Origin of the sequence: Streptomyces pratensis, from assembly GCF_037137275.1 — a bacterium.
GTDB classification, from domain to species: domain Bacteria; phylum Actinomycetota; class Actinomycetes; order Streptomycetales; family Streptomycetaceae; genus Streptomyces; species Streptomyces pratensis_B.
Map to the genome: position 1 here is coordinate 56,474 of NZ_JBBBEN010000079.1, position 54,353 is coordinate 110,826.

58 protein-coding genes and 1 riboswitch (2 of these 59 running past the window's edge) are annotated in these 54,353 nt (G+C 73.7%); of the genes, 41 read left to right on the forward strand and 17 right to left on the reverse strand.

The features are described from left to right. Positions 1–333: the start of a tetratricopeptide repeat protein gene (locus V9U70_RS09900; RefSeq protein ID WP_336674121.1), read on the reverse strand. The gene continues 726 nt to the left of window position 1, outside the view; only the first 333 of its 1,059 coding nucleotides appear in the window; it begins with the start codon at positions 331–333; the stop codon falls past the left edge of the window. A gap of 604 nt (positions 334–937) precedes the next feature. On the opposite strand from V9U70_RS09900, the gene V9U70_RS09905 reads away from it, so the two are divergent. Continuing rightward, entirely contained in the window at positions 938–2,233 is a 1,296-nt protein-coding gene (locus V9U70_RS09905; RefSeq protein ID WP_336674122.1) for an alpha/beta fold hydrolase, read from the forward strand. A 48-nt stretch (positions 2,234–2,281) separates the two neighbouring features. On the opposite strand, the gene V9U70_RS09910 is transcribed toward V9U70_RS09905, so the two are convergent. After that, the gene (locus V9U70_RS09910) at positions 2,282–2,854 is read right to left on the reverse strand and encodes a rhodanese-like domain-containing protein (protein ID WP_336674123.1); all 573 of its coding nucleotides are present in this window, start codon (positions 2,852–2,854) and stop codon (positions 2,282–2,284) included. Positions 2,855–3,050: 196 nt separating this feature from the next. Between V9U70_RS09910 and V9U70_RS09915 the strand changes: the two genes are divergently transcribed. From V9U70_RS09915 to V9U70_RS09960, 10 genes are all read left to right on the forward strand, one after another. Next, positions 3,051–3,782, forward strand: a complete 732-nt coding sequence (locus V9U70_RS09915; RefSeq protein WP_336674124.1) for a PIG-L deacetylase family protein — start codon at positions 3,051–3,053, stop codon at positions 3,780–3,782. A gap of 64 nt (positions 3,783–3,846) precedes the next feature. Continuing rightward, the gene (locus V9U70_RS09920; RefSeq protein WP_336674125.1) at positions 3,847–4,443 is read left to right on the forward strand and encodes a helix-turn-helix domain-containing protein; all 597 of its coding nucleotides are present in this window, start codon (positions 3,847–3,849) and stop codon (positions 4,441–4,443) included. 124 nt (positions 4,444–4,567) lie between these two features. Continuing rightward, positions 4,568–5,533: an NADPH:quinone oxidoreductase family protein gene (locus tag V9U70_RS09925; protein WP_336674126.1), complete on the forward strand. Its 966-nt coding sequence runs from the start codon at positions 4,568–4,570 to the stop codon at positions 5,531–5,533. Next, complete coding sequence (locus V9U70_RS09930; RefSeq protein WP_336674127.1) at positions 5,530–6,723, forward strand: acyl-CoA dehydrogenase family protein; 1,194 nt, start codon at positions 5,530–5,532, stop codon at positions 6,721–6,723. The genes V9U70_RS09925 and V9U70_RS09930 overlap by 4 nt, the downstream gene beginning before the upstream one ends. Beyond that, positions 6,720–7,838 carry an acyl-CoA dehydrogenase family protein gene (locus tag V9U70_RS09935; protein WP_336674128.1) on the forward strand — a complete coding sequence of 373 codons (1,119 nt, stop codon included), beginning with the start codon at positions 6,720–6,722 and terminating at the stop codon, positions 7,836–7,838. Before V9U70_RS09930 ends, V9U70_RS09935 begins: the two co-directional genes overlap by 4 nt. A gap of 224 nt (positions 7,839–8,062) precedes the next feature. Then, positions 8,063–9,670: an ABC transporter substrate-binding protein gene (locus V9U70_RS09940; protein ID WP_336674129.1), complete on the forward strand. Its 1,608-nt coding sequence runs from the start codon at positions 8,063–8,065 to the stop codon at positions 9,668–9,670. Between the two features lie 23 nt (positions 9,671–9,693). Then, positions 9,694–10,659, forward strand: a complete 966-nt coding sequence (locus tag V9U70_RS09945; RefSeq protein ID WP_336674202.1) for an ABC transporter permease — start codon at positions 9,694–9,696, stop codon at positions 10,657–10,659. After that, on the forward strand, positions 10,652–11,509 hold the full coding sequence (locus V9U70_RS09950; protein WP_336674130.1) for an ABC transporter permease: 858 nt from the start codon (positions 10,652–10,654) through the stop codon (positions 11,507–11,509). The genes V9U70_RS09945 and V9U70_RS09950 overlap by 8 nt, the downstream gene beginning before the upstream one ends. 77 nt (positions 11,510–11,586) lie before the next feature. Beyond that, positions 11,587–12,516 (forward strand): ABC transporter ATP-binding protein, encoded by a 930-nt coding sequence (locus tag V9U70_RS09955; protein WP_336674203.1) that lies wholly within the window; start codon positions 11,587–11,589, stop codon positions 12,514–12,516. Next, complete coding sequence (locus V9U70_RS09960; protein WP_336674131.1) at positions 12,509–13,189, forward strand: ABC transporter ATP-binding protein; 681 nt, start codon at positions 12,509–12,511, stop codon at positions 13,187–13,189. Before V9U70_RS09955 ends, V9U70_RS09960 begins: the two co-directional genes overlap by 8 nt. Positions 13,190–13,229: 40 nt before the next feature. Here V9U70_RS09960 and V9U70_RS09965 read toward each other — a convergent pair whose 3' ends face one another. Further along, positions 13,230–13,628, reverse strand: a complete 399-nt coding sequence (locus tag V9U70_RS09965) for a VOC family protein (RefSeq protein ID WP_336674132.1) — start codon at positions 13,626–13,628, stop codon at positions 13,230–13,232. A 295-nt stretch (positions 13,629–13,923) separates the two neighbouring features. Here V9U70_RS09965 and V9U70_RS09970 point away from each other — a divergent pair, with 295 nt between their 5' ends. From V9U70_RS09970 to V9U70_RS09985, 4 genes are all read left to right on the forward strand, one after another. Beyond that, positions 13,924–14,817, forward strand: a complete 894-nt coding sequence (locus V9U70_RS09970) for a phosphatidylinositol-specific phospholipase C/glycerophosphodiester phosphodiesterase family protein (RefSeq protein WP_336674133.1) — start codon at positions 13,924–13,926, stop codon at positions 14,815–14,817. Positions 14,818–14,937: 120 nt separating this feature from the next. Beyond that, positions 14,938–15,132 carry a hypothetical protein gene (locus V9U70_RS09975; RefSeq protein WP_336674134.1) on the forward strand — a complete coding sequence of 65 codons (195 nt, stop codon included), beginning with the start codon at positions 14,938–14,940 and terminating at the stop codon, positions 15,130–15,132. A gap of 76 nt (positions 15,133–15,208) precedes the next feature. Next, positions 15,209–15,949, forward strand: a complete 741-nt coding sequence (locus tag V9U70_RS09980) for a hypothetical protein (RefSeq protein ID WP_336674135.1) — start codon at positions 15,209–15,211, stop codon at positions 15,947–15,949. A gap of 268 nt (positions 15,950–16,217) precedes the next feature. Then, positions 16,218–16,610 carry a hypothetical protein gene (locus V9U70_RS09985; RefSeq protein WP_336674136.1) on the forward strand — a complete coding sequence of 131 codons (393 nt, stop codon included), beginning with the start codon at positions 16,218–16,220 and terminating at the stop codon, positions 16,608–16,610. A gap of 52 nt (positions 16,611–16,662) precedes the next feature. Here V9U70_RS09985 and V9U70_RS09990 read toward each other — a convergent pair whose 3' ends face one another. Then, positions 16,663–17,331, reverse strand: coding sequence for an endonuclease (locus V9U70_RS09990; RefSeq protein ID WP_336674137.1), 669 nt, complete (start codon positions 17,329–17,331; stop codon positions 16,663–16,665). Then, positions 17,328–17,525 (reverse strand): DUF6480 family protein, encoded by a 198-nt coding sequence (locus V9U70_RS09995; RefSeq protein WP_336674138.1) that lies wholly within the window; start codon positions 17,523–17,525, stop codon positions 17,328–17,330. Before V9U70_RS09995 ends, V9U70_RS09990 begins: the two co-directional genes overlap by 4 nt. A 124-nt stretch (positions 17,526–17,649) precedes the next feature. Between V9U70_RS09995 and V9U70_RS10000 the strand changes: the two genes are divergently transcribed. Together V9U70_RS10000 and V9U70_RS10005 are read left to right on the forward strand one after the other, a co-directional pair. Beyond that, positions 17,650–18,855, forward strand: a complete 1,206-nt coding sequence (locus V9U70_RS10000; RefSeq protein ID WP_336674139.1) for an aromatic acid exporter family protein — start codon at positions 17,650–17,652, stop codon at positions 18,853–18,855. Between the two features lie 95 nt (positions 18,856–18,950). After that, positions 18,951–19,142, forward strand: coding sequence for a DUF6381 family protein (locus V9U70_RS10005; RefSeq protein WP_336674140.1), 192 nt, complete (start codon positions 18,951–18,953; stop codon positions 19,140–19,142). Positions 19,143–19,290: 148 nt separating this feature from the next. Here V9U70_RS10005 and V9U70_RS10010 read toward each other — a convergent pair whose 3' ends face one another. Further along, positions 19,291–20,298, reverse strand: coding sequence for a PHP domain-containing protein (locus tag V9U70_RS10010; RefSeq protein ID WP_336674141.1), 1,008 nt, complete (start codon positions 20,296–20,298; stop codon positions 19,291–19,293). A gap of 186 nt (positions 20,299–20,484) precedes the next feature. After that, on the reverse strand, positions 20,485–21,861 hold the full coding sequence (locus V9U70_RS10015; RefSeq protein WP_336674142.1) for a helix-turn-helix domain-containing protein: 1,377 nt from the start codon (positions 21,859–21,861) through the stop codon (positions 20,485–20,487). Positions 21,862–22,053: 192 nt separating this feature from the next. Between V9U70_RS10015 and V9U70_RS10020 the strand changes: the two genes are divergently transcribed. After that, a complete protein-coding gene (locus tag V9U70_RS10020) occupies positions 22,054–22,665 on the forward strand; it encodes a hypothetical protein (RefSeq protein ID WP_336674143.1) in 612 nt (203 codons plus the stop codon). Positions 22,666–22,767: 102 nt separating this feature from the next. Then, entirely contained in the window at positions 22,768–25,380 is a 2,613-nt protein-coding gene (locus V9U70_RS10025) for a SpoIIE family protein phosphatase (RefSeq protein ID WP_419723961.1), read from the forward strand. Here the strand turns inward: V9U70_RS10025 and V9U70_RS10030 are convergent, their stop codons facing one another. Continuing rightward, positions 25,381–26,772 carry an FAD-dependent oxidoreductase gene (locus V9U70_RS10030; protein WP_336674144.1) on the reverse strand — a complete coding sequence of 464 codons (1,392 nt, stop codon included), beginning with the start codon at positions 26,770–26,772 and terminating at the stop codon, positions 25,381–25,383. A gap of 483 nt (positions 26,773–27,255) precedes the next feature. After that, positions 27,256–27,415, forward strand: a riboswitch (cyclic di-AMP (ydaO/yuaA leader). Between the two features lie 3 nt (positions 27,416–27,418). Here V9U70_RS10030 and V9U70_RS10035 point away from each other — a divergent pair. Then, the gene (locus V9U70_RS10035; protein ID WP_336674145.1) at positions 27,419–28,207 is read left to right on the forward strand and encodes a transglycosylase SLT domain-containing protein; all 789 of its coding nucleotides are present in this window, start codon (positions 27,419–27,421) and stop codon (positions 28,205–28,207) included. A gap of 81 nt (positions 28,208–28,288) precedes the next feature. On the opposite strand, the gene V9U70_RS10040 is transcribed toward V9U70_RS10035, so the two are convergent. Continuing rightward, positions 28,289–29,191, reverse strand: coding sequence for a UbiA family prenyltransferase (locus V9U70_RS10040; RefSeq protein WP_336674146.1), 903 nt, complete (start codon positions 29,189–29,191; stop codon positions 28,289–28,291). 117 nt (positions 29,192–29,308) lie between these two features. Between V9U70_RS10040 and V9U70_RS10045 the strand changes: the two genes are divergently transcribed. The 8 genes from V9U70_RS10045 (at position 29,309) to V9U70_RS10080 (ending at position 34,240) form a co-directional block, all read left to right on the forward strand. Continuing rightward, the gene (locus V9U70_RS10045; RefSeq protein ID WP_336674147.1) at positions 29,309–30,361 is read left to right on the forward strand and encodes a type III polyketide synthase; all 1,053 of its coding nucleotides are present in this window, start codon (positions 29,309–29,311) and stop codon (positions 30,359–30,361) included. Positions 30,362–30,428: 67 nt separating this feature from the next. Further along, on the forward strand, positions 30,429–30,956 hold the full coding sequence (locus tag V9U70_RS10050) for an isoprenylcysteine carboxyl methyltransferase family protein (protein ID WP_336674148.1): 528 nt from the start codon (positions 30,429–30,431) through the stop codon (positions 30,954–30,956). After that, positions 30,953–31,969: an NAD(P)/FAD-dependent oxidoreductase gene (locus V9U70_RS10055; protein WP_336674149.1), complete on the forward strand. Its 1,017-nt coding sequence runs from the start codon at positions 30,953–30,955 to the stop codon at positions 31,967–31,969. The genes V9U70_RS10050 and V9U70_RS10055 overlap by 4 nt, the downstream gene beginning before the upstream one ends. A 144-nt stretch (positions 31,970–32,113) precedes the next feature. Continuing rightward, on the forward strand, positions 32,114–32,512 hold the full coding sequence (locus V9U70_RS10060) for a DUF6221 family protein (RefSeq protein ID WP_336674150.1): 399 nt from the start codon (positions 32,114–32,116) through the stop codon (positions 32,510–32,512). Positions 32,513–32,603: 91 nt separating this feature from the next. Beyond that, positions 32,604–32,942, forward strand: coding sequence for a hypothetical protein (locus V9U70_RS10065; protein ID WP_336674151.1), 339 nt, complete (start codon positions 32,604–32,606; stop codon positions 32,940–32,942). A gap of 1 nt (position 32,943) precedes the next feature. Beyond that, positions 32,944–33,384: a hypothetical protein gene (locus tag V9U70_RS10070; protein WP_336674152.1), complete on the forward strand. Its 441-nt coding sequence runs from the start codon at positions 32,944–32,946 to the stop codon at positions 33,382–33,384. 304 nt (positions 33,385–33,688) lie between these two features. Further along, positions 33,689–33,892, forward strand: a complete 204-nt coding sequence (locus V9U70_RS10075) for a cold-shock protein (RefSeq protein WP_032791721.1) — start codon at positions 33,689–33,691, stop codon at positions 33,890–33,892. Between the two features lie 219 nt (positions 33,893–34,111). Further along, a complete protein-coding gene (locus V9U70_RS10080; RefSeq protein WP_336674153.1) occupies positions 34,112–34,240 on the forward strand; it encodes an LPFR motif small protein in 129 nt (42 codons plus the stop codon). 80 nt (positions 34,241–34,320) lie between these two features. Here the strand turns inward: V9U70_RS10080 and V9U70_RS10085 are convergent, their stop codons facing one another. Further along, complete coding sequence (locus V9U70_RS10085) at positions 34,321–34,566, reverse strand: hypothetical protein (protein ID WP_336674154.1); 246 nt, start codon at positions 34,564–34,566, stop codon at positions 34,321–34,323. Positions 34,567–34,786: 220 nt separating this feature from the next. Here V9U70_RS10085 and V9U70_RS10090 point away from each other — a divergent pair, with 220 nt between their 5' ends. The 8 genes from V9U70_RS10090 (at position 34,787) to V9U70_RS30705 (ending at position 40,444) form a co-directional block, all read left to right on the forward strand. Beyond that, positions 34,787–35,014 (forward strand): DUF5133 domain-containing protein, encoded by a 228-nt coding sequence (locus V9U70_RS10090; RefSeq protein WP_336674155.1) that lies wholly within the window; start codon positions 34,787–34,789, stop codon positions 35,012–35,014. 20 nt (positions 35,015–35,034) lie between these two features. Further along, positions 35,035–36,126, forward strand: coding sequence for a glutamate--cysteine ligase 2 (locus tag V9U70_RS10095; RefSeq protein WP_336674156.1), 1,092 nt, complete (start codon positions 35,035–35,037; stop codon positions 36,124–36,126). A 55-nt stretch (positions 36,127–36,181) separates the two neighbouring features. Next, positions 36,182–36,745: a type 1 glutamine amidotransferase domain-containing protein gene (locus V9U70_RS10100; protein WP_336674157.1), complete on the forward strand. Its 564-nt coding sequence runs from the start codon at positions 36,182–36,184 to the stop codon at positions 36,743–36,745. A 691-nt stretch (positions 36,746–37,436) separates the two neighbouring features. Then, entirely contained in the window at positions 37,437–38,330 is an 894-nt protein-coding gene (locus V9U70_RS10105) for a siderophore-interacting protein (protein WP_336674158.1), read from the forward strand. Between the two features lie 354 nt (positions 38,331–38,684). Continuing rightward, positions 38,685–39,272: a nitrobindin family protein gene (locus tag V9U70_RS10110; RefSeq protein WP_336674159.1), complete on the forward strand. Its 588-nt coding sequence runs from the start codon at positions 38,685–38,687 to the stop codon at positions 39,270–39,272. A 56-nt stretch (positions 39,273–39,328) separates the two neighbouring features. Further along, on the forward strand, positions 39,329–39,754 hold the full coding sequence (locus V9U70_RS10115) for a DUF4190 domain-containing protein (RefSeq protein ID WP_336674160.1): 426 nt from the start codon (positions 39,329–39,331) through the stop codon (positions 39,752–39,754). 49 nt (positions 39,755–39,803) lie between these two features. Further along, positions 39,804–40,190: a VOC family protein gene (locus tag V9U70_RS10120; protein ID WP_336674161.1), complete on the forward strand. Its 387-nt coding sequence runs from the start codon at positions 39,804–39,806 to the stop codon at positions 40,188–40,190. Positions 40,191–40,366: 176 nt separating this feature from the next. Further along, positions 40,367–40,444, forward strand: a complete 78-nt coding sequence (locus tag V9U70_RS30705; protein WP_472980334.1) for a 50S ribosomal protein bL37 — start codon at positions 40,367–40,369, stop codon at positions 40,442–40,444. Positions 40,445–40,666: 222 nt separating this feature from the next. Here V9U70_RS30705 and V9U70_RS10125 read toward each other — a convergent pair whose 3' ends face one another. The 7 genes from V9U70_RS10125 to V9U70_RS10155 all read right to left on the reverse strand — a co-directional run bounded on the left by V9U70_RS10125 (position 40,667) and on the right by V9U70_RS10155 (position 48,425). Beyond that, positions 40,667–41,611, reverse strand: a complete 945-nt coding sequence (locus tag V9U70_RS10125; protein ID WP_336674162.1) for a PfkB family carbohydrate kinase — start codon at positions 41,609–41,611, stop codon at positions 40,667–40,669. Next, on the reverse strand, positions 41,608–42,597 hold the full coding sequence (locus tag V9U70_RS10130; RefSeq protein WP_336674163.1) for a zinc-dependent alcohol dehydrogenase family protein: 990 nt from the start codon (positions 42,595–42,597) through the stop codon (positions 41,608–41,610). The genes V9U70_RS10125 and V9U70_RS10130 overlap by 4 nt, the downstream gene beginning before the upstream one ends. After that, a complete protein-coding gene (locus V9U70_RS10135) occupies positions 42,594–43,466 on the reverse strand; it encodes a carbohydrate ABC transporter permease (protein ID WP_336674164.1) in 873 nt (290 codons plus the stop codon). The genes V9U70_RS10130 and V9U70_RS10135 overlap by 4 nt, the downstream gene beginning before the upstream one ends. After that, a complete protein-coding gene (locus V9U70_RS10140; protein ID WP_336674165.1) occupies positions 43,463–44,440 on the reverse strand; it encodes a carbohydrate ABC transporter permease in 978 nt (325 codons plus the stop codon). Before V9U70_RS10140 ends, V9U70_RS10135 begins: the two co-directional genes overlap by 4 nt. Continuing rightward, positions 44,437–45,804: an ABC transporter substrate-binding protein gene (locus V9U70_RS10145; RefSeq protein ID WP_336674166.1), complete on the reverse strand. Its 1,368-nt coding sequence runs from the start codon at positions 45,802–45,804 to the stop codon at positions 44,437–44,439. Before V9U70_RS10145 ends, V9U70_RS10140 begins: the two co-directional genes overlap by 4 nt. A 110-nt stretch (positions 45,805–45,914) precedes the next feature. Next, positions 45,915–46,676 (reverse strand): DeoR/GlpR family DNA-binding transcription regulator, encoded by a 762-nt coding sequence (locus V9U70_RS10150; RefSeq protein WP_336674167.1) that lies wholly within the window; start codon positions 46,674–46,676, stop codon positions 45,915–45,917. Between the two features lie 546 nt (positions 46,677–47,222). Beyond that, complete coding sequence (locus V9U70_RS10155; protein ID WP_336674168.1) at positions 47,223–48,425, reverse strand: erythromycin esterase family protein; 1,203 nt, start codon at positions 48,423–48,425, stop codon at positions 47,223–47,225. A 58-nt stretch (positions 48,426–48,483) separates the two neighbouring features. On the opposite strand from V9U70_RS10155, the gene V9U70_RS10160 reads away from it, so the two are divergent. From V9U70_RS10160 to V9U70_RS10180, 5 genes are all read left to right on the forward strand, one after another. Next, positions 48,484–49,218, forward strand: coding sequence for a MerR family transcriptional regulator (locus tag V9U70_RS10160; RefSeq protein ID WP_336674169.1), 735 nt, complete (start codon positions 48,484–48,486; stop codon positions 49,216–49,218). A gap of 531 nt (positions 49,219–49,749) precedes the next feature. Beyond that, positions 49,750–51,045: a polyprenyl synthetase family protein gene (locus V9U70_RS10165; protein ID WP_336674170.1), complete on the forward strand. Its 1,296-nt coding sequence runs from the start codon at positions 49,750–49,752 to the stop codon at positions 51,043–51,045. 25 nt (positions 51,046–51,070) lie between these two features. Further along, complete coding sequence (locus V9U70_RS10170) at positions 51,071–52,606, forward strand: phytoene desaturase (RefSeq protein WP_336674171.1); 1,536 nt, start codon at positions 51,071–51,073, stop codon at positions 52,604–52,606. Beyond that, on the forward strand, positions 52,593–53,612 hold the full coding sequence (locus V9U70_RS10175) for a phytoene/squalene synthase family protein (protein WP_336674172.1): 1,020 nt from the start codon (positions 52,593–52,595) through the stop codon (positions 53,610–53,612). Before V9U70_RS10170 ends, V9U70_RS10175 begins: the two co-directional genes overlap by 14 nt. Beyond that, positions 53,609–54,353: the 5' portion of a Rieske (2Fe-2S) protein gene (locus V9U70_RS10180; protein ID WP_336674173.1), read on the forward strand. The gene runs 269 nt beyond the window's last position; the window shows 745 of its 1,014 coding nt (coding positions 1–745); it begins with the start codon at positions 53,609–53,611; the stop codon falls past the right edge of the window. Before V9U70_RS10175 ends, V9U70_RS10180 begins: the two co-directional genes overlap by 4 nt.

A 54,353-nucleotide genomic window follows, 5' to 3' on the forward strand; every position in this document is an offset into this window, starting at 1 on the left:
CCGGAGCAGGCGGAACGCGAGGCGCAGCGCACCGCGCTGCCGGGCCAGCGTGCCGCCGCTCCACAGCGCCCAGGCCATCGCTCCGGTGCTCCCGGCGGACCGGGCTGCCCGGTAGCTGGCCTTCCACGCCCGGTCCGCCTGGGCCACCTGTCCCAGGCGGCGGTGCGCCTCGGCGACGGCGAGCCCGGCACGCGCCACCTCCTCGCGGGACCCGGAACGTTCGGCCTGCTGGAGATGGCGTACGCCCTCGGCCAGCACATCGGTGAGGGAAGCGTTCACCGACATCTTGGTCAGAGCGCCCTGGTACTCGGGCGCCAGTGCCTTGGTCTGCATGGGATGCCTTCCGCGCGGCGCCGGGCCGCCCCGAACCTCTATACGCGTGGTGTATACGTCAGGTGTATAGCTGACCGGTCGTGCAGGCCCGGCATGTGTGGGGGTGAACGCCGCGCGTCGGCGCGGCGAACCGTCCTGTCAGGGATCAAGACGACGGCCGGGGAAGGAGGGTTGCTCCCGAGCCCCAGGCAGTTCGCGCGCCCCCGGCGTCCGGCCCGACGCGGCCCGCGGCCGGGCCGGACCGCCGGGCGTCGGCCGGCCCGTGCTTCCCCGCCGCCTCTTCCCGTACGTCGAAGCCGGTGCCGCACCGCCCGCCGGGCACCGAGACGCGGATGCGGAAGCGGGCCCCTGTCAACAGGGGGCGGACGGCGAAGGGGCGCCGCCGGGCCGGAGCGCCCGCGCGAAGACGGCTTTGCCCGAGGAGACCGCCCAGGAGGGCGCGTCGCGCCGGGGCGGTGCGGGAGGACGGAAGCGCCGGGAGCGACGGGCCACGGCTGGGCGCGGCCGCCGCCGACGGCCCCCTTCCGCCCCGCTCGGCCGGCCCATGTGCTGAACTGGGCCTTTCGTCTGGATCAGAACCGGACCCCCGGATTCAGGAGTCCTCGTGCACAGTTACCGGCAGCCCGGCGTCGTCCTCACCGACCGGCGTTTCACCGTCCCCCTCGACCACGGTGACCCCGGCGGCGAGCAGATCGAGGTCTACGGACGGGAGGCGGTGGCGGCCTCCCGCGCCGCCGAGGAACTGCCCTGGCTGGTCTACCTGGAGGGCGGCCCCGGATTCGGCGCGCGTCGGTTCGTCGGCACGGAGGCCTGGCTCGGACGCGCGCTGCGCGACTACCGGGTGCTCCTCCTGGACCAGCGCGGGACCGGTCTGTCCACCCCGGCCAACCGGCAGACCCTCCCGCTGCGCGGCGGCCCGCGCGAACAGGCGGGCTACCTGGCCCACTTCCGCTCCGACTCCATCGTCCGGGACTGCGAGCTGATCCGGCCCCGGCTCACCGGCGGCGCCCCCTGGACGGTCCTGGGCCAGTCCTTCGGGGGCTTCTGCGCGGTCCGCTACCTCTCGGCCGCGCCCCAAGGGCTGAAGGCGGTGCTGATCACCGGCGGTCTGCCCTCGTTGGACGCGCACGCGGACGACGTCTACCGGGCCGCGTACCCGCGGGTCGAACGGAAGGTCGCCGCTCACTACGCGCGCTACCCGCAGGACGTCGAGCGCGCCCGCTCCATCGCCGCGTACCTGGCCGAGCACCAGCCCGAGAGCGCCGGCCATCGGCTGACGCCCGAGGTCTTCCAGTCGCTGGGCATCATGCTCGGCAGCGGCAACGGCAGCCACCAGCTCCACTACCTGCTGGAGAACGCCTTCGTCCGCACACCCCGCGGCCCCCAGCTCTCCGACGCCTTCCAGGAGGCCCTGCGCAACGCCACCTCGTTTGCCGGGCACCCGCTGTACGCCCTGCTGCACGAGGCCATCTACGGCCAGGGCGAGCGCGCGACCGACTGGTCCGCAGAACGCGTACGGGCCGAGTTCCCGCAGTTCGACGCGGCGGCCGCGCAGACGGGCGGGGCGCCGCTCCTGTTCACGGGTGAGACCATCCACCCCTGGCACTTCGACGTCGACCCGGCGCTGCGCCCGCTGCGCGAAACCGCCGAACTGCTCGCGCGGCGCACGGACTGGCCGGTGCTGTACGACCCCGTCAGGCTCGCCGCCAACGAGGTCCCCGTCGCGGCGGCCGTCTACCACGACGACATGTACGTCGACACCGAGCACGCGTTGCGCACGGCGGCGGCGATCTCGGGCCTGCGCACCTGGGTGACGAACGAGTACGAGCACGACGGGGTGCGCGCGGGCGGCCCCAGGGTGCTGGACCGGCTGCTGGCCCTGGTCAGGGGCGAAGCCTGACCCGTGGGCCGTCCGGGACCGTCCGGCCGCCGGGCGGCCCCGGACGGCTCAGCGCTGGAGGGCCTCCAGCGTGGCGTCCAGGTCGCCCGCGGAGCGGGGAGCCCGGTTGTGCGGCAGCTTCGCGAGGGCGGCGGCCATCTGGCAGGTGTCGGTGACCGCGGAGAACACCAGGCCCGCGCCGACTCCGGCGGAGAGCCAGCGCGCCGCGGGGAAGCGGACGCCCGCCACCAGGCCGGCCACCACCAGTGAACCCGCCGCGAACCGTACCTGGCGCTCCATGGGCCAGGCGGCGGGGGCTCCGTCGGGGCGGTCCAGACCGCGGCCGTCGCTCTCCCAGGCCGAGGTGCCGCCGGTCAGGGTCACGGCCTCGATGTCCGCGCCCGCGAGGATCTCGCACGCCCGTGTCGAACGGACCCCGGAGGCGCACACCACCAGCAGCGAACCGCGCGCCGAAGCGGACTTGAGCGCGGGCAACGCGTCGGGCAGCTTGTCGAGCGGGATGTTCAGCGCGCCGGGCACATGGCCGCCGGCGTACTCGCCGGGACCGCGCACGTCGATGACGGTGAACTCCTCCAGGCGGGCGGCGACCTGGGCGGGGGTGAGGGATGCGGTGCTGGTCACGAGTGGGTTCCTTTCGTTCACCGGGGTGGCGGAGGGGGCTGCGGCTTCTCCTGCCCGAAAGCGGGGACAAGGTGCGCGATGACCGCCACCTTCTCCAGCCTCGCACGCCGGACGGTCCGGACGCCCCGGGGCCGTCCGTCGCGCCGCCGGAGCGATGTCCACCGCGCGTCACGGGGCGCCTGGGTAGCCTGCGGACATGACGCAGCGACTCGAACCCCTGCCCACCGACTGGCGGCGCGCCCTGGCGGTGGTCGCCCACCCCGACGATCTGGAGTACGGGACGGCCGCAGCCGTGGCCGCCTGGACCGACGGCGGCCGCGAGGTCGCCTACCTCCTGGCCAGCCGGGGCGAGGCCGGGATCGACACCCTGCCGCCAGAGGAGTGCGCTCCGGTGCGCGAGCGGGAGCAGCGGGCGGGCGCCGCCGTGGTCGGTGTGCGCACGGTGGAGTTCCTGGACCACCGCGACGGCGTGATCGAGTACGGCCTCGACCTGCGCCGCGACATCGCCGCGGCCATCCGCCGTCACCGCCCCGAACTGGTGGTCACCCTCAACCACCGGGACACCTGGGGCCAGACCGCCTGGAACACCCCCGACCACCGGGCGGTCGGCCGGGCCGCGCTGGACGCGGTGGCCGACGCGGGCAACCGCTGGATCTTCCCCGAACTCCTCCGGCAGGGCCTCCAGCCGTGGCACGGAGTGCGCTGGACCGCGGTGGCCGGGAGCGACCGGCCCACCCACGCGGTCGACGCGACGGCGGGCTTCGAACGCTCGGTCCGATCGCTGCTGGAGCACCGCACCTATATCGAGGCGCTGACGGCCGAGGACCCGGAGCGGTACTGCCGGACCTTGCTGACGGACCTGGCCCAGTCCGCATCCGAGCGGTTCGGCGGTCGGCCCGCGGTCACCTTCGAGGTCCTCGCCCACTGACCTCCGCCCCTCTCCTCGCAGAGGGCGTATTGACAAACCGGCTTGCTGATTCTGCACTGTCCGTATGAAAGAACACGACCGGGACGACCCGGAACTGGAGGCCGTGCTCTCCGGGGTCGGCCCCCGGCTGCGCCGCCTGCGCAAGGAGCGGGGGGTCACCCTCTCCGCGCTCTCGGCCGCCACCGGAATCTCCGTCTCCACCCTCTCCCGGCTGGAGTCCGGCGGCCGCCGGCCCAGCCTTGAGCTGATACTCCCCATCGCCCGCGCCCACGAGGTGCCGCTCGACGACCTCGTGGGCGCCCCGCCGGTCGGCGACCCGCGGGTGCGGGCCAAGCCGATCGTGCAGCACGGCCGGACCATGCTGCCGCTGACCGCCCGGCCGGGCGGGCTCCAGGCGTACAAGATGATCCAGGAGCCCGGCGGCGACCCCCCGCAGCAGCGCACGCACGAGGGGTACGAGTGGCTGTTCGTGCTCTCCGGGAAACTGCGGCTGCTGCTGGCCGAACACGACCTGGTGCTGGGGCCGGGCGAGGCCGCCGAGTTCGACACCCGGCTGCCGCACTGGTTCGGACCGGCGGAGGACAAGCCGGTGGAGTTCCTCAGCCTGTTCGGGCCGCAGGGTGAGCGCATGCACGTGCGGGCCAAGCCGAAGCGCGGCTGAGCAGTCGGGCACAGACCGGGTGGAGGTGTTCCCAGGCGGGCAAGCAACCGCTTAGTATGCGGCGCGACAGTGGTAATGCCGACCGCGGCAGCGGTTGACGCCGACAGCGTTGTGGAGGCCCCTCATGCAGGCATGGCGAGTGCACCGGAACGGCGAGCCCGGCCAGGTGATGCGGTTGGAGGAGACGCCCGGGCCCACGCCCGGCGACGGGCAGGTACGCGTCGAGGTCCGGGCGGCGAGCGTCAACTTCCCCGACGCCCTGCTCTGCCGGGGCCAGTACCAGGTGCGGCCGCCGCTCCCGTTCACCCCGGGCGTCGAGGTGTGCGGAGTCACCGAGGACGGGCGGCGGGTCCTGGCCACGCCCGCCCTGCCCCACGGCGGCTTCGCCGAGTACGTCGTCGCGGACGAGGCGGCGCTGCTGCCCGCTCCCGACGCGCTCGACGACGCCGAGGCCGCCGCGCTGCACATCGGCTACCAGACCGGCTGGTTCGGCCTGCACCGCCGCGCCCGCCTCCAGCCCGGCGAGACCCTCCTCGTCCACGCGGCGGCCGGCGGCGTCGGCAGCGCCGCCGTGCAGCTCGGCAGGGCGGCGGGCGCGAAGGTCATCGGCGTCGTCGGCGGACCGGAGAAGGCGGCCGTCGCCCGCGAGCTCGGCTGCGACCTGGTCGTCGACCGGCGGAGCGAGGACATCGTCGCCGCGGTGAAGGAAGCCACCGGCGGGCGCGGCGCCGACGTCGTCTACGACCCGGTCGGCGGCGACGCGTACGCCAAGTCCGTCAAATGCATCGCCTTCGAGGGTCGCGTCGTGGTCGTCGGCTTCGCCAGCGGAGTCATCCCCACCCCGGCCCTCAACCACGCCCTGGTGAAGAACTACTCCGTCCTCGGACTGCACTGGGGCCTCTACAACACCAAGGACCCGGCCGCCGTCCGCGCCTGCCACGACGAGCTGACCGAGCTGGCCGCCCGGGGCGCCGTCAAGCCCCTGATCAGCGACCGGGTCGCGATGGCCGACGCCGCGAAGGCGGTCCAGCGCGTCGCCGACGGCACCAGCACCGGCCGGATCGTCGTGCTGCCCGGAGGCGCCCGATGAGCCCCGTCGTCGACGCTGCCGAGGTCCGCCGCCGCACCCGTGAGCTGCTCGCGGAGCACCCGCCCGCCGCCACCGCCCGCGCCGACTTCCTGGCGGCCCGCTTCGACGCCGGACTGGCCTGGGTCCACTACCCGGTGGGTCTCGGCGGCCTCGACGCGCCCCGCTCCCTCCAGCAGGTCGTCGACGCCGAACTCGCGGAGGCCCACGCGCCCGACAACGACCCGCGGCGCATCGGCATCGGTCTCGGCATGGCCGCGCCCACCCTGCTGGACTTCGGCGCCGACGAGCAGAAGCGGCGCTTCCTGCGCCCCCTGTGGCTCGGCGAGGAGGTGTGGTGCCAGCTGTTCAGCGAACCGGGCGCCGGCTCCGACCTCGCGGCCCTCGCCACCCGGGCGGTCCGCGGCGAGGACGGCGACTGGATCGTCGACGGGCAGAAGGTCTGGACGTCCAGCGCCCATGTGGCCCGTTGGGCGATCCTGATCGCCCGCACCGACCCGGACCTTCCCAAACACCGCGGCATCACCTACTTCGTCTGCGACATGACCGACCCGGGGGTGGAGGTCCGGCCGCTGCGCCAGATCACCGGCGAGGCCGAGTTCAACGAGGTCTTCCTCACCGGGGTGCGCATCCCGGACAGCAGACGTCTCGGGCCCGTCGGCGAGGGCTGGAAGGTCGCCCGGACCACCCTGATGAACGAACGGGTCTCCATCGGAGGCTCCAGCCGCCCGCGCGAGGGCGGCATGATCGGCCCGGTCTCGCGGACCTGGCGCGAACGGCCCGAACTGCGCACCCACGACACCCACCAGCGACTGCTGACCCTCTGGGTGGAGGCCGAGGTCGCCCGGCTCACCGGCGAGCGGCTGCGCCAGCAGCTCGCCGTCGGGCAGCCCGGCCCGGAAGGCTCGGGGTTGAAGCTCGCCTTCGCCCGCCTCAACCAGGAGATCAGCGGCCTGGAAGTGGAACTCCTCGGGGACGAGGGCCTGCTCTACGGCGACTGGAGCATGCGCCGCCCGGAGCTGGTCGACTTCACCGGACGCGACGCCGGCTACCGCTATCTGCGCTCCAAGGGCAACTCCATCGAGGGCGGCACCAGCGAGGTACTGCTGAACATCGTCGCCGAGCGCGTCCTCGGCCTGCCCGTCGAACCCCGCAGTGACAAGGACGTCGCCTGGAAGGACCTGAACCGATGACCGCGCCCGCCCGGCCCACCGCCACCCCGGACCTGCTCTACTCGCAGGACGAGGAGGACCTGCGCTCCGCCGTGCGCGCCCTCCTCGCCGACCGCGCCGACGCGCCCACGGTGATCGCGGCGACGGAGTCGGCCACCCCGTACGACCCGCGGCTGTGGGAGGCGCTCGCCGCGGACATCGGCGCCGCCGGGCTCCTTGTGCCGGAGAGGTTCGGCGGCCAGGGAGCATCGCACCGTGAGGCCGCCGTGGTCCTGGAGGAGCTGGGCCGCAGCGTGGCCCCCGCGCCGTACCTGACCAGCTCCGTCGTGGCCACCGAGACCCTGCTCGAACTGGGCCGGGAGGACGGGCCCGCCGTCGCGCTCCTGGGCGACCTGGCCTCCGGCCGCCGGACCGCCGTGCTCGCCGTGCCGTTCGGCACCGGGCCAGCGGGCGCGGCGGGGGCCACGACCTCGCTGGAGGGCGCGGTGCGGGGCGTGGGCGAAGCGGCCGCGGCCGACGTGCTGCTGGTCCCGACGGACCGGGGGCTGTACGCGGTCGAGGCGTCGGACCCCGCCGTCACCGTCGAGCCCCTCGTCCCGCTCGACCTGACCCGCCCGCTCGCCGACCTCGCACTGGCCGGCGCGGCCGGGACGCTCCTCGCCGGGCCGGACGCGAGCGCCGCCGCCGTGCGGCGCGGACTGCTCGCCGGAGCCGGGCTGCTGGCCTCGGAACAGCTCGGCCTCGCCGAGTGGTGCCTGACCGAGACGGTCCGCCACACCCGCGAGCGGCACCAGTTCAACCGCCCCCTCGGATCGTTCCAGGCGCTCAAACACCGGATGGCCCAGCTCTGGCTGGAGGTCGTCTCGGCCCGCGCCGCCGCCCGCAACGCCGCCGACTCCCTGGCCGCCGACCGCCCCGACGCCCCGCTGGCCGTCGCGGTGGCCCAGGCCTACTGCTCCGGCGTGGCCGTCCACGCAGCGGAGGAGTGCGTACAGCTGCACGGCGGCATCGGGATGACCTGGGAGCACCCGGCGCACCTGTACCTCAAGCGCGCCAAAGCGGCCTCGATCGCCTACGGCACGGCGGGCAGCCATCGCGAGGCCGTCGCGGCGCTGACGGAGCTTCCGGCTCCGTAACCGCGCCGGGCCGGGCTTCGGCCCACCGCCGGGCCCGGCCCGCCGCACCGCCGGATCGCTGCCGCAGCCGCCCGTTCCGTCGCGGATCTCCCGGCCTCGCCCCACCGCCCCGCACCGGACACCCCGTCTCGCCCGTCGAGGCGGGGTGTCCCACGTCTTTTCTGTGCTGTTTAATTGCACGTTGTTCGCAACAACAGTCGATCTTGAACAGGGATGTGCAGAGTATGACGGCCCGATCGATACGGCGGGCGGTCGCCGCCACGCTGGTGACCGCGCTCACCCTGACCGCGGCAGCCTGCTCCCATCCGGACAGTTCCCAGGGCGGCTCCGATGGCGGGTCGGCCTCGGCCGTCGTCGGCATCGCCTACGAGCCCGACAGCCTCAGCCCGCTGCTCGGCTACGGCAAGGACGGCAACTCCAAGATCTTCGACGGACTGCTCGCCCTGGACGCGGACATGCAGCTCCGCCCCGCCCTCGCCGCCGAACTTCCCGAGATCAGCGACGACGGCTTGACGTACACGTACAGACTCCGCCAGGGCGTGAAGTTCAGCGACGGCAAGGCGTTCGGCGCGAAGGACGTCGTCTTCACCTACCGCACCATCCTCGACGAGAAGACGAACAACGCCTCCCGCACCGAGCTGGACGCCGTCGAGGACGTCACGGCCCAGGGGGACCACACGGTCGTCTTCACCCTCAAGTACCCCTACGCGCCGTTCGCCCAGCGCACCGTCCTGCCCATCGCCCCCGAGCACATCGCCGGCGAGCAGGACGTCAACACCGGGGCCTTCACCACCCGCCCCATCGGCACCGGGCCCTACGTCCTCACCCAGTGGTCCAAGGGCGAGAAGCTCAGTTTCACCGCCAACCCGCACTACTGGGGCGGGGAACCCGAGGTGAAGAAGTTCACCATGGCGATCATCAAGGACGACGACGTGCGCGCCACCCGGCTGCGTTCCGGCGAACTCGACGGCGCCATCCTGCCGCCCAACCTCGCCCAGGGCTTCGCCGACGACGACAACCGTACGACGTACGCCGCCACGACGTACGACTACCGCACGGTGACCCTGCCCACCGGCAACAAGGTCGCCGGCGACACGGCCGTGCGCCGCGCCCTCGACGTCGCCGTCGACCGCGAGACCATGGTCGAGGCCATCCTCAACGGCAGCGGCAAGCCCGCCTACGGCCCCGTCCCCACCGACAGCGAGTGGTTCGCCGAGGGCACAGAGCGCCGCCACGACCTCGCCGCGGCGAAGAAGATCCTCGACGCAGCCGGGTGGAAGACGGGAGAGGACGGCGTGCGGGTCAAGGACGGCGTCCGCGCCGCCTTCCCGCTCTGGTACCTCACCGGTGACAAGCTCCGCCAGGAGCACGCCCTCGCCTACGCCTCCGACGCCAAGAGGGCCGGCATCGACATCACCGTCGAGGCCGGGACGTGGGAGGTCATCGAGCCCCGGATGAAGCACGACGCCGTCCTCGCGGGCGGCGGCTCACCCGCCGACCCCGACTTCGACCAGTACACCCTGCTGAAGTCCTCCCTGGCGGGCGACGGGTTCAACAACATGGCCTGGTACGACAACAAGGCCGTCGACGCCGCCATCGAGGCGGGACGCCGCAGCGGCGACAAGGCCGAACGGAAGAAGGCGTACGACACCGTCCAGCGCGAGCTGGTGAAGAACCCCGGTTACACCTTCCTCACCCACATCGACCACCTCTACGTCGTGGACGACCGCTTCGGCGAGCTCACCACCCAGATCGAGCCGCACGACCACGGGCTGGCCTCCGGCCCCTGGTGGAACGTGGAGAAGTGGAAGACCGGAGGCGCGGGCAAGTGAGCCACCGCCTCCCCTGGGGGCCGATGGCGCGGATGGCGGGACGGCGGGCCCTGTTCGCCGTCCCCGTCCTCGGCCTCGTCACCTTCGGCGTCTTCGCCGTCGCCGCCGCGTCCCCCTTCGACCCGGTCAAGGCGTATGCGGGCACCGCCGGTCTCACCGCGTCGCAGGAGAACCTCGACCAACTGCGGGCCAACCTCGGCGTCGACCAGCCGCTGGTCGCCCGCTGGTGGGACTGGCTGACCTCGGCGCTCCGGGGCGACCTCGGTGAGTCCAGCCTGATGCGCCAGCCCGTCGCCGACGTCATCACCGAACGCATGGGCTGGTCCGCCCTGCTCGCCGTCACCGCGTTCGTCATCGCGATCCTCCTCGGCACCGGGCTCGGCGTCCTCGCCGCCCGCCGCCCCGGCGGCTGGCTCGACCGGTGCGTCAGCTCCGCCGCCTACACCCTGGAGGCGGCCCCCGCGTTCTGGCTCGGCCTGCTCGCCATCTGGTTCTTCGCCCTGAAGCTGGACGTCCTGCCGGCCGGCGGGCTGACCGACGCCGGCAGCGACACCGTCACGTTCGGGCAGGTCGCCTCCCACCTGGTGCTGCCCGCCGCCGTCCTCGGCGTCTCCCAGCTGCCCTGGTTCTTCCTCTACGTACGCCAGGGGGTCGCCGACGCCCTGGCGGAGGACCCCGTCCGAGGGGCCCGCGCCCGCGGGCTGAGCGAACGCACCGTGCTCCTGGGCCACGCCCTGCGCTCCGGGATGCTGCCGATGCTCACCCTGATCGGTTCCCGCGTCCCCGAACTCATCACCGGCGCGCTCCTCGTGGAGACGGTGTTCAGCTGGCCCGGCATCGCCGCCGCCACCGTGGAGGCAGCCACCTCCGTCGACTTCTCCCTGCTGGCCGCGCTCACCGTGCTGGCCACGGCCGCCGTGCTGCTGGGCAACCTGCTCTCCGACCTGCTGTACGGACTCGCCGACCCCCGGGTGGCCTTCGATGGCTGACGCCTCCCTCGCCCTGCCGGGCCGCACCACCCGCCGCGTCCGGGTCGTCACCTCCGCCGCGATCGTCGTCGCCGTCCTGCTCGCCGTGCTGGTCGTCCCGCCGCTGGCCCAGCTCGACCAGCAGGCCGTCGACCTGTCGAACAAGCTGCACCCGCCGTCCCTGGCGCACCCCTTCGGCACCGACGACGTCGGGCGCGACCTCCTGCTGCGCTGCGTCTACGGGCTGCGGGTCTCGCTGCTCGTCGGCCTGGTCGCCGCCCTCACCGCGACCGTGATCGGCACCGCGATCGGCGCGCTCGCCGGAGCCTTCGGCGGGTGGCCGGACCGGATCGTGATGCGCCTCGTGGACACCCTGTCCTCCGTGCCGCATCTGCTCCTCGGCATCTTCATCGTCGCGATGTTCCGGCCCGGCGTCTGGCCCGTGATCGTCTCGGTCGCCCTGACGCACTGGCTGTCCACCGCCCGGATCGTCCGCTCGGAGGTGCTGTCCCTGCGCTCGCGCCCGTTCATCGACGCGGCCGTCTCCGGCGGCGCCTCCCGCGGCCGGGTCATCGCGAGACACCTGCTGCCCGGCGTGCTGCCGCAGGCCGGGCTGGCGGCGGTGCTCATGGTGCCGCACGCCATGTGGCACGAGTCCGCGCTGTCCTTCCTCGGGCTCGGGCTCCCGGCCCACCAGGCGAGCCTCGGCAACCTGGTCCAGTCCGCGCGCGGTTCGCTGCTCGCCGGGGACTGGTGGCCGACGCTGTTCCCCGGCCTCTTCCTGATCGTCCCGACCCTCGCGCTGGCCGGCCTCGCCGGAGCCTGGCGCGACCGGATCAACCCGCGCCGGAAATCGGAGCTGATGCTGTGACCGACGCCCACGAACTCGCCGCCCCCGGCCAGGCGTCCCCCGTCCTCGCCGTGGAGAACCTCTCCGTACGGTTCCGGATGCGCGGCGGCCGGGACATCGCGGCCGTCAGCGAAGCACGATTCTCTGTCGCCCCGGGGGAGTGCCTGGCCCTGGTGGGGGAGAGCGGCTGCGGCAAGTCCGTCCTGGCCTCCGCGCTGCTCGGGTTGCTGCCGGCCAATGCCGCGACGACCGGCAGCGCCGTGCTCGGCGGGGACACGGACCTTCTGACCGCCGGGGAGCGCACCCTCGCACGCACCGTGCGGGGCAGGCGCATCGGTCTCGTACCGCAGAGCCCCGCCGCCCACCTGACGGCCGTGCGCACCGTCCGGGCCCAGCTGGAGGAGACGCTGCGCGAGCTGACCGGAGCACGGACGAGCGCCCTGCGGAAGGCGGCCGTGGCGGCCGCGGCCCGTGCCTCGTTCCCCGAGGGCCACCTCGACCGCTACCCGCACGAGTTGTCCGGCGGCCTCGCCCAGCGCGCCGCCACCGCTCTCGCCCTGATCGGCGACGCCCCGCTGCTCCTCGCCGACGAGCCGACCACCGGGCTCGACCGGGACCTCGTCGGGCGCACCGTCGACGAGCTGCGCCGCCACACCGACGAGGGGCGGGGGCTGCTGATCATCACCCACGACCTGACAGCCGCCGAACGCATCGCCGACCGGGTCGCCGTCATGTACGCGGGACGCATCGTCGAGATCGCCGACGCCGCGCCCTTCTTCGGCGCGCCCGGCCCCCGCCACCCGTATGCCAGGGGCCTGCTGGACGCCCTGCCGGAACGGGCCTTCGTCCCGATCCCCGGCATGCCGCCCGAGCTCGGCGCGCTGCCCCCGGGCTGCGCCTTCGCCGCCCGCTGCCCGTCCGCCGACGCCCGCTGCACCCGCGAGCGTCCGGCCTTCGCGGCGGAGCTGGCCTGCCACCACGCGCCGGCGGACCGCACGCAGCCCCTCAAGGAAGCCGCCGATGCTTGAGCTGACCCGGATCACCGCGGGATACGACCGCCGCGATCCCGTCGTCCGCGAGGTCTCCCTGCACATCGCGACGGGAGAGGCGGTCGGGCTCCTCGGCCCCAGCGGCTGCGGCAAGTCGACCCTGGCCAGGGTCGCCGCCCTGCTGCACCGTCCGGACTCCGGAACCATGTCCCTCGACGGCACGGTGATACGCGGCTGGCGGCACCGCGCCCCGCAGGAGCAGCGCACGGCCGTCGGCGTCGTCTTCCAGCAGCCCCGCCTCTCCGCCGACCCCCGGCTCAGCCTGCGCGAACTGATCGCCCAGCCGCTGCGGGCCACCGGCCGCCGCCGGGACGTCCCGGCGCGGGTGGCGGAGCTGGCCCCGCTGGTCGGCCTCTCCGACGAGCTGCTGGACCGCCGCCCGCACGCGGTGAGCGACGGCCAGCTCCAACGGGCCTGCCTGGCACGGGCCCTGGTGCTGCGCCCCAAGCTGCTGATCTGCGACGAGATGACCGCGATGCTCGACGCCTCCACGACGGCCGCCCTGGTCGCCGTGGTGGAGCGCTACCGCACGGAGACCAGCGCCGCCCTCCTGGCCGTCGGCCATGACCGGGTCCTGCTGGAGCGCTGGTGCGACCGTACGGTCCGCTGGGGCGACCGGAGCGCGCGGAACGCGCCGGCCGCGAGCGGCTGAGCCCGCCCGGTCCGGCACGACCGCCTCGGGACCGTGCCGGTCAGGGGGCGGGCTCGTCACCGCCGCTGGGCGCGCGGCTCAGGTCCACGACGCAGAAGACGTTGCCGTCCGGATCGGCGAGGACGACGAAGTCCGGTTCGGGAGGGTAGTGGTCCCAGTCGACGGTGCGTGCGCCGAGACCGACCAGCCGCCGGACCTCCGCCTGTTGTTCCTCGGCCGTGTCGGTGAAGAGGTCCAGGTGGAGGCGGGGTCGCGGCTCGGCCGGGGAGGTGCTGCGCAGCAGGCCGAGGGCCCGGCCGGAGCCGTCGGGGTGATCGAGCGTCCGCCAGGTTTCGCTCTTCCACTCCTCGGTGGCGACCAAGTCCAAAGCCGCGGTCCAGAAGGCCTCCGCGCGGGGGATGTCCGTGACACCGATGACAGGGATTCCGAGTCTCAGCATGCGTGCGAGCCTAACGGCCGGCCCCCCGCCCCGGCGGGCGTTGTTCCACGGCGCCCCGCCGCGGGGTGGCGTCAGGCCCGCGTGCTCCGGGAGGCGAGGACCCCTCAGCCCGGACGCGGGGAGCCGAGGGCGACCGGGGAAGCGGGGCCCACAGGCCGGGCGCTTCGGCCCTCGGAGGTGACCGGGGCGTGAACATCGCAGAAGGCTTGTCAGGTACCTGCCCCGATCGGGTTCTCGTGACCCCATACTCGTCGCGACCGCCCGCCCCGCCCGCCTGCCCCTCAGGGAGCCCCGTATGACCCGTCCCACCCGCCGCCGCGCGCTCACGGTCGTCCTCGCCGGCGCCGCCGCGGCCCTCGCCGCCCCCGTCGGGTCGGCCTCCGCGTCGGCCCCGTCCCCCGCCAAGGCCCGTCCTCGCGGACCGCGCCCCTTACGCCAGGCCCACGCCCACAACGACTACCTCCACCCCCGCCCGCTGCTCGACGCGCTCGATCACGGATTCACCAGCGTCGAGGCGGACGTCTTCCTCGTCGACGGAGAGCTCCTGGTCGCCCACGAGCCCGCCTCGCTCGACCCCGCACGCACGCTCGCCTCGCTCTACCTGGAGCCGCTGGCCGCCCTGGTCCGCGCGGGCCGCGGCAGCGTCCTCCCGCACCGTCACGGCTCGCTGCAACTCCTCATCGACATCAAGGCGGACGGCGTCGCCGCCTACCGCGAGGTGCACCGGCAGCTGTGGGCCCACCGCCGGATTCTCACCCGCTACCACCACGGCCGCGTCCACCCCGGGGCCGTCACCCCCGTCATCTCCGGCGACCGCGCCGCCCGAGCGCCCATGGAGGCCCAGCGCACCCGGTACGCGTTCTACGACGGCCGCCTCGACGACCTCGGCACCGCCGCCGAGTCCTCCTTCGCCCCGCTCGTCAGCGCGAACTGGACGCACACCTTCGGCTGGCGCGGTGCGGGCCCCATCCCCCCGGCCGAGCGCGACCGGCTCCGCTCCCTCGTCGCCGCCGCCCACCACGAAGGCCGCCGCATCCGCTTCTGGGCCACGCCCGACCGGCCCGGCCCCGAACGCGAAGCCGTCTGGAACGAACTGCTCGCCGCCGGGGTCGACCACCTCAACACCGACGACCTGCCGGGGCTCGAACACTTCCTGCGCACGCGCGCGGACGCCACCTCGTCCGCGTGACACACCTCTGCCGTGGAGTACCCGTTCGGCGGACACGCCAGTGCGCCGAACGGCTCCTCCGCTCCGCGAGACTGGCGGCCGAATGCCGCAGATCCGGCGCGGCGGCGGAGGAGGTTGGCCATGGTCATCTCGATCTCACTGGTGCTGTTCCTGCTGATCCTCGCGATCATCTTCCTGCGCAACGGAGGGCTGAAGGTCTCGCACGCCGTGGTCTGCGCCCTCCTCGGCTTCTTCCTCGCCGGCACGAGCATGGCCCCGACCATCCACGACGGCGTCGACGCCACCGCGGAGCTGGTGGCCGGCCTGCACCCCTGAGAACGGCTCCGCCCGCGCGCGGCCCGCACGGGCGTAGCCGTCCACGCGGGGTCCGTGGATCGCGCACAATGGGCAGATGTCTTTCCCGCCCCCCGGCCGGCACTCGGGCGCCGCCCACCACGAGTACTGCAACACCGGCCTCTGCTGCCGATGCCAGATGCGGACCTGGACCACCAAGGCGGGCAACGAACGGCTCTGCGGGCCGTGCGCCGCCTGCTGTCACGCGTGCGGCCGGGCGCCCGCGCCCCACCTGGACGGGCTCGACGGCGGGCTGTGCGCCGAGTGCAGAGGACTGTGCGGCCGCTGCCACGCCCAGAAGAGGCCCGACGGCTCCTGCGCCTGCGACCGCTGGCGGGAGAACGCCAAGAGCAACCCGCCGGGCTACGTCCTCCAGGCCCTGCCGCCTCAGCTCCTCCAGGCCCTCGGAGGCCGGGTGCCGAGCACGGTCCACGACCTCATCCACCAGGAGCTCGCCACCCGCAGCGCCGGCCTGCTCCGCGAGCGCATCGAGCGCCGCTGGAACCTGCGCTGGGCCCACGCGCTCAACGAGAAGGACGAGGACGGCCGCCGCCGCTGGAGCGCCCAGGACATCGCCGAGCAGCTGCTGCGGCCCGGCTCGTGCACCGACTCGCAGTGCGAGGACGGCTACCTGCTCACCACCGACACCCCGTGCACCCGCTGCCGGCAGCCCCTGCACCGCTTCGTCACCTCGGTCGCCGACCACACCGCGACCCCGGCGCACGCCCGCGCGACCGCGGCCGGAATCCGGCGGGCCATGCTGGAGAACCGCTCCCGCAGGAGGCTTCCGCCGCGCTGAGCCCCCCGGCGGCGCACCGGCGGCCTCTCGGACGTCGCCGTACCGGACACGAAGCCCGGGAGGGCGGGTGCGGGGGAGCCCTCATCGGTTCACCGGCCGGGAGCGGACGAGGAACCTCACCGGCTCCGCCACAGCCCCGGGTGGAGAGCCCGGCGGCCGGCTCCCCGGGGGCCGCGCTCCGTGGACCTGCCCTTTCTCCGAGCGAAAACACCGAGACAAGTGAGCGCGAGTCAACTCGACCGGACGTTGCGAGCGGGTCGCACGCCCTATGCTCGCGCCCATGGAGCAACGGGAAGTCGTGAAGCGCGTGATCGGCATCCTCACAGAGGCGCGGGAGATGCAGCGCCTGCTGGAGGCGGACCTCGAACGGGAAGACCTGGACGCGGGGGCGGGCGCGGTCACCGCCCTGCTGAACGAGACGATGCCGCACATCGCCATCCCCGACGACTTCTCCGTCGAGGACGTGGTGACCGTCGTCGGACGTGAGGTGGGCGGCGCGGTCGAGCAGCTGGTGAGCGCGTTCACCCTCGCGTTCACGATGCTGGCGCAGGTGCACGACTCCGGGCAGACGGACGTGTCCTCTGCCGACGTCCTCCAGGATCTCGCCCTGCGCGTGGAGGGAGGGGGCCCCGAGGAGGAGGGCGAGGACCCGTTGCTGTAGACCCCCGCGGTCCCGCCGGGACGGGCGCCCCCGAGGGCGGCGCCGGCCACGTTCACCGGGCCCGCGCCGCCTCCCTGACCGCGTCGACGACGTCCTGGTCGAGCGCCGCCCGCACCAGGGCCGCGGCGAACACCGCCCGGTCCCGGCCCCGGGCCGCGTCGGCCAGGGCGTCGGGGGAGGCGGGCAGGCCGAGCCGCTCGGCCCCCCGCAGGCCCTTCTCGCCGACCCAGGGGCCTGTCTCCGGCCAGACCTCCTGCACCTCGCGTACGAAGATGTCGGCGCCGGCGGGCCCCACGCCCGGGACGCGCTGGAGCCCGGAGCGCAGCACCGCGGTGTCGCCGTCCGCCTCCCGGCGGAGCCGGCGCAGGTCACCGCCCCAGGCGTCGAGGACCAGGTGCGCCCCCTCCCCGAGCTGCGTGGCGGTCCGCTCGTCGTAGCGACGGTAGCCGCCCTCGCCCAGCGCATCGACCCGCTGCTGCCAGGTCGCGTCGGCCATCCGACGCGGGGTGCGCATACCGTGCGCGAACAACGTCCGTGCGGCCGCCACGGCGACCGAGGCGCGGATACGGGCGCTCAGCAGATGACTCAGCACCAGGAGCTGGTACAGGGGCTGCGGAGTGTCCCGCAGCCGGATTCCCGCCTCCTGCGCATACGTCCGCCCGCACTCCTCCAGCAGAGCGTCGGTGATCCGCCGCGCCGAGGCCGGGGCCCGGGGGCTCATCCGAGGCCGAAGACCCGGGCGAGGAAGAACCCGGCCACCATCAGAGCGCCCACCACGATCAGCGCGGTCCAGACGCCCGGGTGCTCCCAGAGGCCGCCGTCGGGCCGCTCCTCGTGCGGTTCGCTGATGGACCCCTCGGCGGGCGGGGTCTCACTGGGAGGGTTGAGTCCTGGAGTGTTCGCTGAGACAGCCATACGTCCAGCGTCCCCCCGGTCGGCCGCCCCCGCACCCCGTCCGCGGCCCACCCGCCGCAGGGCCGTACGGACGCATGGCCGGCGGAGGAGAGCTACGACGCCCGAAATCGGGCACGGTCTAGGAATGCCCCGAGTTTCCGCCCCCGTCGTCAAGCTCGTGCAGCGCACCACCGAACCCGCAGGCGTCCAGACCCTGCGTTCCACCGCGGCGGCCGTCATCGCCTACTCGACAGCCGTCTGGGCCCTGCCGGAACCTGCTCCGCTGACCGCGCCCCTCACCGCGCTCCTGGTCGTGCAGGTCACCCTCTACGCCACCCTCACCACCGGCATCCGCCGGGTGAACTCCGTGATCGTCGGCGTCCTCATCGCCAGCGCCTTCAGCTCCCTGGTCGGACTGACGTGGTGGAGTCTGGGCCTCACCATCTTCACCGCACTCCTGATCGGGCGCGTGGTGCGGGTCAACGAGTTCGTGCCCGAGGTGGCGATCAGCGCCATGCTCGTCCTCGGCGTCTCCCAGGTCGCCGACACCGCGTGGGACCGGGTGTGGGAGACGCTGATCGGAGCCGTGGTGGGCCTGCTGTTCAACCTGGTCTTCGCCCCGCCGGTCTGGGTCAGATCGGCGGGCTCCTCCATCGAGTCGCTGGCCTTGCGCATGGGGACGATGCTCCGCAGCATGGGCGAGGAGGTGGTGGGCAGCAACCCCGTGCCCCGGGCCGCGGCACGGCTGCACGAGGCCCGCAGGCTCGACCACGACATCGTCGAGGTGGACGCGTCCCTGCGGCAGGCGGAGGAGAGTCTCACCCTCAACCCCAGGGTGAGACAAGGGCTGCTGCACCGGGTCGTTCTGCGCTCCGGGCTCGACACCCTGGAGATCTGCGCGGTCGTGCTGCGCGTGCTGAACCGCACCGTCACCGATCTGGCGAAGGCCCGCACGGAGGAGTCGCTGTTCCCGGCCGATGTGGCGGACCTGCTCCGGGAGCTCTTCGCCCGGCTCGCCGAGGCCATCGAGAGCTTCGCGGTACTGGTCACCACCCAGCTGGCCGCCGACGCGGAAGAGGCGGAGGAGCGGCTGTCCGACGCGCTCGCCCGCAGCCGCACCACCCGCGACCAGGTGGCGGACCTGCTGCTGGAGGACGTCCAGGAGCATCCGCGGCAGTGGCAGCTGCACGGAGCCCTGCTCGCCGAGATCGACCGAATCCTGGCCGAGCTCGACATCGAGGAGCGCGCCAGGCGGCTCGGGGAGGAGCTGGACCGGCGCTCGGCCGAGGCGCACGCCCGCCATCCCCGACTGCGCGCGCTCCGGCAGCGGCTGGGCAGGCAGTCCGCCTGATCGCCCCCGCCGCCCCGCGTGCGCCGCGCGGGATGCGGAAGCGGCCGGTCACTGGTTCGCTGGGGGCAGTGGTCCCCAGCGCCCAAGGAGTGGTGATGAGCGGTATTGACGACCCCGCCGACCTGGCCCGGCAGATGCGTGAGAAGGCCCAGCAGCTCGCCGAGGCCGCGGAACGTACGAGCGACCCGCAGGAACGCGAGCGGCTGGCGAAGAAGTCCCGGACGATCCGGGACCGGAGCGACCAGCAGAGCGCGATGTCCGCCGGCGACGTCTACCCGGAGAAGTAGCCCCGCCCGCACGTCGCGCGGCACGACCCGGACCCGTGCGTTCCGTCCGCCCCGGAAACCCGCCGGGGCAAAGGGGACGCACGGGTCCGGCGCGCTCGGCCCCACCGCCGGCCCGGCCAGCGGCCCGCGGGCCGCAGTCCCGCGTCGGTCAGCCGGCCCACTCCAGGAGTCGCTCCGCGCTCCAGGTCGTCACCACCCGCTCCGCCGGAACGCCGCACTCCTCGGCGCGCGCGCACCCCGACGGCTGCCAGTCGAGCTGGCCGGGGGCGTGAGCGTCCGTGTCGATCGAGAAGAGCACACCCGCCTCGACGGCCTCGCGCAGCAGCCGCAGCGGCGGGTCCCGGCGCTCCGGCCGGCAGTTGATCTCCACTGCCGTCCCCGCCTCTGCGCAGGCGGCGAAGACCCGACCCGCGTCGAACCGCGACTCCGGCCGACCGCGACCGCTCAGCAGCCGGCCCGTGCAGTGCCCGAGCACGTTCGCCTGAGGGTGGCGCACCGCGGCCTCCAGCCGCCGGGTCATCGGGGCCGGGTCCATGCGCAGCTTGGAGTGGGCGGAGACCACCACCACGTCCAGCCGCTCCAGCAGCTCCGGCTCCTGGTCGAGCGAGCCGTCCACAAGGATGTCGCACTCGATGCCCGTCAGCAGACGGAACGGCGCCCACTCCTCGTTGAGCCGCTCCACCACCGCGAGCTGCTCCCGCAGCCGCTCCGGCGACAGACCGCGCGCCACCGTCAGCCGCGGCGAGTGGTCGGTGAGAACCGCCCAGGCGTGCCCGAGCTCCGCCGCCGTCCGGCCCATCTCCTCGATCGGACTGCCTCCGTCGGACCAGTCCGAATGCATGTGGCAGTCGCCCGTCAACCGTGCGCGGAGCTCCTGGCCGCGCCGGAGTGGCGACTCGTCGGCGGCCTCCTTCTCCAGCCCCGCCAGATACCCGGGGACCTCACCGGCCACGGCCTCGCGCACCACCTGGGCCGTTCTCGGTCCGATGCCCGCGACCCGCTCCAGGGAGTTCGCGGCGGACCGCTCGGCCGCCTCCCCGGCGCCCATCGCGTCCACCGCGGCTGCCGCCGTGCGGAAGGCCTTCACCCGGTAGGCGGCGGCCTGTGAGCGCTCCAGCAGAAAGGCGATCCGCCGCAGAGCGGTGACGGGGTCCATCGGCACCTCCACCAGAAGCGTGGGCGGCCCTCCTCCGGTCGGCCGTATCGCCTGCCGCCTGCCACCAGCATGGCCGCTCGCTCCTCCGCGCGCCTCCGCGAGCCCGCGCGGCCACCTCGGCGGCGCGAGGCCGCCGAGCCGCGGTCGTGAGCGGACAGCCCCGTTCCACGGCGTCCGCCCACCGCTTCAGGAGGCGGTGTCATCGGCGTCCGCCGCCTCCCGCCAGCGCCCGGCGGCCGTGTCGTAGTCGTACACGACCGGCTCGCGCACCCCGCTCGTGCGGAACGGCCGCCCGCCGTCGTCGAGGCGGACCGTGCCGGAGAGCCCCCCGCTGCTCCACGTCAGCTCCGCGACCCAGTCGCAGTCGCAGCCGACCGTCCGGCCCGTGATGAGGAGGACCTCCGGGTCCGAGGCCGAGACGCGGTACGGGAAAGCGAGCGCCTCGATGGGCTCGCCGGAGTCGTTGCCCGGGACCGACCGCGCGACCGGGCGGGGCGCGTCGAGGTCGACGTCGAACGCCCGCGGGGTGAGCGCCCCGCCGCAGCCGGAGCTCATCCGGTAGACCCGTCCCGCGGCCGGGGACCGGCGCTCGACCACCCGGATGTGCAGCGCTTCCAGCACCACGGCGCGCTCGTCCCGGCCCTGCACGGTGATCCGGACGCCGGTCTCGCCGGCGTGCACCGCGCCCAGCTTCCGCGCCCACGACCCGGCGTCCGCCTCGACCGGGGGCGGCGGGACCGCGCTGGGCGACCGGTCGACGAGGTAGGAGTGACCGCAGCCGTTCTTCCACACCTGGTCGTCGCTGGTCCACGTGAGGGGCGTCCCCCCGGGGCCGGGCGCCCGCGAGGTCGTGGACGGACCGGGGAGCGCTCCTGGCCGCGGTCCGACGGTGTGCGGCCTCTTCGGCTCAGACGTCCCCGGACCTCCCGGGGGCGTCGCCGGGGGACCACCGCGCGCGGTTCCCCGAGGCGTCGGCAAAGCGGGCGCGCCGGAAGCCGAGGGGCCCGGCGCTCCGCCGGGGGACGCGCCCGGCGGCTGGGCCGCCGTCGGCTGCTCCCGCGGCCCCGTACCCGTGGGGACCACGAGCACGGCGAGGACGAGGGCGGCGCCGGCGAGAGCGGCGAGCGCCCGCCCGTGCCGGCGTGCCCACCGCGGCCGGGGCCCGGGGCGGGCCGCGATCGCGGCGACGTCAGGAGAAGGCGGCGGGCCGCCCTCCCCGTCGGCGGGCCTTGCCTCTCCGCTCGACGGCGGCTCCGGGGGCGGGGCCGACGGCCGGCCCGCCACCGGCCCCGCTTCCTGGCGGTCGAGGCGTTCCGCGTCCGCCAGGAGCCACAGGCGGTGCAGAGCCTCCCGCTCCTCGCCCGGCGCGCCGCACAGCCGGGCCAGCCGCTCCACCGGGGCGAACTCCGACGGCACCGTCCGCCCGGTGCAGTAGCGGTGCAGCGTCGACCCGCTGACCCCTACGCGGCGGGCCAGCGAGGCGTACGTGCGACCCGACCCCTCCCGCAGCGCCCGCAGCCGGCCCGCCAGCGCGTCGCGCGCGGACCCCTCGGCCTCACCCAAGCCGCTCGACCTCCCACAGACGTTCCAGCGCGTTCCAGCCCCCGGAGAACACCCACGTCAACGGGGGTGGGACGGTTCCAACGCGGCGCAAAGCCGTGTCGGTCTTGTCCCGGTGCGGCCGGCCGCGGAGGCTGGTGACCGTTCCCGTACGACTCCGTACGACCACCTGACCACCCGAACGGGGAGTTTTTCATGCGCACGATCCGCACCGCACTTCTGACCGCCGCGGCGGCAGGCCTGGCCGCCGCCGCCCTCGTCCCGGCGCCCGCCGCCGCGGCCCCGGCCCCGGCCCCGCCGAAGTTCCTCAGCGCCGCGCAGCTGCCCGCCTCCCTCACCCCTTGGACCGCCGGCCCGGTCCGCCGGGGACTGCCCGAAGAGGGCTCGGCGTGCACGGCCGGGATCGCCCCGGCGGCCGGCACCCGGTACCGGGACTTCCGTACCGAGCTGGACACCGGCGCCCGCCAGACCACCACGGTCGCCCCCACCGCCGCACGGGCCAGGGAGCTCGCCGCCGAGCTGCGGGCCGCCCTGGAGACCTGTCTGGACCGGCTCAGGGAACAGGAGCCCGGACTCGAGGGCAAGACCCTCTACCAGGGCCGGCTGAACGTGGAGGAGGGCGCGCACGTCTACAGCGTCGACACGTCCTACCCGGAGGTCGGCGCCACCGACATCGGCCTCTACTCGGTGGGCCGCGACGGCCGGACGGTCACCGTCGTCGAATGGGGCCAGCTGGGGGACCTGGACGGCGCACCGCTGGCCGGGTTCAAGAAGACGACGCTGATCGCCGTCGCGAAACTGCGCTGACCCCGCACCGGCACCGCACTCCGGCACCGCAGGGGCCCACCCCGCGGACGCGGCCGGTCCGCCGATGTGCGGTGTCCCCCGGGACAGGCGCATGCTGACAGGGTGACCCGGCACGGCGCGCCCCGTCCCACCCCGTCCCCCTCGAACGGGGCCGGGGGCGGGGGCGGTGACCGCCCAGGGGACGAGCTGTCGGTCGTGCTCGCGCAGGCCCTGGTCAGCGCCGTCGAGTCCGGCGACGGCTTCGCGGGCGGCGTGTACCTCCGTTCCCGGACGCCCGGGCTGCTGCGGCTGGCGGCGCTCGGCGGGCTGCCGGGCCGGTTGTTCCGGCCCTGGTGGCGGGTGCATGTGAACCGGCCGTTCCCGGCGCCGACGGCCTACCGCTCCGGCCGTCCGGTGCTGCTGGCCGACGCGGAGGAGTCGATGCGCCGGTTCCCGCAGCTGATGGCCGGGCTGCCCTTCCCGTTCGGGTCCCTGTGGGCGCCGGTCACCGGCCCCCTGGGCAGCATGGGCGTCCTGGCCGTCCTGCGGGCCCCCACGCCGGGGCAGCCGGTCGACACCGCCGAAGGCGACCGGCTGCACCGCCTCGGCCACCGGCTCGGGGAGGAGCTCACCGACCTGGGGCGCCGAGGCGTCGACTGCGTGTGGGAGGCGGACCCGGTCCCCGTGCAACTGCCCGCCGTCGCCGCGCCCGCGGCGCGGGCCGGCCGCTTCGACTGGGACCTCCGCTCCGGGAGGATCACCGCCGACGCCGACCTGTGCGCGATCCTCGGATTCCGGCCCGCCGACGCCCCGGAGACCGTCGACGCGCTGGCCGAACGGCTGGCCCCGGAGGACGTGCACGGGCTGTGGGGCCTGGCCCGGCAGACGGTGGAGTCGGCCGGCCGCCCCGTGCGCCGCATGCGGCTTCGAGGCCCCGACGGCAGGTCCCACCTGCTGGAGCTCTCAGGCCCCTGGGCGGCCCCGGACGGCGAGGAGCCCGTCGGCCGCCTGACCGGCTTCCTGGTCGACCCCGGCGAGGGGTCCGTAGTACCGGAGGCCGCCGACCGGCTGCCCCGCGGCATCGTCTCCCTGGACCGGCTGGGCCGTGTCACCTACGCCAACCGGCTCGCCGGGGAGCTGCTCGGACGTCCCTGCGAGGAGCTCGTCGGTCAGGTGGTGTGGGAGGCCCTGCCGTGGTTCGGGGACCCCGCCCACGAGGACCACCACCGGGCCGCCCTGATCGCTGACGAGCCGGTTCACTTCCTCGCCCGCCGCCCGCCCGCGTGCTGGCTGTCGGTGTCCCTCTTTCCGGGCCGCGAGGGCGTGAGCATCGTGCTCCAGGCGAGCGACCGCCCGGCCTACGCCCCCGGTTCCGTCACCTCACCGGGTCTGGGCATCGGCTCCACCGCCGACCGCTCCTCAGCGCTGTACCGGCCGGTGGCCCTCGCCATCGCGCTGACCGAGGCGGTCACGGCCCGGCAGGTGTCCGCCGTGGTCACCGAGGAGCTGCTGCCCGCGTTCGGCGGTCGGCAGATCGCCATCTACCTGCTGAACGAGCGCCATCTGCACCTGGCGTGGGAGACGGGTTTCCCCAAGGGGTTCCTCGACCGCTTCGACGGGGTCGGGCTCGACGTCCGGATTCCCGGAGTGGAGACGCTGACCACCGGCCGTCCCATCTTCTTCGAGTCCATGCAGCGCCTGTCCGAGGCCTACCCGGGCATTCCCATCGACGCGGACGTCGGGGCGCGGGCGTTCTTGCCGCTGATCGCCTCGGGCCGGCCGGTGGGCTCCTGCATCCTCGGCTTCGACCGGCCCCGCGGGTTCAGCCCGGAGGAACGCACGGTCCTCACGGCCCTCGCGGGCCTCATCGCCCAGGCCCTGCAACGCGCCCAGCGTTACGACAGCGAGGCGGCCCTCGCCCGCGGGCTCCAGGACGCCCTGCTGCCGCACCGGCTGCCGGAGGCCGACGGAGTGGACACCCTGGGGCGCTATCTCTCCGGCACCCAGGGCATGGACGTGGGCGGCGACTGGTACGACGTGATCGAGACCGGGCACGAACTCGCCCTCGTCATCGGCGACGTGCAGGGCCACGGGGTGGCCGCCGCGGCGACCATGGGGCAGCTGCGCAGTGCCGTCAGGGCGTTCGCACTCAACCACTACGACCCGCAGGAGGTGCTCAGCGGCACCAACCGGCTGCTCATCGACCTCGACCCCGGGCAGTTCGCCAGCTGCTGCTACATCGCCCTCGACCCGGCGACCGGGGCGGCCCGCGCCGTACGGGCCGGGCACCCGCAGCCCGTGCTGCGGCGGCCCGACGGCCGCACCGAGGTGCTGGACCTGCCGGGAGGCATCGTGCTCGGGATCGACGGGCAGGCGGCGTACCCGGTCACCGAGCTGCGGCTCGCTCCGGGAGCCATGCTCGCCCTGTTCACGGACGGGCTGATCGAACGCCCCGGGACCGACATCGACGAGGGGATCGAACGGCTGCGGGCCACCGTGGAACGCATCGGCGCGGTGCCCCTGGCCGACACCGCCGACCGGGTCATCGAGGAGGCCAGAGCGGCCACCGACCGCCCCGACGACATCGCACTCCTGCTCGCCGCCCGGTGGACCGACGGCTCGCCGGGCCGGCGGCGCTCCGTGGAGAGCGCCACCGGTCCCGACCTGTGGCGGTCGGTGCGCGGGCCGGGTCCGGGGCCCGCGGGCGGCCGCCCCGTGCCGCCCGGAAACGGTTGATCAGGCCTCGGAGGGGGCCGCGGCCGGTGCGGATGTTCCAGAGGCGTCGAGCATGCCCTCGCGCTCCACGACCTTGATCCGCTCGCGGCCCTGTGCGGCGCCGAGCGCCTGCTCGTGCGCGTCGAGGAGGTGCCAGCCCTCCCAGGTGGTGTAGCGGACGCCCCGGCCTTCCAGGAACGCCCCGACGGCGTCCGGCTCGGGCTGCGCGGGCTCGGGCAGGCGGCCGGCGGCGCGGTCCTCGAGGAGGCAGGCCACGGTCTCGTTGGCGTCGCCCTTGGTGTGGCCGATCAGACCGATCGGCCCGCGCTTGATCCAGCCCGTCACGTAGACCGAGGTCATGTGCTCACCCCCGGAGACGACCCGGCCCGCCTCGTGCGGCACGGTGCCGGAGCGCACGTCGAAGGGCAGCTTCGGCAGCTCCTGGGAGTAGTAGCCCACGGCCCGGTAGACGCTCTGCACATCCCAGTCCGTGAAGGCGCCGGTGCCTCGGACGTTGCCGGTGCCGTCCAGTTCGGTGCGCTCGGTGCGCAACCCCACGACCTCCCCGTTCTCGCCGAGGATCTCGACGGGGGACTCGAAGAAGTGCAGGAACAGCTTGTGCGGCCGGTCGCCGACATCGCGGATCGCCCAGTTCTCCAGGGTCGAGGCGACCATGTTGGCCTGCTTGTTCCCCCGCCGGGTCTCGATCGAGCCCTGGTCGTAGTCGATGTCCTCGGGGTTGACGATGACCTCGATGTTGGGGGAGTGGTCCAGCTCCCGCAGCTCCATCGGGCTGAACTTGGCCTGCGCGGGGCCGCGCCGGCCGAACACATGCACCTCCAGCGCCTTGTTCGCCTTGAGGCCCTGGTAGACGTTGTCCGGGATTTCGGTCGGCAGCAGCTCGTCGGCCGTCTTGGCCAGGATGCGGGCCACGTCCAGCGCCACGTTCCCGACGCCGAGCACGGCGACCTTCTCGGCGGTCAGCGGCCAGGTGCGCGGGACCTCGGGGTGCCCGTCGTACCAGGAGACGAATTCGGCGGCGCCGTAGGAGCCGTCCAGCTCGATGCCGGGGATGTCGAGGGCCCGGTCGGCCTCGGCGCCGGTGGAGAAGATCACCGCGTCGTAGAACGACCGCAGGTCGTCCAGGTCGATGTCGTTGGGGTAGTCGACGTTGCCGAAGAGCCGGATCTGCGGCTTGTCCAGCACCTGGTGCAGTGCCTTGACGATGCCCTTGATCCGGGGGTGGTCGGGGGCCACGCCGTAACGGATCAGACCGAAGGGGGCGGGCATGCGCTCGAAGAGGTCGATCGAGACCCCCGGGTCCTGGCAGACCTCGGATTTGAGCAGCGCGTCCGCAGCGTAGATACCGGCGGGGCCGGCTCCGACAATGGCGACGCGGACGGGGCGTGTCATGGCGTGGTGTTCCTTCGGGGCGGGCGAACGCGGGCAGGTACAGCGTACGTCGGAAGTAAGGGTTGGCTTACTAGTCTCCACCCCACACCGTAAGCGATCGCCTCGTGAGCCGTGCGGCCGACCCTCTGCGAGGTGTCGGAAAGGTCCGTTTTGTGAGATAGGTATGGGTGATTTACCTCTTTTGAGTGTCTCGCCCGTAAAGGTCCTGATGGGCCTATTGAGGCTTTCATCAATGGGCATTTCTCCCGCTCGGCGAGGAAGTGGTGAGCGTCACGTCCCCGGGGCGCGGACTCGAAAGCGGAAGGATCGGTTCCCTTCTGTGCGGGGAAAGTTGACGCGATGACGGCGCGGGCCCGGCCGGGAATTCTCCCTATTCGATCTTGCGTGCAAATGGCTCTGCGGAATGCGGGGCTTGTTCTGCTCGGTGTTTCTCGCCTACGGTCACCGTCAATCCGGATGGAACGCCGAATCCTGCCGCCGTCCGGGAATCCGAAACCCACTCACGTACGGCAGGAGCGGGGGACCCAGGTAAGCCGCCGATCCGTAGTCCGGATCGGCTCGGGGTGAAGTCGCACGTCCATGCGGCCAGACATCTCCCGTCTGAACCCGACAGCTCACCCCGTAGGCGCCGGAGAGGAAAATTCCCATGCCCGCACTGGGTAAGCACCGTCGCACCACGTCCTTCTCGCTGGGTCGCGGCCTCGCCGCCGTGACCGCGGGCGGGGCCGTTCTCGCCCTCCCCGTGGTCGGCGCCGCCACCGCCTTCGCGGCGCCCGCGCCCGCCCCCCAGCACCGGGCCGAGGCCCCCGCCTCCGTGGCGTCCGCAGTGAATTCCGCTGTGCGGGCCGCGCCCGCCACTCATTCCGTGGCGTCCGGCGAAACCCTTTCCAAGATCGCCCGCGAGTATTCCGTCAGCGGCGGCTGGAAGGCGCTGTACGAAGGCAACCGGAAGGTCATCGGCGGAAATCCGGATCTGATTCAGCCGGGCATCACACTGACCATCGGAACCGGGACGGACAAGGCCTCCCCGGCCGCCGACCGTGAAGCGGCGGAGGACCGGGCCGACCGTTCGCAGCGGACCGCCGTCGCGCCGGTCGCGGCCGAGGCCGCCTACACCGACGACCTCGACGGCTGGATCAGGGAGTCGCTGGCGGTCATGGCCGAGCACGGCATCCCCGGCAGCTACGACGGCATCTACCGCAACATCATGCGCGAGTCCTCGGGCAACCCCGCCGCCATCAACAACTGGGACTCCAACGCGGCCAAGGGCACCCCGTCCAAGGGGCTGCTCCAGGTCATCGACCCGACGTTCCAGGCCTACCACGTGCCCGGCACCTCGACCGACAGCTACGACCCGGTCGCCAACATCACCGCCGCGTGCAACTACGCCGCGGACCGGTACGGCTCGATCGACAACGTCTTCGGCCCCTACTGATCCCCCGCCGCACAGGCCTGACACCGGTGCCCCCGGACCGCGCGGTCCGGGGGCACCGGTGATCCGCCGCGAAGACGGCCCTCAGGAGGCCGCGCCCGCCCCCCGCGTCAGCAGCAGCGCCAGATCGACCGCCGCCACGGCCACCGCGCCCGCCAGCGCCGCCTTCCGCCACCGGCGGCCCAGCACCGGGCCCGCGAGCGCCGCGACGCCGGCGAGGGCGAGCGCGACCGCGCCCCGGATGTCCGGCTGCCCGGGCGGACCGAGCGCCAGTACGGCTGTGGCCCCGAGGAGCGGCAGCGGCAGCGCCAGCCGGGTCCCCGTGCGGCCCAGCAGGTGCGGCAGTCCCCGGATTCCGGCAGCCCGGTCCGCCTCGATGTCCGGGAGCGTGTCGGCGAGGTGCGCCGCGAGCCCGAGCAGCGCCCCGGCCGTGACGGTCCACCACCGGGGCCACGGCCCACCGGGCAGGGTCAGCGCGACGGCGGCGGGCAGGGCCGCGAACGCGACCGCGTACGGCAGCCAGGACAGCGCCGTCGCCTTGAGCCGCAGGTTGTAGAGCCAGGCGGCCGCGACCGCGCAGAGGTGCACCGTACCGGCGAGAACGCCGCAGGCCAGCGAGAGCGCCGCGCACAGGGCGAGCGCCCCCGCCGCCGCCGCCCACACGGTCCCCACCCCCACCGTGCCGTCGGCCGCGGGCTTCCCCCGGCGCCCTGCGCGCGCGTCGCGCCCGGCGTCGTACGCGTCGTTGCACCAGCCCACCGAGAGCTGCCCGGTCAGCACCGCAGCCGAGACCAGGGCCGTACGGGCTCCGCCGAGCCCGCAGCCGAGAGCGAGGGCGCAGGCGAGCGCCGTCACGGCGGCCGCCGGCCCCGGATGGCAGGCGAGCGCCAGCCCCGCGGCCCGCCCCGGCCGCCGGAGCGCCGCTCGGACCGTGTCCGTCCTCACCGGCCCGGCCCCGGCCGTGCCCACCCCGTCCGTGGCCTTCATCGGGCGATCGTAGAGCTCTGCCGTCCCGTCAGCAGGGTGACCGGCCGGGTCTTTTGACCACTTTCGCGCATCATGTGGCAAAGATAGGAGTATGACGCCCCTGAAGCAGGAGCCACGATGACCCGGATCGCCTCGGTGCACGGGGCCCTGCCGTCCCACCGTCACACCCAGCACGAGGTCACCGACATGGTGGCCCGCCTCTGCCTGCCGCCGGGGGCCGACCGCCGGCTCCTGGACCGGCTCCACCGGCACGCCCGCGTCCGCACCCGGCACACCGTCCTGCCCCTGGACGGCTATCGGGAGCTGAACGGCTTCGGCCCGGCCAACGACGTGTTCATCCGTTCCTCCCTCGACCTCGGGGCGCAGGCCGTGCGCGGCGCGCTCCGCTCGGCGGGGCTGCGCCCCACCGACGTGGACCTGCTGATGTTCACCTCGGTCACCGGCATCGCGGCGCCCTCCGTCGACGCCCGGCTCGTGGCGCGCCTGGGGCTGCGCTCGGACGTCAGACGACTGCCCGTCTTCGGGCTCGGCTGCGTCGCCGGGGCCGCCGGGGTGGCCCGGCTGCACGACTACCTGCTCGGACGGCCCGACGACGTCGCCGTGCTGCTCTCGGTCGAACTCTGCTCCCTCACCTTCCAGCGCCAGGACACGACCCCCGCCAACCTGGTGGCGACCGCCCTGTTCGGCGACGGGGCGGCCGCGGTGGTGGCGCTCGGGAGCCGCCGGGCCGTCGCCGGCCCCGAGATCGTGGACACCCGCAGCCGGATGTACCCGGACACCGAGCACGTGATGGGCTGGGACATCGGCAGCACCGGGTTCACCGTGGTCCTCGACCCCGCGGTGCCCGACGTCGTCCGCCGCTACCTCGCCGACGACGTACGGGAGTTCCTCGCCGAACACGGCCTCAAGCCGAAGGACATCGCCCACTGGGTCTGCCACCCGGGCGGCCCCAAGGTGCTGGAGACCGTCATGGACGTCCTCGACCTGCCCGCGGGTGCGCTCGACGTCACCTGGCGCTCACTGGCCGACATCGGGAACCTGTCCTCCGCCTCGGTCCTGCACGTCCTGCGGGACACCCTCGAACAGCGACGGCCGGAGCCGGGCACTCCCGGGCTGCTCCTGGCCATGGGGCCGGGGTTCTGCTGCGAACTGGTGCTCCTGCGCTGGTAGGGCGGAGAGACCCGATGCACCGCGATCCGTCGGACCACTCGACTGCGCCCGCGAACTGGAGCCCCGCATGACCTGGTACACAGCACTGGTGCTGGCCGTCGCCGTCGAACGCCTGGCCGAGCTCGTGGTGGCGCGCCGCAACGCCCGCTGGAGTCTGTCCCGGGGCGGCGTCGAGACGGGCCGGGGGCACTATCCGGCGATGGTCGCCCTGCACACAGCCCTCCTCGTCGGCTGCCTGGCGGAGGCGCGGCTGGCCGAACGTCCCTTCCAGCCCGCCCTCGGCTGGACGATGCTCGCCGTCGTCGTGGCCGCGCAGGCGCTGCGCTGGTGGTGCGTCCGGGCGCTCGGGCCCCGGTGGAACACCCGTGTCATCGTCGTCGCCGGGCTGCCCCGTGTGACCGGCGGCCCGTACCGGTGGCTGAGCCACCCCAACTACGTGGCCGTCGCCGCCGAGGGGCTGGCGCTGCCCCTGGTCCACGGAGCATGGGTGACGGCCGTCGTGTTCACCGTCCTCAACGCCGCGTTGACGGCCGTCCGGATTCGGTGCGAGGACGACGCCCTGGCCCGACTCCCGGCAGCGGGGGCACGGGCGTGATCGACGTCCTGGTCGTGGGAGGCGGCCCCGCGGGACTCGCCGCCGCGATCCGGGCCGCGTCGGCGGGCCTGGAGGCGGTGGTCGTCGAACCGCGCGCCGCCCCCCTCGACAAGGCGTGCGGCGAGGGCCTCATGCCCGGCGGCGTCGCGGCCCTGCGCGGCCTCGGCGTCCGGCTGGCCGGCCGGCCGCTGCGCGGCATCCGCTACACCGACGGCCGGCGCAGCGCGGAGGCGACGTTCCGGGACGGTCCCGGGGCCGGGGTGCGGCGCACCGAGCTCCACGCCGCGCTGCACGCGCGGGCCGCCGCCCTCGGCGTACGCGTCGTCGCGTCGAAGGCGGGGGAGGTGCACCAGGACGAGCACACCGTCACCGCCGCCGGCCTCAGGGCACGCTGGCTCATCGCGGCCGACGGACTCCACTCGCCGCTCCGCCGCTCCCTCGGGCTGGACGGGGCCGTGCCGGGCCCCGGACGCTACGGGCTGCGCCGCCACTACCGCATCGCCCCGTGGACGGACCACGTCGAGGTGCACTGGTCGCGGCACGGCGAGGCGTACGTGACCCCGGTCGGCGAACGTCTCGTGGGGGTCGCCGTCCTGAGCCGCGACCGCCGCCCGTACGCCGGGCATCTGCACGCGTTCCCGGCGCTGGCCGCCCGGCTCGCCGAAGCCCCGGCCGCGACCCCCGTACGCGGGGCCGGTCCGTTGCGCCAGCGGGCGCTGGGCCGACGCGCCGGGCGGGTCCTGCTGGTCGGCGACGCCGCGGGGTACGTCGACGCCCTGACCGGGGAGGGCGTCGCGCTGGCATTGGCCACCGCGACGGCCGCGGTGGACTGCCTGAGCGCCGGACGTCCCGAGGACTACCCGCGCCGGTGGGCCAAGGTCACCCGGCGCTACCGGCTGCTCACCGGCGCCCTGCTGAGCGCCGCCGGCCACCCGGCCGCGGGCCGGCTGATCGTTCCCACCGCCCACCGGGCGCCCGTCCTCTTCCGCACGGCGGTCCGCGCGCTCCAGTGAGCAGGGGCCGAAAGGGCGCCGGTCGAAGCCGCGTTGACACGCACGGGTGAACCGGAGGCGGAGGTGGATCGCCCCGCGACCGGTCCATCAGAATGCTCCCCGTGTTCACAGCCAAGATCCGTCAGCGCAAGGGAGCAGCATCCGATGGCCGGCAACGCAGACATGGTGGCCTTCGTCCGGGCGCGGCTCGCGGACGAGGAACAGGTCGCACAGGCGGCCGGCGGGGAACGATGGCGCTGTCCGGCCGGCGTGCCGGGCGAGGTCCACGACCGCACCGGCGGCGTGGCGTTCACGGTGCGGGGCCGGGGCTTCGACCAGCACATCGCCCGGCAGGACCCCGCTCGGACCCTGGAGCGCATCGAGACGAACCGTGTCCTGCTGGGTGAGTACGTCGAGGTGGCGGGCCTGGACATCGACCGCCCCGCCCAGGACTTCCCCTCCGGCCGGGCCGTGGGACTGGGCTTCGCCGTGCGGCAGTTGGCCGCCGAGTACGCCGGGCACCCCGACTACCAGGCGCGCTGGCTGCCCCGGTTCATCCAGTAGCCGACGGCCGGGATTCCGGCAAGTGCGGCTGCACAGAGGGCGGTTGATCGATACCATCTCCCCATCGGCCGACACCGGGGGAGTTGCACGCGTGCCCGACGTCTGGGAGAACACTCGATCACCGCAGGCGGGCGTCCGGCGCGCCGTCGACGGCGGCGGCCCCGGGGGCGGGCACGGACGCCCTGCCGTGCCGATGTCCGTCGCAGGGGAGATGGGGCCGGGCAAGGCCCTCCTGCGCGGCGCGCAGCCCCGGACGCTCCTCGGCGGACACGGTTCCCGCGGCACCGGCGCCGAAACGCGCGCCGTCATCCTGCGCCGGGCCGGCCGCCGTGCCCGGGCTGCCGTCACGGTCGCCTCCGGCCGGCCCTCCGCTCCGCGCGTACGCGCGGAGGAACCGCACGCCGTCATCCCGCAGCGGAACGGGGGCTGACGTGGACGTCGACGACGGCGGAGCGTCGTTCCTCCGGACGCTGACGGCCGCGGAACGGCGGTTGGCAGCCGTGCGGGCTCTGGCCGCCCGGCGCCGCCGGGTCCGCCGGCCGCGGATCGCGTCGGCCGCCGTTGCGGTGCTGATTCCCGTGGCGCTGCTGCTCGCCGCCGCGGTCGGCGACGGAGCGGGCGGTGGGCTCATGGCGGCGGGGCTGGCCGTGGCGGCGCTCGCGCTGGCGGCGTACATCGCACTCGGCCTGCTGATCCAACGGCCCCTGGAGCGCCGCATCACCCAGGAGGAGGACGCCGTGATCGAGGAGGTGAACCGGATGAAGGAGCTGTTCGCGCAGGTCGCGGAGCGTGACCGTTGGGAGGAGCGGCTGACCGGCTCGGTCCGTGAGCGCCTTTCCCGTTTCCCGGGGGAAGGGAACACGTTCCGGTGATCCGGCGCCTGCCGTCGCTTCCGTGCCTCGGGGCCCCCAGCGACGCGCCGATCGGGCCGACGGGCTCCGAACGGACGGCAGCGGGTGTGGTGCGAGTCGGTGACCCGCGAAGATGATCGTCGGCAAAATGGCGTTGCTCTCTGGTGAGGAGTGGTCCCGCCGTGTAGCGTCGTTGGAAGATGTCGTGGTTCGCAGTACCTGCCCGCGCCTGGCGCGGGCGTTTTGCTGTGCAGTGCCTGAGAACCAGGGCGATCACCTCCGGGTCCGCGCGGTGCGGATTCGTTTACTGCTGAGAGGTACAGGCATGGCCAGCGGAACCGTCAAGTGGTTCAACTCGGAAAAGGGCTTCGGCTTCATCGCGCAGGACGGCGGCGGCCCCGACGTCTTCGCGCACTACTCCAACATCAACTCCTCCGGCTTCCGTGAGCTCCAGGAAGGCCAGGCGGTGACCTTCGACATCACCCAGGGCCAGAAGGGCCCGCAGGCGGAGAACATCACCACCGCCTGATCCGGGTCGTTCCACCCCTTGAGCCCCGGAGCGCGACGCGCTCCGGGGCTCAAGGGCGTTCACGGGCTCCTCGGGCCGGATCGGGCGCGCGGCGGCTCCTCGACGCGGGCCAAACGGCTCTCGGGTCGTTCTGCCCGGGAGGTTGGAGCCACGCGGGCCGGGTACTCGTGCATCCGCAACGCCCCCGGACCCGCCGGGGGCCAAGATGGAGGACGACTCATGCTGAAGGCCGTCGCGGATGTGTTCAGGACCATCGGGGGAGCCGTCGCCACCGTGGTCTCGCTGCCCTTCCGGGCTGTGGCCAAGCTCTTCGGAGGCGCTTCGAGCACCGCGCGCGGACGCCATTGACCGCACTCCCGCGCCCGGGTGGGGCCGGGGCAGAGCCCGTGCCCTGTGCCCGCACGGCCCCGCGGCCCGGCCCGCCTCACTCACCCCGTCGACTCGTCCGGGGCCGGGTGCTCGGGGTGGGCCCCCGCGTTGCGGGGCGCGTCCCGCCCGGAGCCGGCCTCGTCGAGATCGGGCTGTTCGCTGTGGCGGGCCACCCGGTCCGGGACCGGTATGTCGAGAGGGTCCTCGCCCTCCTGGTTCTGCTGGTCCGGCAGGTCCGCCGGTACGGGGGGCGGGCTGGCGGACGCCCCGGTGTAGGCGGTCCCTTCCGGCCTGCGGTCGGTCATGAGAGCTTCCTTCCGTACTGCCCCGGAGTTCCCCGGGGACGACTGGTTCGCCCTGCTGCGTACCCCTTGCGGGGCGAACCAGTCCCCTTGTCCGAAGCGTGGACGCCAGACGCCGGCACGCGACCCGCCGTGTGTGGGGGGCGCAGGCGGGGGTACCTGGCCGGTGCCCCCCACGGGCACATGAACCGCACACGAAAGAACCGGCGGAAGGACTCCCCGCATGTTGATGGCCCATCCCACCGTGCTGCGCCATCTGGTCGAGCAGTACGAGGTCCTGCGAGCGCTCCACGCGGAGAACGGCGGTCAGGCGGCGCGGCAGCGCATGGACGACGTGGCGTACACCTTGTGCGTCTCGACGGGTACGGGCGACGTGGACAGTGCGCTGGTCGCTGCCCGGCACCGGCTTCCGGGGGCGCGTGTCGAGGACGACTCCATCCTGTCCGCCTGACCATCGAAGGGGGAGGCGCTGTGATGCGTACGGTGGGCGTCGAGGAAGAGCTGCTGCTGGTCGACGCGGAGAGCGGGGAGGCACAGGCGCTCTCCGCGGCGGTGCTGGAAAGCGCCGAGAGGGAGGCGAGTGGAGACAGCGTCTTCGAGTCGGAGCTGCATCGCCAGCAACTGGAGTTCGCCACCCACCCCTGCGCGGACATGGGCGAGCTGGCCGCTTCGGTCCACCGGTGGCGCGCAGAGGCCCAGCGCCACGCCGCCCGGGCGGGCGCCTCCGTGGTGGCCCTTGCCACCTCGCCGCTGCCGGTCAGCCCGACGATCGGGGCCGGCGAGCGCTACCGGTGGATGGCGGAGCGCTACGGGCTGACGGCTCAGGAGCAGCTGACCTGCGGATGCCACATCCATGTGTCGGTCTCCTCGGAGGAGGAAGGCGTGGCCGTGCTCGACCGGGTGCGCTGCTGGCTGCCGGTCCTGCTGGCCCTGAGTGCGAACTCCCCGTTCTGGCAGGGCCAGGACACCAAATACGCCAGCTACCGCAACCGGGTGTGGGGCAGGTGGCCGTCGGCCGGTCCGGTGGACCTCCACCTCTCCGCCGAGCGGTACCACGCGCAGGTGCGGGCCATGGTGGGCACCGGAGTGCTCAGGGACGAGGGCATGGTCTATTTCGACGCGCGCCTCTCGCACCGCTACCCCACAGTGGAGATCAGGATCGCGGACGTCTGCCTCGATCCGGACGACACGGTGCTCCTGGCCACTCTGGTGCGGGCGCTGGTGGAGACGTCGGCCGGAGAGTGGCGGGCCGGGGAACCACCCGCGGGCGTCAGCGCGGCCCTGCTGCGCGTGGCGTCCTGGCAGGCGGCCCGTGCGGGGATGGAGGACCGGCTGGTCCACCCGCGCACCCTGCTGCCCGAGCCCGCGCCGGACGTGCTGCGGGCCCTGCTGGAGCACGTCCGGGACGCCCTGGAGGACAGCGGCGATCTGGCGGCCGTCGAGAAGGCCCTGGCGGCGGTGGAGCGGCGGGGCAACGGGGCACGGGTCCAGCGCGAGGTGCTGGCCCGGACCGGCAGCCTCTCCGCCACCGTCGCGGAGTGCGTCCGCATCACGGGGGGATGACCGCAACGAACCGCGAAACGACTGTGTGAACACAGAAGAGGATAAGGAGCAGTCCATGTCCACCACCGATCTCGACGGCCGCCGGATTCTGGCGATCGTCACCAACTACGGGGTCGAGCAGGACGAACTCGTCGTGCCCGTGAAGCACCTGCGCGAGAAGGGGGCCCAGGTCAGCGTGGCGGCGGTCTCCGACGAGGAGATCCGCACCCTGGTCGGCGACCGCGATCCCGGCGCGACGGTCCAGCCCGACCTCACCCTCGCCGACGTCGACCCCGCCGTCTACGACCTGCTGCTGGTCCCCGGCGGCACGCTGAACGCCGACTCGCTCCGGGTGGACGACGCGACCACCCGGATCGTCAGCTCGTTCGCGGCCTCCGGCAGGCCCGTGGCCGCGATCTGCCACGGACTGTGGGCCCTGGTCGAGGGCGGTTACGTCCAGGGCAAGACGCTGACGTCGTACGCCTCGCTGCGCACCGACATCACCAACGCGGGCGGCACCTGGGTCGACAAGTCGGTGGTTCGCGACGACGCCTCCGGCTGGCCGCTGATCAGCTCGCGCAACCCCGGCGATCTGGAGGACTTCCTCCGTGAGATCGACACGGTGCTCACCGAGGCCTGACCCCTCCGCGGGCCGCCCGGCGGACGATGCCGGGCGGCCCGCGCCCTGTGGTGGTCGCGGTGACCCGCGGGGGACGGGCGGGGGAGGCCCGCCCCGGTCCGGCGTCCGGGCCGCTCCCTGAGCCTCGCGGTGGCGCAGTTCGGCCGCAGGCCCTGTTGACGAGGGCGGGCACGGGGACAGCTGGCCGCATTCCCCTCGGCGGCGAGGGGCTCGCGCGATGGCTCCAGAGACTCGTGTGCGCCCTCGTGCCGACTGGGGGGTCCCTGCGGAGGCGCCGAAGTCCGGCCGAAGAGAACGGCGTCGGTCGCGTGTCGAAGAAACCGGCGGGGTCTCCTCCGCCGTCCGCAGCCGGTCGTCGGCCAGGGCGGCAGCAGGACGGTCGCGGTCCCACCGCCCCAGGCCGGTGCCGGGGCCCGGATGCCGTGGCCCGTCGCCGCCGGCCGGCCGTCCCGAGCGCGTCCCGAGCGGCGGTCGTGGGCGGGCCCCCTCGACCGCGCCTCACGATATGGTTAGGCTGCCCTAAGTTTGTTGGGTACCCTCGTCCCGGTGCACGAGACGCCCCGGTCGGGCCCCGGGGCCCGCGCCGTCGTCCTCGCCCTGTGCACCGACGGCCGGAGAGCCGCCCGATGGACCGACCCGTGCCGAGCGCCCCGCGCGTTCGGTCGACCACGCGTACGAAGGGGCAGTGTCCATGACGATCCACCGAGCCGTCGTCGCCCGAGTCCGGCCGCTCACCGTGAGCATGATCCGAGTCACCTTCCACGGGGAAGGGCTCGCCGGCTTCGCGTCCACCGGTGTCGGTGACGAATATGTGCGGCTCTTCCTTCCCCACGGACCGGACCGTACAAACGTCTCCCTGCCGCTTACGACCGACCAGGGCGGATGGGAGACCCCCGAGGGGCAGCCCGTCGCGCCGATGCGCACGTACACGGTCCGCGCGGTCCGCCCGGAGGCGGGAGAGATCGACATCGACTTCGTGCTGCACGACGGCGGGGTGGCGTCCGGCTGGGCCGCCGCGGCGCGGCCCGGGGACGTCGTCGGCGTCAATGACCCCACGGGGCTCTACCGCCCGCCGGCCGACCTCTCCTGGCAGGTGCTCGTAGCCGACCAGACCGGCCTGCCCGCCGTCGCCCGACTGATGGAGAACACCCCGCAGAACGTCAGGACGCGAGTGGTCCTGGAGGTCCCCGGCCCGTCCGCCGTGCTGTCGGTGCCGCGGCTGCCCGACTCCAAGGTGACGTGGGCCTACGGAGGCAACGGCCACGGCCCCAGCCGTCTCGACGAGCTGGTGGCCGCCGCGATCCCGCCCGGCGCCGACCTCTCCGGCGGGTACGTCTGGGTCGCCGGGCAGACCAACGCCCTGCGCACGGTGCGCCGTTACCTGCGCAGAGAGCTGGGCCTGCCCGCAGAGCGCTTCAAGGTCGTCGGTTACTGGATACCGGGGGCCGACACCTGGACCGAGCGGTACGAGGCGCTCCCCGAGGCCGTGCGGTCCGAGCTGAAAGCCCTCTGGGACACTCCGGCCGATGAGCCGGAGGACCTCGCCATCCGCTACGAGTCCCGCCTCAGCGATCTGGGGCTCTGACCCGCAGCACGGTTCGCGGGCCGTCGCCGGGCGGGTGACGAAGGTCGCTCGCCCCTCCGCGGCCGGCGCGGTACGCCGGAGCCGGACCGGGCGGGGCGGCGATCCGCCCGGGCGTCCGTCCGTCGATCGCCGCGCTCCTCACGTGCGTCGAAGCCTGGGCCCGGAACCGGACACGAGCGAGCAGAGGACCGCTCCGGCCCGTACCGGCGTGTGCGGCAGCAGAGGAGGGACGAGCCCGCGGGTGTGCTCGGCGCCGCCCTGCCCGCCCCGAGGGAAGGCGTTGGACGGCCCGGTCTTCGGCCCGCATGATCGGACGAGACCGATCCCCTTCTGGCACCCAGGAGCGCACCTGCCATGCTCGACCCCCTTCACCACCGCCCGTTCCCCGACGCCCACCGCCCGGACGAAGCGCCCGCCCCGCACCCGCTGCTCGCCCCTCTGGCCGGGTACCTCGGCACCTGGGCGGGCCGGGGACGCGGCGAGTACCCGACGCTCGCCGAGGAGTTCACCTACGCGCAGGAGGTGACCTTCAGCCACGACGGCCGGCCTTTCCTCGCCTACGAGGCGAGGGCCTGGCTGCTCGACGCGGACGGCGGCCCCCTGCGGCCGTCCGCGCGGGAGAGCGGGTGGTGGCGGATGCAGCCCGACGGGAGGGTGGAGGCGCTGATCACCCAGCCCACCGGGGTCGCGGAGATCGCGGTCGGCCAGGCCCGCGACGGCGTGGCCGACTTCTCCACGCGGCAGGTGGCTCTGGCGCCCACGGCCAAGCAGGTCGACGCCACCCGCCGCCGCTACGCCCTGACGGACCGGGACACGCTCACCTTCGTCCACGATCTCGCGGCGGTCGGACAGCCGCTGCAGCACCATCTGTCGGCACAGCTCCGCCGGCGCCCCGCCGGCCAGGGCTTTCAGCCGTCGGAGCGTGATCGGAAGTACGCATAGGGCTCAGGTCACGGGGCATACGTCGGGCAGACCAGGAGAACAGGAGTACGTACCCGATGTCCCTTCCCTCGTACCCGGACCCCTCGTACCAGGGCCCGCCCCCCGGCCACGACGCCTACGGCAACGCTGCGCCCGCCCGGACGAACGGCTTCGCGATCACCGCGCTCGTCCTGGGTCTTCTGGCCTGTCTGTTCTTCTGGACCGTCGTGGGCGGACTCCTCCTCGGCCTGCTCGCTGTCGTCTTCGGCATCATCGCCGCGCTCCGCACCCGCCAGGGCCGTGCTCCTCGGCGGGTGATGGCCATCGTCGGGGCCGCCCTGGGAGCGCTCGGGCTCATCGGATCGGTGATCGTCCTCGTCATCGGAATGTCCGTGGTCAATTCCGACGAGTTCAAGAACTTCGAGGACTGCGTGCGACAGGCCGAGGGACAGGCGGCGGAGGACCGCTGCACCGAGGACTTCGTCGACGAGCTGACCAACTGACGGCTGACGGGGGAGCACCGCAGGAGGGCGTGCGGCGTACGCTCGGGGGATGGTGCACGTACTGGGCAGCAGGATTCTGCTGCGCCCCACCGACCCCGAGCGCTCTCGTGCCTTCTACGGTGAAGCCCTCGGCCTCGCCGTCCACCGCGAGTTCGGCACCGGTCCCGAGCGCGGCACGGTCTACTTTTTGGGAGGCGGGTTCCTGGAGCTCTCCGGACGCGGGGAGGGACCGCCCTCGCCGTCCGTGCGGCTCTGGCTCCAGGTGGAGGACGCGGAAGCGGCCCACGCGGAACTGCGGGCGAACGGCGTGAACGTCCTGCGCCCGCCCCTCCAGGAGCCCTGGGGGCTGATCGAGATGTGGATCGCCGACCCCGACGGGGTGCGGATCGCCGTGGTGGAGGTTCCGGCGGACCACCCGCTGCGGTATCGGCCCTGAACATCTCTTCGGGCCCCGCTTCCGCAGTCGGGCGACACGCCGTCGTCTGGAGCCGCCGGTTGCACCCTTGCCGGGGGTTTGTCACGGTGTGCGTGGGTAGGCGGCCCGATGATCGCCGGACTTCACCGTCCGGTTCACCGTCCGCGAGGAAACGTAACGGAGAGAAGGAGGGTTCGATGTCATCGAAGCGACGTCGTAAGAAGAAGGCCCGCCGGAAGAACGCCGCGAACCACGGCAGCCGGCCGCAGAGCTGATGCAGCGCCCCCGCCCGGGGACGGCACCGCAGGGTGCCGCCCCCGGGCGGCGTGCTGACCGCGCCCGGCAGTCGCCACGTGGACGGCCCGGCCGGACAGGCCCCGGACGCGGCGCGGCCCCGCCGGACGGGGGCGCCCGGCGGGGCCGCGCCGGTTTCCGTGGGCCGGGCAAGGGCCGTGGGGAACTCGGGTCCCGATGGTGATGCCCGCGGGAGTGGCTCCTCACACCGAAAGCGGGGGCACGGGCTCCGTGCCCGCCCTGGAGCAGACCGACGCGGCGGTTTCGGCCGCGTACTCCAGCATCGCCCTCGTCTGTCCGGCCCCAAGCGCCGGGTCCCACCCTGCCTCCGCACCGAGCCAGGTCAGCATCCCCGCCATGAAGGCGTCTCCCGCGCCGATCGTGTTCACCACCCGGACCGGCAGGGCCGGCACCGACACCGGCGGTGAGTCGTCGACGTACGCGACGGCGCCGCGCGCACCACGCGTCAGCACCACCAGCCGCCCTTGGCCGGCGAGCCGGCGACAGCTCGTCTCCGGGTCCGCCTCCGGCCAGAGGCGCGCCACATCCTCGTCGCTCGCCTTGACGACCTGGGCGAGCCCGCACAGTTCCCGCAGCCGGCGCAGGCTCGCCACCGGGTCCAGGGTGCGGTCCCGGCGCACGTTGGGGTCCACGGCCAGCAGCCCGTGGCGGGCGGCCGCCCGCGCGGTGGCGGCGACGGCCTCGGCCGCGGGCTCCACGACCGCGGCGAGCCCGCCCGCGTACACCGCGCGGAAGCGCGCCGCCTCCGGCGACCGGTCCGGCACCCGGAAGGTCGCCGTGTCCTCCAGGTGGAAGTGGTACGCGTTCCCGCCGGGGCCCGGGTCGGCGACCGCGAGGGCCGTGGGCAGCGCCGACCGGGCGCTCAACGAGAGATCCACGCCCGAGCCGCTCAGCCACGCCTCGACGCGGGCCGCGAACGCGTCGTCGCCGATCCCGCCCGCGAACGACGGCCGCCCGCCGAGCCGGGCGAGGCCCACCGCGACGTTGGCGGGCCCGCCGCCCGGCTGGGCCGCCAGGACCCCGGGGTCACCGGTCGCCGGAACCAGGTCCACCAGCGCCTCACCGAGTACGAGGACGGAGCCCCGGCCGGAAGCCGTGGCGGGGACGGGCCCTGGTGCGCCCGTCACGGCTCCACCACGATCTTGCGGCCGATGCCCGCCTGGAAGCGCTCGATGGCCTGCGGATACTGCTCCAGCGGGAGCCGGTCGCTGATGAACACGGCCGGATTCAGCACCCCGCTCGCGAACAGCGCGGCGGCCCGCTCGTAGCTGTGCAGGACCGCCATCGACCCGGTGACGGTGATCTCCTGGTTGTAGATCCGGTACGGCTCGATCACCGCGGTGGTCGCGTAGTCGGCGACCCCGAACTGAAGAAAGGTGCCGCCCTTCGCGACCCGCCCCAGGCCGTCCTGGATGGCCCCGGCGTTCCCCGTGGCGTCGATGACCACGTCCCAGCCGCGGGGGCGGTCCAGCTCGTCGGCGCGGGCGGCCGCGCCGTCGCAGCCCAGAACCGTCGCGGTGGCCAGCCGCTGGGCGTTGACGTCCAGCACGTCCACCGAGGCGGCCCCGGTGCGCTTGGCCAGTTCCAGCATCATCAGGCCCATCGTCCCCGACCCGTAGATCAGCACCTGTGCCCCCAGATTGCCCCGGAGCACGTCGTAGCCGCGCACCGCGCAGGACAGCGGCTCGATCAGCGCCGCGTCCCGGACGTCGATGTGCTCGGGCAGCCGCACGCAGTTGGCGGCCGGAGCCACCGCGAACTCGGCCGCGCCACCGGGGACGGTCACGCCGATCGCGGCCCAGTTGTCGCAGAGGTTCCCCCGGCCCGCACGGCAGTAGCGGCACTCGTGACAGTGCAGCGAGGGGTCGACGGCCACCTTGTCGCCGACGGCCAGGTCGGTGACGTCAGCGCCGACGGCGACGATCTCGCCGGCGAACTCGTGGCCGGGGACGATCGGCAGGGTAGGAGCGAACTCGCCCTGGAGAATGTGCAGATCGGTGCCGCACAACCCGCACGACGCCACGGAGACGACCACGTCGCGGGGGCCCGGCGCGGGGTCGGGGACGGTGGCCACGGAGATCTTGCCGGGGGCTTCGACGATGGCTGCCCTCATTTGACTGCTCCCAGGGAGAGGCCCTGGACGAGTTTGTCCTGGGCGGCGTAACCGGCGACGAGCACCGGCAGAGACACGACCACCGACGCCGCGCACAGCTGGGCCAGGAAGAGGCCCTGGCTGGTGACGAAGGTGGTGAGGTGCACGGGCGCGGTCCCGGCGACGACGCCGGTCAGCACCCGGGCGAACAACAGCTCGTTCCAGCTGAAGATGAAACAGATCAGAGCGGTCGCGGCGATACCGGGCCCGGCCACCGGGGCGACGACCCGGCGCAGCACCGTGGGCAGCCGGGCCCCGTCGACCTGCGCCGCCTCGATGATGGAGACGGGGACGTCCGCGAGGAAGGACTGCATCATCCACACCGCGATCGGCAGGTTCATCGAGGTGTAGAGCAGGACGAGCAGCCAGATGTTGTCCAGCAGGCCGGTGTTCTTCGCGAACAGGTACACCGGCAGGAGACCGGCGACCACGGGCAGCATCTTCGTGGACAGGAAGAAGAACATCACGTCGGTCCACTTGCGCACCGGCCGGATCGACAACGCGTACGCGGCCGGCAGCGCCAGGAGGAGCACCAGAACGGTCGAGAAGAACGAGGCCGCCAGCGAGTTGACGAGCGGGGGCCACGGCGTCGGCCCCCCTCCGCCGCCGAAGAACGTACGGTAGCCGTCGAGTGTCAACGCGGCGGCGAGCGAAGGCGGGTTGGTCGCCGCGTCGGCCTCCGCGTGGAAGGACGTCAGCACCATCCACAGCGCCGGCAGGCAGAAGCCGATCCCCACCGCCCAGGCGCTCGCGCCGAGCAGGAAGGAGCGGCGGCGGGCCCTGCGCGCGGAAACGTCCGCGGAGGGGGACGGTGTGGTCGAGACGCTCATGCGCGGCTCGCCTCCTCACGGAAGAGGGACGAGACCACGCGCAGCGCGAAGACGGCGATGATGATCGTGCCGATCACCACGACCACGCCCGCGGCGGACGCCAGACCGTACTCGTGGGCCCGGTAGAAGGTCTCGTAGACGGTGTACGGGAGGTTGGCGGTGCCGAGACCGCCGGAGGTGATGGTGAACACCGCGTCGAAGTTCTGCACGATGTACACCGACCCCAGCAGGATGCCGAGTTCGAGGTAGCGGCGCAGATGCGGCAGAGTCAGATGGCGGAACGTCTGCCAGGGCCCTGCCCCGTCCAGCCGCGCGGCCTCCATGATCTCCGCTGGCCGGCTCTGCAGCCCGGCCAGCAGGATCAGCATCATGAACGGCGTCCACTGCCACACCAGCGCCGCCTCGATCGCGATCAGCGGCATGTCCGAGGTCCATTCCGGCTGCGCGACGTTCTCGACGCCGAACAGGTCGCCGAACCAGGTGAGGGCGCCGTTGAACAGCCCGTACTCCGGGTTGTACAGCGCGTGTTTCCACAGCAGCGCGGCGGAGACCGGCACGAGCAGGAACGGGGTGATCAGCAGCGTGCGCACCAGGCCCCGGCCGAAGAAGGCGCGGTCGAGCAGCAGGGCGAAGAGGAGCCCCAGCACCACGCTGGCGACCACGACGGAGGCCGTGAGGACGACGGTCGTCACGACCGACTCCCGCAGCGCCGCGTCGGTGAAGACGGACGCGTAGTTGGACAGTCCGGTGAAGTGGCGCTTGTCCGGTTTGAGGGAGTTCCAGTCGAAGAGCGAGATCACCAGGGTCGCCACGAACGGCAGTTGGGTCACGGCTACCAGGAAGACGAGCGCGGGCAGCAGCGGTGCACGCCTCGCCCAGGCGCGCCTTCTGCCGCTGCTGTGCGGCCGTCGCTCCGGAGCGGGGCGGGGACCGGCCCCGCCCTGGGCGGCGGTGGTGGTGGCAGTGGCGGTCATCGGTACTCCTCGGCGACCTTCTCGGCCAGTTTCTGGGAGGCGGCGAGCGCGGCGTCCACCGACTGGCGGCCCGCGATGGCGGCACTGATCTCCTGCGCCACCTTGGTGCCCAGATCGGTGAACTCCGGCACGCCGACGAACTGGATGCCCGAGGTGGGGCGGGGCTGGGTGCCAGGGTTCCTCGGGTCCGCCTGGGAAATGGCCTGCTTCGTCACCTCGGCGAACGCACCTGCCTGTGCCAGGTAGTCGGGGTTGGCGTACGTGGAAGCCCGCTTGCCCGCGGGCACGTTGGACCAGCCGCTCGTCGATCCGACGAGCTCCTCGTACTCCTTGCCCGACGCCCAGGACACGAACTTCCAGGCGTCGTCAGCCTTCTTGGACGCCTTCTGCAGGCCCCAGGCCCAGGTGTAGAGCCACCCGGAACTCTCGGTCCGTTCGACCGGGGCGGGCACGTAACCGATCTTCCCCTTCACCGGAGAGCCCTTCGCCTCCAGGGAACCTGCGCCCGCGGTGGCGTCGTACCACATGGCGGTCTTTCCCTGCGTCATGTTGTTGAGGCATTCGGCGTAACCGGACTGCGGAGCGCCCAGCTCCCCGTGCTGACGCACCAGGTCGACGTAGAATTTGGTCGCCCTTGTGAACTCCGGTGCGGTCAGGCGTGGTTCCCAGTCCTCGGTGAACCAGGTGCCGCCCATCGTGTTGACCACGGTGGTGAGCGGTGCGATGACCTCCCCCCAACCGGGCAGCCCGCGCAGGCAGATGCCCTTCATGCCGCGTTCCGCGCCGTCCGCCCGTGCGGCGAGCTTCGCCACCTGCTGCCAGGTGGGCTTCTCCGGCATCGTGAGGCCGTGCCGCTCGAAGACGTCCTTGCGGTACATCAGAAAGGAGGACTCGCCGTAGAAGGGCTGGGCGTAGAGCTTGCCGTCCTTGGCGGTCAGCGAGGTGCGCAGCGGTTCGAGGATGTCCTCCTGGTCGAAAGCCGTATCGGACTCCACGTACCGGTCCAGTGCGTGCAGCCAGCCGTTCTTGGCGAAGAACGGCAGCTCGAAGTTGCTGATGGTGGCGATGTCGTACTGACCGGCCTGGTTGGAGAAGTCCTGGCTGATCTTGTCGCGTACGTCGTTCTCCGGCAGCACCGTGAAGTGGACCTCGATGCCGGTCTCCTCCGTGAAGTGCCGCGCGGTCAGCTTCTGCAACTCGACCATCTGCGGGTTGTTCACCATCAGCACGTTCAGCGCGTCGCCGCCTCCGAAGGACGTCCCGCCCGCTCCCGCGCAACCGGTGGCCAGCAGAAGGAGTGCGGCCGCGGCGGCACAGATCCGCCCCCGCGGGCGTGGTCGGTGACGGCGTCGTGGGTGCTGCATGGGGACTCCTGCTCAGTTGTTGCGGGCATGGCGAGCCAGACCCCGGCGGGCGGGGCGAAGGCGGCGGCGGAGAGCGGGCCGGCGAACGGCGGCGGGGGAGGCGGGTGCGGTCAGACGCGGATGACCTGGGGGCCGAGGTGGGAGTAGCGCTGGGCTTCGGCCGAGGGGAGCCCCGCGTCCGTGACGATCGCCTCGAAGTCACCGACACCGGCGAAGCGGCAGAAACTCACCGCCCCGAACTTGCTGTGGATACCGGCGAAGATCCGGCGCCGGGAACTGCGCAGCGCCTGCGCCTTGACCTCGCCGACGGCGGGGTCCGGAGTGGTCAGCCCGTACTCGCGGGAGATGCCGTTGGCTCCGAGGTACGCCAGGTCGATGACGAAGTCCGCGAGCATCCGGGTCGCCCAGTGGTCGACGGTCGCCATCGTCGCCCCCCGCACCCGTCCGCCCAGCAGCAGCACCGAGGTCTTCTCCGCTCCCGCGAGTGCCGTGGCGACGGTCAGGGAGGCGGTGACCACGGTCAGCGGCCGGTCGCGGGGAAGAGCCTCGGCCACCAGCTGCGGAGTGAAGCCCTCGTCGACGAACACCGTCTCGGCGTCGCCGAGCAGGTCGGCCGCCGCGGCCGCGATCCGGGACTTCTGCGGCACGTTGCGGGTGGTGCGGACGGCGAGCGTGGTCTCGAAGCCGGCAGACTCCACCGGATACGCGCCGCCGTGGGTACGGCGGACGAGGCCGTGTTCCTCCAACGCGTGCAGATCGCGGCGCACGGTCTCCTTGGCCACCTTGAACCGGTCCGCGAGGGCGTTCACCCCGACCGACCCGTCCCGGCGGGCCGTGTCGAGAATTCCCCGACGGCGTTCCTCGGTGTTCACGGCGCACTTCCCTGACGTCTGCTGGGCCCGGTCGGGCGGAGCCCGCTGTCCGTTCGGGCCCGTGTGTCGTTTCTACCGCAGGAGTCCCGGCTCGACCAGCCGCTTCACGGGCCCCCCTGGGCCCGTTCATGCCCGCTTTCTCGGCCGCGTCTGCACTGGTCAACCCGGTCGGGGTCGATAGAACGGCGCTTCGGGCTGCCCGCTCTTCGCCGCAGCGTGACCGAATGGCGCCCGATTGCGGGGCAGTCTCCCGCACGGCGCTCGGGGACGTCGACCGGCCGGTCGCTCCCGCCGTCCTCCGAGTCCTTCTCCGAGGGCCCGGGCGCAGCGGTTCTGCGGTGCGGCCGGGGAAGTCGGAGGCACCTCCCCAGCATGTTCCGCACGGTGGCACGGGCCCGGCCGAGGCCGGTGTCGAGGGCCGCCGTGTCCTCGGCGGGCAAAGGACGATCCCCGGGCCGTACCCAGCTCGTCCAGCTCAGCCACCGTCTGCTCGACCACCCCCTCGACCGCGTCGTCTTCCCGCGAGCGGTGCGGGGCCGTGTCCCCTCACTCCTCGGGCACGTCCTTCAGGAACACGAGTCCCTCGACACGGCCCAGGTGCGCAGGGTCCACCGGTGCGTAGCCGAAGTAGGAGGACACCCGGGGCGCGGGGCGCGTGTCACCGAGGGCGGCCACCAGCCGGGCGGAGTCGATGAGGTGACGGTCCCCGGGGAGCGCGTACAGCACTCCTTCGACGGTGTCCGGAGCCGGAGCCCCCACGCCCTGGTGCCGCAGGGTGCCGAAAGCGGTCGCCAGGAAGCCGTAGTCCGCGCCCAGACGGGAGCTGACGATGGCGCCCGCGCTCCACCACTCCAGCGGTCGTCCGTCCATGCGCATGCTGCTCCTGTCGCGCTGGAGATGACTGTTGTGCGCGTGGACCAGCACCGGCCCCCGCTCGACGGCGGCGAGGAGGTTCTCGGCCATCATCCCGTCGCGCAGGCCCACCAGGCGCGCCAGTCGGCTCGGTGATGTGTCGGCCATCTGGGAGTGGTAGCGCAGCAGGCCCGCGGCGGTGCGGCCGTACAGGCACGCCCGCTCCCGGCCCTCCCGCGAGGCGGCCGCCGCCAGGTGGGGTGTCTGCGTGTCGAGCAGGCCCACCAGATCATCGGTGAGCAGACGCAGTTCGCCTGCCTCGGCCGACCGGCCCACGGACCGGGAGGGGTCCCTCATCGCGGCGGGGTCGGTCCACCGGTCGTCGGCGCCGAGCAGCCGGTCGAGCGTCGCGGCGGTGCAGGGGAGCAGGCCCGGATCGACGTGGGCCGCGAGGAAACCGTGGAGCGCGGTGAGGACGTGCCGGGGGCTCGCGGCCCCGGTGATCTCCAGCGGGCCGTCGAAACCGCAGAAACGCACCTGCTCGGCGGCGGGCCTGCGCTCGTTGAACGCCCGCATCCAGCAGACGAGTTCGCGGTTGGCCGCGTACGTCCCCCACCCGTGGCTGAAACCGTGCTCCATGACCTGGTCGAGCGTGCCCGCGCCCGTACTGACGAAGTCGTCCACCAGCAGCCCTTTCACGCAGTCGCTCTCGACGGCGATCGTCCGGTATCCCTCCTCCTCGACGAGCTGCCGGAAGAGCTCGTTGCGCAGCCGGAGAGGGGCCTGGACCCCATGGGCGGGTTCCCCCAGGGCCAGCAGTCGCGGCCGGGCAGCGAACAGCCCCATGACGGCGGCGGCCTCGACGGCCCGGGCGAGGTCTGCGATGTCCGTAGTCATAGGGTGAACGGTATCGTTGAACCTTCGGTTGAAACCTTTCCGAAGTATCGGCAGGAAGATGAGTCAGAAGTCTCAAACGGGTGAGCAGCTCAGGCCGGTCGACCTGGCACGCGGGTACGGCCTGTCCACCCAGGCCGTCAGGAACTACGAGGCGGCGGGCATCCTCCCGCCCGCCGAGCGAACGCCCCACGGGTACCGCGTGTACACCCCGCACCACGCCCGGGCGCTGCGGGCGTTCCTGGCCCTGGCGCCCGGCCACGGCCACCGCGCCGCGACGTCGATCATGCGGGCGGTGAACCAGGGGGCGGCCGAAGAGGCGTTCCATCGCATCGACGAGAGCCACGCCCAGCTCCTGGAGGACCGGCGGACGCTCCAGGCCGTCGAGAACGCCCTTCGCTCCCTGGGCCCGGCCGGGTCCGGCACCGCACCCGCCCCCGGCTCCGGTCCCGGCGGGACGTTCATCGGGCCGCTGGCGGGGAAGCTCGGGGTCAGGCCCGCCACGCTCCGGAAATGGGAGCGCGCCGGTCTCGTGCGCCCCCGCCGCGACCCGCAGACCGGCTACCGCCTCTACGGCGAAGCCGATGTGCGGGACGCCCGACTGGTCCACCAACTCAGGCGGGGCGGCTATCTGCTGGAACAGATCGCCCCCGTGATCACCCAGGTGCGCGCGGCCGGCGGGGTGGACCCGCTGGAGGCCGTCCTGGGGGACTGGCGCAGTCGACTGGCCGCTCGGGCGCGCGCGATGCTGGCGGGGGCCGCGGAGCTGGAGGCGTACCTCCGCCAACACGGATGAGACCGCGCCCATCGCGGCCCTGTCGGCCCCCTCCGGCGTGGAGCGGTCGGCCCGCCCCGGCCCGCGGGTCGGCGCCCCTGCCCCCCCTTCGGCGCCGAAGACCGCACGCCGGTCAGGTCCGCGGCCGGGCGGGCTGTCGGGGAACTCCCGGGCCTGAGCGGCGGGGCGCCCGGACCGACGGGCCGCCCCCGGGCCCCCCGGAGCGGCGGACGCGCCCGCTCCCGGCGCGCGGAGCGCGGGCGTGGCGGCTTGCGGGTTCCCGCCCAGGCAGCGGCGGCTGCCCGCTCCCGGGCCCGGGCCCGGGCGGCAGTCCGTGTGCGCCCCGAAGGAGCTGTGCGGGGGGCCGAACGGGCGGGCGCGGCGGCCGCCCGGGTGTTTCTCCCTCCAAGGACCACCGCTGCCGTGATCGTCTCGGGTCAGCCCCTTCTCGGGGCACCGCCCTGAACGATTGTTCCCCGCACCGCATCCGAAAGGGCAGCGTGGACAGAAGGGACGGTGAATGGTTCGCACACTTTGCCGGAAGGACGTGAGATGGCCCGAGGTCAGGCCGTGGAGCACTCCTTCGACGACCGTCCGCCACCGGCGGAGCCACCACAGAAACCCGCCGGCACGGCCCGCCCCGCCTCCGCCCCGGCGCACCGGGCCCACCGGGGAGAGGGGCCGCCGTACGAGGCCGGCGCCGTGGACGCTGATGTGGCGGCCGCCGTGCGGCACACGGCCCGCACCATCCTGGACGAGAGGATCGCCGAGGCTACGGAGCTCGACCGGACCTTCTGCGGCGATCTGGCCCAGCGGGTGGCCGACTTCACGCTCCACGGCGGCAAGCGCGTCCGTCCTCGACTGGTGTGGTGGGGCATGCGCGCCTGCGGAGCCGCGGACGCCGCTTCCGTCGATGCCGCGCTGCGACTGGGCGTCGCCCTGGAACTCATCCAGACCTGCGCCCTGATCCATGACGACGTGATGGACCGTTCGCCGTTGCGCCGGGGGAAGCCCGCCGTTCACGTGGGACTCGCCGCGCGGGCGGGCCTCTCACCGGACTCCCGGCGCGGGGCCTCCTTCGGCGCCTCGGCCGCGGTCCTGGCCGGGGACCTCGCACTGGCCTGGGCCGACGACATCGTCGCGGACCTGGCACCGGCCCCCGCCACGCACCGCCGGGTCCGGGCGATCTGGCGCGCCATGAGGACCGAGATGGTCGCCGGGCAGTATCTGGACCTGCACGGTCAGGCCACGGGAGACGTGTCCGCCGCTCGGGCGGTACGGACCGCCTGCCTCAAGAGCGCCCTGTACTCCGTGGAACGCCCGCTGGCCATCGGCGCGGCCCTCGCCGGCGCGGACGAGCGCACCACGGCCGCGCTGCGCGCGGCCGGGCGTTCCGCGGGCATCGCCTTCCAGCTGCGGGACGACCTCCTGGGAGTGTTCGGCGACCCGGCACGGACCGGCAAGCCGTCCGGGGACGACATCCGCGAGGGAAAGCCGACCTACCTGCTGGCCGTCGCGCGCTCGCGGGCCGCCGCCGCCGGCGACAAGAAGGCGCTGGGAGTCCTCGACCAGGCACTGGGGGACGGGGAACTCACCGCGCACGGCCTCGCCGCCGTGCGCGACGTGTTCGAGACGACCGGGGCGCGGGCGCAGACGGAACGCAGAGCGGACCGCCTCGTCGAGCACGCCGAAGCCAGGCTGGCCGACGCCGTCGACGTCCACACCCCTGGCGGCCGTCGACTGCTCGGGCTGCTGCGCTCGCTCTCCGCGCCCCCCGCCTGTTCCGCCCCTGACGGTCCCGGGCCCCTGAGTGCCGCACCGCCGGCCGACCCCGCGCCGGGGCTCTGACCCCGGCCGGAGAAGGAGACAACAGATGATCACCGTGAAGGGGCCCGTCGACCATGTGGTCGTGGTCGGCGCCGGCCTGGCCGGGTTGTCCGCCTCGCTCCACCTCCTCGGCGCGGGCCGCCGGGTCACGGTCGTCGAACGCGCCCCGGCCCCCGGCGGCCGGGCAGGGCTCCTGGAGCAGGCCGGCTTCCGCTTCGACACCGGGCCGACCGTGCTGACCATGCCGGAGCTGGTGGAGGAGGCCTTCGGGGCGGTGGGCCACACGATGGCCGACCGGCTGGAGCTGATCCGTCTGGACCCCGCGTACCGGGCGTGCTTCGCCGACGGGTCGCGTCTGGACGTGCACACCGACGGCGCCGCGATGGAGGCGGCGGTGGAGGAGTTCGCGGGGGCCCGGCAGGCGGCCGGGTACCGGCGGCTGCGGACCTGGCTGGAGCGGCTCTACCAGGTGCAGATGCGGAGCTTCATCGACGCCAACTTCGATTCGCCCGCCCAGCTCCTGCGCCCCGACCTCGTGCGGCTGGCCGCCCTGGGAGGCTTCGGCCGCCTCGACGCGCGGATCGGACGCTTCGTGTCGGACGAACGGCTGCGCCGGGTCTTCTCGTTCCAGGCCCTGTACGCCGGTGTGCCGCCTGCGCGGGCCCTGGCCGCCTATGCCGTCATCGCCTACATGGACACGGTCGCCGGGGTGTACTTCCCGCGCGGCGGCATGCACGCCCTGCCGAGGGAGATGGCCCGGTCGGCCGCCGAAGCGGGCGCCGACCTCCGCTACGGGCAAGCCGTGGTCCGGCTGGAGCGTTCGGGCGAACGCGTCACCGCCGTCATCACCGACGAGGATCGCATCCCCTGTGATGCCGTGGTCCTGACCCCCGATCTGCCCGTCAGCTACCGTCTGCTCGGCCGCAGCCCCCGCCGGGTCCTGCCGCTGCGGCACTCGCCGTCGGCGGTGATCCTCCACGCGGGAACGGACCGTACGTGGCCGGAGCTGGCGCACCACACCATCTCCTTCGGCGCGGCCTGGAAGAGCACCTTCCGCGAACTCACCCGCACCGGGACGCTGATGTCCGATCCCTCCCTGCTCATCACCCGGCCCACCGCGGCCGACCCCGCCCTCGCTCCGCCGGGCAAGCACCTGCACTACGTACTGGCGCCCTGCCCGAACACGGACATCGGCCCGGACACCCGGCAATGGCGGGAGCTGGGCCCCCGCTACCGGGACGAGCTGCTCGCCGAACTCGAACGCCGGGAGATGCCCGGCCTCGGTGCGGCGATCGAGCAGGAAGCACTGGTCACCCCCATCGACTGGAGCGCCGAGGGCCATGCGGCCGGCACCCCGTTCTCCGCTGCCCACACCTTCCCCCAGACGGGCCCGTTCCGCCCGCGCAACCTCGTGCGCGGTACTGCCAACGCGGTCCTGGCAGGCTGCGGGACCACGCCCGGCGTCGGCGTGCCGACCGTGCTGATCTCCGGGAAGCTGGCCGCACAGAGGATCACCGGCGCCACCCCGCCCCGACGCCCCGCTCCCCTGCCCCGAGAGGCGGTTTCGCATGACCGGCCGTGAACTGGACGCCGCGGGCATCCACGACCCCGCCCTCCGCGCGGCGTACAGCCACTGCCGCGGGCTCAACGCCCGGCACGGCAGGACGTACTTCCTGGCGACGCGGCTGCTCCCCGTGGACCGCAGGCCGGCCGTGCACGCGCTGTACGGCTTCGCGCGGTGGGCGGACGACATCGTGGACGACCTGGAGAACGGCGCAGCCCCCGCCGAACGGGCCCGCGCGCTGCTCGCCCTGGAAGCCCAGCTGGAGGCCGGGCCGCGACCGGGCGAGGCCCCGGAGCCGGTGATCCGAGCACTGGCCCACACCGCGGACCGGTACGGCATCGACCGCCGGCACTTCACCGACTTCCTCGCGTCCATGCGCAGCGATCTGACGGTCGGCGGATACGCCTCGTACGAGGAGCTGGGCCGTTACATGCACGGGTCGGCCGCCGTGATCGGACTCCAGATGCTGCCGGTGCTCGGCACGGTGGGCCCCCAGGAGGAGGCCGCCCCGCACGCGGCAGCGCTCGGGGTCGCCTTCCAGCTCACCAACTTCCTGCGGGACGTGGGCGAGGACCTCGACCGGGGCCGGCTGTACCTGCCCACCGATCTGCTGGCGGCCCACGGGGTGCAGCGGGAGCTGTTCGAATGGAGTCGGCGCACCGGGGCCCGTGACCCCCGCATCACCGCCGTGCTGCGGGCCGCCGCGGCCCACAACCGCGCTGTGTACCGGCAGGCGCTGCCGGGGCTGGCGATGCTCTCCCCGGTGTCCAGGCCCTGCATCCGTACAGCGTTCGTGCTGTACAGCGGCATCCTCGACGCGATCGAGGCAGACGGGTACGCCGTCCTGCACCGGAGGGCGGTGGTCTCCCGCGGACGGAGGGCGGCGGTCGCGCTCGACGGGCTGGCGCGGGCGGTCGCCTCCCGCACGTCGCGCCGACGGCCCGGTGCGGCGCGGGCAAAGGAGGACGACGGGCGGCTGCGGCCGGACGGAACCGGCTCATCGGTGCGGGAGGAAGCGGCGTGAGCGCCTCCGGACGCCGAAGCGGCCGGCGCCGCGTTCCCCTGAGTCTGCGCCGCGACCCCGTTCCGTGGGAGCGACAGGCGCCCACCTGGCGCGACGCGCGGCCCGGACTCATCGCCGAGGCGCTGAAGGAGTCACTGAGCCGGCCCTCGGGGAACTGGTACGTCATCGGCGCCTCGCGCGCGCTGCCGCCCGGAAGGTCGGTCGGTAGATCCGTCGCGGGCGCCGAAGTGGTCGCCTGGCGGGACGCGGAGGGCCGACTCCGCGCGGGACCGGGCGCCTGCCCCCACCTCGGGGCGCCGCTGCGTGACAGCCCTGTTCGCTGCGGCACGCTCGTCTGCCACTGGCACGGCATGGTCCTGGACGGCGAGCCGTTCGCCGGGTGGGAGCCCTATCCCGCCTTCGACGACGGGGTTCTGCTGTGGGTGCGGCTGGACGCCGTGGGCGGCGAGAGCCCGTCGGACCGGCCGTTCGTGCCCGAGCGGCCGCGAGCCCGGTCCGCCGTCGACGCCGTGTACGAGGGTGTGGGCCGCTGCGAGCCGGAGGACGTCGTGGCCAACCGCCTCGACCCGTGGCACGGGGCCTGGTTCCACCCCTACCGTTTCGTCGACCTGAGGGTGACCGCGACGCCCGAGGGGGCAAAGGACGACACCGGTTTCGTCGTCGACGTGTCCTTCAAGGTGGCCGGGCGCGTGGTGGTGCCGGTCCGGGCCCGGTTCACGGCTCCGGAACCCCGCACGGTGG

Bases quoted from the DNA above. Each gene is read 5' to 3' on its own strand.
- V9U70_RS10115 (WP_336674160.1), top strand. From the start codon at position 39,329: ATGTCCCTTCCCTCGTACCCGGACCCCTCGTACCAGGGCCCGCCCCCC.
- V9U70_RS09985 (WP_336674136.1), top strand. From the start codon at position 16,218: ATGCTCGCGCCCATGGAGCAACGGGAAGTCGTGAAGCGCGTGATCGGC.
- V9U70_RS09965 (WP_336674132.1), bottom strand. From the start codon at position 13,628: ATGCTGAGACTCGGAATCCCTGTCATCGGTGTCACGGACATCCCCCGC.
- V9U70_RS10165 (WP_336674170.1), top strand. From the start codon at position 49,750: ATGGCCCGAGGTCAGGCCGTGGAGCACTCCTTCGACGACCGTCCGCCA.
- V9U70_RS30705 (WP_472980334.1), top strand. From the start codon at position 40,367: ATGTCATCGAAGCGACGTCGTAAGAAGAAGGCCCGCCGGAAGAACGCC.
- V9U70_RS10085 (WP_336674154.1), bottom strand. From the start codon at position 34,566: ATGACCGACCGCAGGCCGGAAGGGACCGCCTACACCGGGGCGTCCGCC.
- V9U70_RS10105 (WP_336674158.1), top strand. From the start codon at position 37,437: ATGACGATCCACCGAGCCGTCGTCGCCCGAGTCCGGCCGCTCACCGTG.
- V9U70_RS10160 (WP_336674169.1), top strand. From the start codon at position 48,484: ATGAGTCAGAAGTCTCAAACGGGTGAGCAGCTCAGGCCGGTCGACCTG.
- V9U70_RS10075 (WP_032791721.1), top strand. From the start codon at position 33,689: ATGGCCAGCGGAACCGTCAAGTGGTTCAACTCGGAAAAGGGCTTCGGC.
- V9U70_RS09990 (WP_336674137.1), bottom strand. From the start codon at position 17,331: ATGAGCCCCCGGGCCCCGGCCTCGGCGCGGCGGATCACCGACGCTCTG.
- V9U70_RS09930 (WP_336674127.1), top strand. From the start codon at position 5,530: ATGAGCCCCGTCGTCGACGCTGCCGAGGTCCGCCGCCGCACCCGTGAG.
- V9U70_RS09995 (WP_336674138.1), bottom strand. From the start codon at position 17,525: ATGGCTGTCTCAGCGAACACTCCAGGACTCAACCCTCCCAGTGAGACC.
- V9U70_RS10140 (WP_336674165.1), bottom strand. From the start codon at position 44,440: ATGACCGCCACTGCCACCACCACCGCCGCCCAGGGCGGGGCCGGTCCC.
- V9U70_RS09940 (WP_336674129.1), top strand. From the start codon at position 8,063: ATGACGGCCCGATCGATACGGCGGGCGGTCGCCGCCACGCTGGTGACC.
- V9U70_RS09915 (WP_336674124.1), top strand. From the start codon at position 3,051: ATGACGCAGCGACTCGAACCCCTGCCCACCGACTGGCGGCGCGCCCTG.
- V9U70_RS09960 (WP_336674131.1), top strand. From the start codon at position 12,509: ATGCTTGAGCTGACCCGGATCACCGCGGGATACGACCGCCGCGATCCC.
- V9U70_RS09980 (WP_336674135.1), top strand. From the start codon at position 15,209: ATGTCTTTCCCGCCCCCCGGCCGGCACTCGGGCGCCGCCCACCACGAG.
- V9U70_RS10060 (WP_336674150.1), top strand. From the start codon at position 32,114: ATGGCCGGCAACGCAGACATGGTGGCCTTCGTCCGGGCGCGGCTCGCG.
- V9U70_RS10030 (WP_336674144.1), bottom strand. From the start codon at position 26,772: ATGACACGCCCCGTCCGCGTCGCCATTGTCGGAGCCGGCCCCGCCGGT.
- V9U70_RS10170 (WP_336674171.1), top strand. From the start codon at position 51,071: ATGATCACCGTGAAGGGGCCCGTCGACCATGTGGTCGTGGTCGGCGCC.
- V9U70_RS10020 (WP_336674143.1), top strand. From the start codon at position 22,054: ATGCGCACGATCCGCACCGCACTTCTGACCGCCGCGGCGGCAGGCCTG.
- V9U70_RS10040 (WP_336674146.1), bottom strand. From the start codon at position 29,191: ATGAAGGCCACGGACGGGGTGGGCACGGCCGGGGCCGGGCCGGTGAGG.
- V9U70_RS10080 (WP_336674153.1), top strand. From the start codon at position 34,112: ATGCTGAAGGCCGTCGCGGATGTGTTCAGGACCATCGGGGGAGCCGTC.
- V9U70_RS09970 (WP_336674133.1), top strand. From the start codon at position 13,924: ATGACCCGTCCCACCCGCCGCCGCGCGCTCACGGTCGTCCTCGCCGGC.
- V9U70_RS10130 (WP_336674163.1), bottom strand. From the start codon at position 42,597: ATGAGGGCAGCCATCGTCGAAGCCCCCGGCAAGATCTCCGTGGCCACC.
- V9U70_RS10100 (WP_336674157.1), top strand. From the start codon at position 36,182: ATGTCCACCACCGATCTCGACGGCCGCCGGATTCTGGCGATCGTCACC.
- V9U70_RS09935 (WP_336674128.1), top strand. From the start codon at position 6,720: ATGACCGCGCCCGCCCGGCCCACCGCCACCCCGGACCTGCTCTACTCG.
- V9U70_RS10145 (WP_336674166.1), bottom strand. From the start codon at position 45,804: ATGCAGCACCCACGACGCCGTCACCGACCACGCCCGCGGGGGCGGATC.
- V9U70_RS10120 (WP_336674161.1), top strand. From the start codon at position 39,804: ATGGTGCACGTACTGGGCAGCAGGATTCTGCTGCGCCCCACCGACCCC.
- V9U70_RS10135 (WP_336674164.1), bottom strand. From the start codon at position 43,466: ATGAGCGTCTCGACCACACCGTCCCCCTCCGCGGACGTTTCCGCGCGC.
- V9U70_RS09945 (WP_336674202.1), top strand. From the start codon at position 9,694: ATGGCGCGGATGGCGGGACGGCGGGCCCTGTTCGCCGTCCCCGTCCTC.
- V9U70_RS09975 (WP_336674134.1), top strand. From the start codon at position 14,938: ATGGTCATCTCGATCTCACTGGTGCTGTTCCTGCTGATCCTCGCGATC.
- V9U70_RS09925 (WP_336674126.1), top strand. From the start codon at position 4,568: ATGCAGGCATGGCGAGTGCACCGGAACGGCGAGCCCGGCCAGGTGATG.
- V9U70_RS10110 (WP_336674159.1), top strand. From the start codon at position 38,685: ATGCTCGACCCCCTTCACCACCGCCCGTTCCCCGACGCCCACCGCCCG.
- V9U70_RS10090 (WP_336674155.1), top strand. From the start codon at position 34,787: ATGTTGATGGCCCATCCCACCGTGCTGCGCCATCTGGTCGAGCAGTAC.
- V9U70_RS10005 (WP_336674140.1), top strand. From the start codon at position 18,951: ATGAGCGGTATTGACGACCCCGCCGACCTGGCCCGGCAGATGCGTGAG.
- V9U70_RS09955 (WP_336674203.1), top strand. From the start codon at position 11,587: ATGCGCGGCGGCCGGGACATCGCGGCCGTCAGCGAAGCACGATTCTCT.
- V9U70_RS10175 (WP_336674172.1), top strand. From the start codon at position 52,593: ATGACCGGCCGTGAACTGGACGCCGCGGGCATCCACGACCCCGCCCTC.
- V9U70_RS10155 (WP_336674168.1), bottom strand. From the start codon at position 48,425: ATGACTACGGACATCGCAGACCTCGCCCGGGCCGTCGAGGCCGCCGCC.
- V9U70_RS10035 (WP_336674145.1), top strand. From the start codon at position 27,419: ATGCCCGCACTGGGTAAGCACCGTCGCACCACGTCCTTCTCGCTGGGT.
- V9U70_RS10000 (WP_336674139.1), top strand. From the start codon at position 17,650: ATGCCCCGAGTTTCCGCCCCCGTCGTCAAGCTCGTGCAGCGCACCACC.
- V9U70_RS10045 (WP_336674147.1), top strand. From the start codon at position 29,309: ATGACCCGGATCGCCTCGGTGCACGGGGCCCTGCCGTCCCACCGTCAC.
- V9U70_RS10050 (WP_336674148.1), top strand. From the start codon at position 30,429: ATGACCTGGTACACAGCACTGGTGCTGGCCGTCGCCGTCGAACGCCTG.
- V9U70_RS09920 (WP_336674125.1), top strand. From the start codon at position 3,847: ATGAAAGAACACGACCGGGACGACCCGGAACTGGAGGCCGTGCTCTCC.
- V9U70_RS10010 (WP_336674141.1), bottom strand. From the start codon at position 20,298: ATGGACCCCGTCACCGCTCTGCGGCGGATCGCCTTTCTGCTGGAGCGC.
- V9U70_RS09950 (WP_336674130.1), top strand. From the start codon at position 10,652: ATGGCTGACGCCTCCCTCGCCCTGCCGGGCCGCACCACCCGCCGCGTC.